General features: G+C 45.6%; 55 protein-coding genes and 1 tRNA gene (1 of these 56 running past the window's edge). 46 read left to right on the top strand and 10 right to left on the bottom strand.

Annotation, left to right across the window (positions count from 1 at the left end; translation table 11 throughout):
• The 3 genes from M0P91_RS05320 to M0P91_RS05310 all read left to right on the top strand — a co-directional run.
• Window positions 1-457 carry the final stretch of an AAA family ATPase gene (locus tag M0P91_RS05320; protein WP_295065375.1) on the top strand. The gene continues 488 nt to the left of window position 1, outside the view, so 457 of the gene's 945 nt are visible here — the last part of the coding sequence; its start codon lies beyond the left edge, outside the window; the stop codon is at window positions 455-457.
• Window positions 458-550: 93 nt separating this feature from the next.
• Window positions 551-994, top strand: coding sequence for a regulatory protein GemA (locus M0P91_RS05315; protein WP_295065373.1), 444 nt, complete (start codon window positions 551-553; stop codon window positions 992-994).
• The gene (locus tag M0P91_RS05310; RefSeq protein ID WP_295065371.1) at window positions 991-1,296 is read left to right on the top strand and encodes a hypothetical protein; all 306 of its coding nucleotides are present in this window, start codon (window positions 991-993) and stop codon (window positions 1,294-1,296) included. Before M0P91_RS05315 ends, M0P91_RS05310 begins: the two co-directional genes overlap by 4 nt.
• 20 nt (window positions 1,297-1,316) lie before the next feature.
• Here the strand turns inward: M0P91_RS05310 and M0P91_RS05305 are convergent, their stop codons facing one another.
• From M0P91_RS05305 to M0P91_RS05275, 7 genes are all read right to left on the bottom strand, one after another.
• Window positions 1,317-1,847, bottom strand: a complete 531-nt coding sequence (locus tag M0P91_RS05305) for a phage virion morphogenesis protein (RefSeq protein ID WP_295065369.1) — start codon at window positions 1,845-1,847, stop codon at window positions 1,317-1,319.
• A gap of 112 nt (window positions 1,848-1,959) precedes the next feature.
• Entirely contained in the window at window positions 1,960-3,123 is a 1,164-nt protein-coding gene (locus M0P91_RS05300) for a phage minor head protein (protein ID WP_295065366.1), read from the bottom strand.
• Window positions 3,104-4,552: a DUF935 family protein gene (locus tag M0P91_RS05295; RefSeq protein ID WP_295065364.1), complete on the bottom strand. Its 1,449-nt coding sequence runs from the start codon at window positions 4,550-4,552 to the stop codon at window positions 3,104-3,106. Before M0P91_RS05295 ends, M0P91_RS05300 begins: the two co-directional genes overlap by 20 nt.
• Before the next feature lie 120 nt (window positions 4,553-4,672).
• Window positions 4,673-6,085 (bottom strand): terminase family protein, encoded by a 1,413-nt coding sequence (locus M0P91_RS05290; RefSeq protein WP_295065362.1) that lies wholly within the window; start codon window positions 6,083-6,085, stop codon window positions 4,673-4,675.
• Window positions 6,082-6,501, bottom strand: a complete 420-nt coding sequence (locus M0P91_RS05285; RefSeq protein ID WP_295065360.1) for a hypothetical protein — start codon at window positions 6,499-6,501, stop codon at window positions 6,082-6,084. The genes M0P91_RS05290 and M0P91_RS05285 overlap by 4 nt, the downstream gene beginning before the upstream one ends.
• Window positions 6,494-6,739, bottom strand: a complete 246-nt coding sequence (locus M0P91_RS05280; protein WP_295065358.1) for a hypothetical protein — start codon at window positions 6,737-6,739, stop codon at window positions 6,494-6,496. Before M0P91_RS05280 ends, M0P91_RS05285 begins: the two co-directional genes overlap by 8 nt.
• Window positions 6,736-7,092: a hypothetical protein gene (locus M0P91_RS05275; RefSeq protein ID WP_295065356.1), complete on the bottom strand. Its 357-nt coding sequence runs from the start codon at window positions 7,090-7,092 to the stop codon at window positions 6,736-6,738. The genes M0P91_RS05280 and M0P91_RS05275 overlap by 4 nt, the downstream gene beginning before the upstream one ends.
• 171 nt (window positions 7,093-7,263) lie before the next feature.
• Between M0P91_RS05275 and M0P91_RS05270 the strand changes: the two genes are divergently transcribed.
• The 21 genes from M0P91_RS05270 (at window position 7,264) to M0P91_RS05170 (ending at window position 23,147) form a co-directional block, all read left to right on the top strand.
• Window positions 7,264-8,208: a hypothetical protein gene (locus M0P91_RS05270; protein WP_295065354.1), complete on the top strand. Its 945-nt coding sequence runs from the start codon at window positions 7,264-7,266 to the stop codon at window positions 8,206-8,208.
• Entirely contained in the window at window positions 8,201-8,557 is a 357-nt protein-coding gene (locus M0P91_RS05265) for a hypothetical protein (RefSeq protein WP_295065352.1), read from the top strand. Before M0P91_RS05270 ends, M0P91_RS05265 begins: the two co-directional genes overlap by 8 nt.
• Window positions 8,558-8,566: 9 nt before the next feature.
• A complete protein-coding gene (locus M0P91_RS05260; protein ID WP_295065350.1) occupies window positions 8,567-9,496 on the top strand; it encodes a major capsid protein in 930 nt (309 codons plus the stop codon).
• 11 nt (window positions 9,497-9,507) lie between these two features.
• Window positions 9,508-9,807: a hypothetical protein gene (locus tag M0P91_RS05255; RefSeq protein WP_295065348.1), complete on the top strand. Its 300-nt coding sequence runs from the start codon at window positions 9,508-9,510 to the stop codon at window positions 9,805-9,807.
• Complete coding sequence (locus M0P91_RS05250) at window positions 9,807-10,232, top strand: DUF1320 domain-containing protein (RefSeq protein ID WP_295065346.1); 426 nt, start codon at window positions 9,807-9,809, stop codon at window positions 10,230-10,232. The genes M0P91_RS05255 and M0P91_RS05250 overlap by 1 nt, the downstream gene beginning before the upstream one ends.
• Window positions 10,232-10,588: a hypothetical protein gene (locus M0P91_RS05245; protein WP_295065344.1), complete on the top strand. Its 357-nt coding sequence runs from the start codon at window positions 10,232-10,234 to the stop codon at window positions 10,586-10,588. Before M0P91_RS05250 ends, M0P91_RS05245 begins: the two co-directional genes overlap by 1 nt.
• A gap of 8 nt (window positions 10,589-10,596) precedes the next feature.
• Window positions 10,597-10,773 (top strand): hypothetical protein, encoded by a 177-nt coding sequence (locus M0P91_RS05240; RefSeq protein WP_295065342.1) that lies wholly within the window; start codon window positions 10,597-10,599, stop codon window positions 10,771-10,773.
• Window positions 10,751-11,671: a hypothetical protein gene (locus M0P91_RS05235; RefSeq protein WP_295065340.1), complete on the top strand. Its 921-nt coding sequence runs from the start codon at window positions 10,751-10,753 to the stop codon at window positions 11,669-11,671. The genes M0P91_RS05240 and M0P91_RS05235 overlap by 23 nt, the downstream gene beginning before the upstream one ends.
• 9 nt (window positions 11,672-11,680) lie before the next feature.
• Window positions 11,681-11,989, top strand: coding sequence for a hypothetical protein (locus M0P91_RS05230; RefSeq protein WP_295065338.1), 309 nt, complete (start codon window positions 11,681-11,683; stop codon window positions 11,987-11,989).
• 305 nt (window positions 11,990-12,294) lie between these two features.
• Window positions 12,295-16,374, top strand: coding sequence for a tape measure protein (locus tag M0P91_RS05225; RefSeq protein WP_295065336.1), 4,080 nt, complete (start codon window positions 12,295-12,297; stop codon window positions 16,372-16,374).
• Entirely contained in the window at window positions 16,371-17,663 is a 1,293-nt protein-coding gene (locus M0P91_RS05220; protein WP_295065334.1) for a hypothetical protein, read from the top strand. The genes M0P91_RS05225 and M0P91_RS05220 overlap by 4 nt, the downstream gene beginning before the upstream one ends.
• Window position 17,664: 1 nt before the next feature.
• Window positions 17,665-18,087, top strand: coding sequence for a hypothetical protein (locus tag M0P91_RS05215; protein ID WP_295065332.1), 423 nt, complete (start codon window positions 17,665-17,667; stop codon window positions 18,085-18,087).
• An 11-nt stretch (window positions 18,088-18,098) separates the two neighbouring features.
• Window positions 18,099-19,730 (top strand): hypothetical protein, encoded by a 1,632-nt coding sequence (locus tag M0P91_RS05210; RefSeq protein WP_295065331.1) that lies wholly within the window; start codon window positions 18,099-18,101, stop codon window positions 19,728-19,730.
• Window positions 19,730-20,044, top strand: coding sequence for a hypothetical protein (locus M0P91_RS05205; RefSeq protein ID WP_295065329.1), 315 nt, complete (start codon window positions 19,730-19,732; stop codon window positions 20,042-20,044). Before M0P91_RS05210 ends, M0P91_RS05205 begins: the two co-directional genes overlap by 1 nt.
• A gap of 11 nt (window positions 20,045-20,055) precedes the next feature.
• Window positions 20,056-20,307, top strand: coding sequence for a hypothetical protein (locus tag M0P91_RS05200; RefSeq protein WP_295065327.1), 252 nt, complete (start codon window positions 20,056-20,058; stop codon window positions 20,305-20,307).
• A 33-nt stretch (window positions 20,308-20,340) separates the two neighbouring features.
• A complete protein-coding gene (locus M0P91_RS05195) occupies window positions 20,341-20,727 on the top strand; it encodes a hypothetical protein (RefSeq protein WP_295065325.1) in 387 nt (128 codons plus the stop codon).
• Window position 20,728: 1 nt separating this feature from the next.
• On the top strand, window positions 20,729-21,031 hold the full coding sequence (locus M0P91_RS05190) for a hypothetical protein (protein WP_295065324.1): 303 nt from the start codon (window positions 20,729-20,731) through the stop codon (window positions 21,029-21,031).
• The gene (locus M0P91_RS05185; RefSeq protein ID WP_295065322.1) at window positions 20,970-21,545 is read left to right on the top strand and encodes a hypothetical protein; all 576 of its coding nucleotides are present in this window, start codon (window positions 20,970-20,972) and stop codon (window positions 21,543-21,545) included. The genes M0P91_RS05190 and M0P91_RS05185 overlap by 62 nt, the downstream gene beginning before the upstream one ends.
• Before the next feature lie 7 nt (window positions 21,546-21,552).
• A complete protein-coding gene (locus tag M0P91_RS05180; RefSeq protein ID WP_295065320.1) occupies window positions 21,553-21,876 on the top strand; it encodes a hypothetical protein in 324 nt (107 codons plus the stop codon).
• Between the two features lie 117 nt (window positions 21,877-21,993).
• Complete coding sequence (locus M0P91_RS05175) at window positions 21,994-22,248, top strand: hypothetical protein (protein ID WP_295065318.1); 255 nt, start codon at window positions 21,994-21,996, stop codon at window positions 22,246-22,248.
• Between the two features lie 98 nt (window positions 22,249-22,346).
• The gene (locus tag M0P91_RS05170) at window positions 22,347-23,147 is read left to right on the top strand and encodes a DNA adenine methylase (protein ID WP_295065316.1); all 801 of its coding nucleotides are present in this window, start codon (window positions 22,347-22,349) and stop codon (window positions 23,145-23,147) included.
• On the opposite strand, the gene M0P91_RS05165 is transcribed toward M0P91_RS05170, so the two are convergent.
• Window positions 23,133-23,501 carry a hypothetical protein gene (locus tag M0P91_RS05165; RefSeq protein WP_295065314.1) on the bottom strand — a complete coding sequence of 123 codons (369 nt, stop codon included), beginning with the start codon at window positions 23,499-23,501 and terminating at the stop codon, window positions 23,133-23,135. The two genes, M0P91_RS05170 and M0P91_RS05165, sit on opposite strands and share 15 nt — an antisense overlap.
• A gap of 409 nt (window positions 23,502-23,910) precedes the next feature.
• Window positions 23,911-23,994: transfer RNA gene (locus tag M0P91_RS05160), tRNA-Leu, on the bottom strand.
• Between the two features lie 138 nt (window positions 23,995-24,132).
• On the opposite strand from M0P91_RS05160, the gene M0P91_RS05155 reads away from it, so the two are divergent.
• Both M0P91_RS05155 and M0P91_RS05150 read left to right on the top strand, forming a co-directional pair.
• Complete coding sequence (locus tag M0P91_RS05155) at window positions 24,133-26,241, top strand: flagellar biosynthesis protein FlgL (RefSeq protein ID WP_295065312.1); 2,109 nt, start codon at window positions 24,133-24,135, stop codon at window positions 26,239-26,241.
• A gap of 95 nt (window positions 26,242-26,336) precedes the next feature.
• Entirely contained in the window at window positions 26,337-28,586 is a 2,250-nt protein-coding gene (locus tag M0P91_RS05150; protein ID WP_295065618.1) for a DNA translocase FtsK, read from the top strand.
• Here M0P91_RS05150 and M0P91_RS05145 read toward each other — a convergent pair.
• The gene (locus M0P91_RS05145; protein ID WP_295065310.1) at window positions 28,570-28,710 is read right to left on the bottom strand and encodes a hypothetical protein; all 141 of its coding nucleotides are present in this window, start codon (window positions 28,708-28,710) and stop codon (window positions 28,570-28,572) included. The two genes, M0P91_RS05150 and M0P91_RS05145, sit on opposite strands and share 17 nt — an antisense overlap.
• A 273-nt stretch (window positions 28,711-28,983) precedes the next feature.
• Here M0P91_RS05145 and acnB point away from each other — a divergent pair, with 273 nt between their 5' ends.
• The 20 genes from acnB to M0P91_RS05045 form a co-directional block, all read left to right on the top strand.
• The gene (acnB, locus tag M0P91_RS05140) at window positions 28,984-31,593 is read left to right on the top strand and encodes a bifunctional aconitate hydratase 2/2-methylisocitrate dehydratase (RefSeq protein ID WP_295065308.1); all 2,610 of its coding nucleotides are present in this window, start codon (window positions 28,984-28,986) and stop codon (window positions 31,591-31,593) included.
• A 189-nt stretch (window positions 31,594-31,782) separates the two neighbouring features.
• Window positions 31,783-33,141, top strand: a complete 1,359-nt coding sequence (gene nifE, locus M0P91_RS05135; RefSeq protein WP_295065306.1) for a nitrogenase iron-molybdenum cofactor biosynthesis protein NifE — start codon at window positions 31,783-31,785, stop codon at window positions 33,139-33,141.
• A 121-nt stretch (window positions 33,142-33,262) separates the two neighbouring features.
• On the top strand, window positions 33,263-33,805 hold the full coding sequence (locus M0P91_RS05130) for a hypothetical protein (protein ID WP_295065303.1): 543 nt from the start codon (window positions 33,263-33,265) through the stop codon (window positions 33,803-33,805).
• A 109-nt stretch (window positions 33,806-33,914) separates the two neighbouring features.
• Window positions 33,915-35,123: an ATP-binding protein gene (locus M0P91_RS05125; protein WP_295065300.1), complete on the top strand. Its 1,209-nt coding sequence runs from the start codon at window positions 33,915-33,917 to the stop codon at window positions 35,121-35,123.
• The gene (locus M0P91_RS05120) at window positions 35,120-36,139 is read left to right on the top strand and encodes an AAA family ATPase (RefSeq protein ID WP_295065299.1); all 1,020 of its coding nucleotides are present in this window, start codon (window positions 35,120-35,122) and stop codon (window positions 36,137-36,139) included. Before M0P91_RS05125 ends, M0P91_RS05120 begins: the two co-directional genes overlap by 4 nt.
• A gap of 543 nt (window positions 36,140-36,682) precedes the next feature.
• Window positions 36,683-37,993, top strand: coding sequence for a TolC family protein (locus tag M0P91_RS05115; RefSeq protein WP_295065295.1), 1,311 nt, complete (start codon window positions 36,683-36,685; stop codon window positions 37,991-37,993).
• A gap of 115 nt (window positions 37,994-38,108) precedes the next feature.
• The gene (locus M0P91_RS05110) at window positions 38,109-39,095 is read left to right on the top strand and encodes a hypothetical protein (protein ID WP_295065293.1); all 987 of its coding nucleotides are present in this window, start codon (window positions 38,109-38,111) and stop codon (window positions 39,093-39,095) included.
• Window positions 39,096-39,456: 361 nt separating this feature from the next.
• Window positions 39,457-40,554, top strand: a complete 1,098-nt coding sequence (locus tag M0P91_RS05105; RefSeq protein ID WP_295065291.1) for a hypothetical protein — start codon at window positions 39,457-39,459, stop codon at window positions 40,552-40,554.
• Complete coding sequence (locus M0P91_RS05100; protein WP_295065289.1) at window positions 40,551-41,225, top strand: hypothetical protein; 675 nt, start codon at window positions 40,551-40,553, stop codon at window positions 41,223-41,225. Before M0P91_RS05105 ends, M0P91_RS05100 begins: the two co-directional genes overlap by 4 nt.
• Window positions 41,222-41,461, top strand: coding sequence for a hypothetical protein (locus M0P91_RS05095; protein ID WP_295065287.1), 240 nt, complete (start codon window positions 41,222-41,224; stop codon window positions 41,459-41,461). The genes M0P91_RS05100 and M0P91_RS05095 overlap by 4 nt, the downstream gene beginning before the upstream one ends.
• Before the next feature lie 253 nt (window positions 41,462-41,714).
• The gene (locus tag M0P91_RS05090; RefSeq protein ID WP_295065285.1) at window positions 41,715-42,284 is read left to right on the top strand and encodes a hypothetical protein; all 570 of its coding nucleotides are present in this window, start codon (window positions 41,715-41,717) and stop codon (window positions 42,282-42,284) included.
• Window positions 42,285-42,316: 32 nt separating this feature from the next.
• Window positions 42,317-47,293, top strand: a complete 4,977-nt coding sequence (locus M0P91_RS05085) for a hypothetical protein (protein WP_295065283.1) — start codon at window positions 42,317-42,319, stop codon at window positions 47,291-47,293.
• A 34-nt stretch (window positions 47,294-47,327) separates the two neighbouring features.
• Window positions 47,328-49,427, top strand: a complete 2,100-nt coding sequence (locus M0P91_RS05080) for a type I secretion system permease/ATPase (protein WP_295065281.1) — start codon at window positions 47,328-47,330, stop codon at window positions 49,425-49,427.
• A 101-nt stretch (window positions 49,428-49,528) separates the two neighbouring features.
• Window positions 49,529-50,842 (top strand): HlyD family type I secretion periplasmic adaptor subunit, encoded by a 1,314-nt coding sequence (locus M0P91_RS05075; RefSeq protein ID WP_295065279.1) that lies wholly within the window; start codon window positions 49,529-49,531, stop codon window positions 50,840-50,842.
• Window positions 50,839-51,570 (top strand): glycosyltransferase family 2 protein, encoded by a 732-nt coding sequence (locus tag M0P91_RS05070; RefSeq protein WP_295065277.1) that lies wholly within the window; start codon window positions 50,839-50,841, stop codon window positions 51,568-51,570. The genes M0P91_RS05075 and M0P91_RS05070 overlap by 4 nt, the downstream gene beginning before the upstream one ends.
• Before the next feature lie 7 nt (window positions 51,571-51,577).
• Complete coding sequence (locus M0P91_RS05065) at window positions 51,578-52,138, top strand: 2OG-Fe(II) oxygenase (protein ID WP_295065275.1); 561 nt, start codon at window positions 51,578-51,580, stop codon at window positions 52,136-52,138.
• A gap of 48 nt (window positions 52,139-52,186) precedes the next feature.
• On the top strand, window positions 52,187-52,453 hold the full coding sequence (locus M0P91_RS05060; protein WP_295065273.1) for a hypothetical protein: 267 nt from the start codon (window positions 52,187-52,189) through the stop codon (window positions 52,451-52,453).
• Window positions 52,454-52,728: 275 nt separating this feature from the next.
• The gene (locus M0P91_RS05055; protein ID WP_295065271.1) at window positions 52,729-54,966 is read left to right on the top strand and encodes a hypothetical protein; all 2,238 of its coding nucleotides are present in this window, start codon (window positions 52,729-52,731) and stop codon (window positions 54,964-54,966) included.
• Window positions 54,963-55,571, top strand: coding sequence for a hypothetical protein (locus M0P91_RS05050; protein WP_295065269.1), 609 nt, complete (start codon window positions 54,963-54,965; stop codon window positions 55,569-55,571). Before M0P91_RS05055 ends, M0P91_RS05050 begins: the two co-directional genes overlap by 4 nt.
• A gap of 18 nt (window positions 55,572-55,589) precedes the next feature.
• Window positions 55,590-57,671 (top strand): hypothetical protein (locus tag M0P91_RS05045; RefSeq protein ID WP_295065267.1); only part of this gene is annotated, 2,082 nt, incomplete at its 3' end.

Raw genomic sequence — 57,671 nt, 5'->3', positions numbered from 1 at the left:
AACGGTGATCGTCCTCAACCATTCGACCAAAAACGGCCTCACGATGAAAGGCGGCGGATCGCTGATCGATTCGGCGGACGAGGTGTGGCATCTGCGCGCAGTTCATTCGGACTTGAACGAAAAGCATTTCATTATGACGCCGGAAAAAAAGCGCAACGGAACTGAAGAGGCTGGGTACACGATCGATATTAAAACGATGAAGATGACTCCGCTTGATCCCATCGTGGCATCTATGGGTGACGAAGAGCGTGAGTTTGTGAAGAAGATATTAGAGCTGATTAATAATGAAGAGTTGGCACAGGGGGTATTGCTCAAATCAGTAGGCTCTCATGGGGCAGATAAAACACGTATCGGATGGCTTGAAAAACATGAGGGCCGATGCTGGTCTTCTGCCAAAAAAGGCAAACTGAGACTCTATAAAAAAATTTCTACAGGGGTTACAGATGTACAAACGTAGCCTGAAAGCACCTATTTTACGATATTTGATACTTGTAGCAAAAAAATAACTGTACGTCTGTAACGTCTGTAATTATCTAAAAAAGGAGACCCGATGACCCCTAAACAAAAAGAGTATCACGAGCGGCTCTACAAAAAAGTCCACATGACCCCGATGTACCGGACGATCTACAAAAATGACCGGGACCTGTACGAATCGTTCCTGGTCAACGCCTACGGGGTCAAGAGTTCGAAGCAGCTCTCGATCGGTGAGCTGGAGAACCTGATCGACTACCTGAACGGAAAGACGAAAACCACCATACAGAATCCGAAAGGGAGACCAGTCGCTCCGGGGATGGCGACACCGGCCCAGATATCGAAGATCGAGACGATGTGGGGGCTCTATGCGAGAGACAAAACCGACGATGCCCTTAAAAACTTCGTCAAGCGTCAAACCGGGGATTATCACTTGCATCTCAAGAACCTGACCAGAGAGCAAGCCACCGGAATCATTCTGGCAATCGAAAAAATGTTCGGAAGCGGTGGAGGTGCGGCATGAAGGATCTATCGTGGATGGAGGGGATCGATGTCGTTCCGTTTCTGGACGGCGACATGGCGATCGTCTACAACGCATGCGGGGCGGATACCCTGACGAAACTCTGGGAAGGGGTGCCTTCCATGACAATCTACGTCAGCACCAAACCGATCAACGACGCCAAGCGGGTCTACATCCAGCGAAATTACAACGGGAGGAATGCCAAAGAACTAGCGCGGTTTCTGGAGGTCAGTGACAAGTTTGTCCAGGACGCGCTGGGCAGACCGATGATCAAAGTAGAGCGCCCCTCACTGTTTGATGTTTAACTCTCTGCAAAAATTAAACGCTACTTAACTGCTTCTTCCAGCTTCCCATCCACGTAACTCAAAATAGCTGCTCTCAAACCCGGTTCCAAATTTCCGTTTGCGTCAATAGGCATGAACGGACGAGCCGGGATGCGAACCTTTTTCCCTCTTCCTGCCATCCCGCCGAACTGGTGGATGGCAGCATACTTCAGATTCGTCCCCACTACTACTTCATTATCACTTACATCTGACACAATTGAACTTCTCAATCTTCCCGACTTCTGCAATATCTTCCGATCCGCGATATACCGCTCAAACCCCCGCGATACTTTCCCATTTTTCAGATGCGTTTTTTTAGATGTGCTTTTGCCCATGTTGGTATATCCAAGCCGCAGGGTAGTACGGCTGAGCTGAACCCATTTTGGCTTTCCTTCAGCATCGAAGGTATCGTCTATCTCATTGATGATTTTGTTGCCGATCTCGGCCATGATCGGACGCATGGTTTCGGTCACTGCCGCAAGTCTGGATAGTTTCGTCTGGATCTCTTCGATTCCGGTTACTTCGATGCTCATGATGGCTCCTTGACGCGGGTTTCAATATGGTGTACAATGACGTAAACCGAAGAGAGCGGGAGACGACAATATCGGCAATGTGAGCCCTGCCCTGCAAAACGTCTCTCTAACCTCACATCGACTCCCTTCGGTAGACAAGCTTTTCTGACCTCTTCCCTTCAACCGTTCCGCTTCCATCCACAAAATACAGCGTTACTCCCTGCGTCTTGTCCGGCTGATATTCGAATAGTGCCATCAATGCCCGTTTACCGCCATTGGGGGTTTTGTAAAATCGGAGCATTTTTTTGACGATCTTCTTTCGGACGTCATCGTACTGAAGCCATATTTCATCCGGATCGGATATGAGCGATGCGAATTCATCGACGAACAGAGCACGGCTGACCTTCTTTTTATCGTTCAATTTGTTGTACCCGGTCCATCCTGTAAACAATGCATCATCAATCAGTGTCGGGTCACCGACTTTATCGATATAGACCGTCCCTGCGGATATATCAAGATCATCATAAAATTTTTGTTTGATCTCGTCTTGCGACAATGCCTCATACGATCGGTTCGGTGATATCGTAGGAAGTTCATCGATGCTGGTATCCAAATCAAACTTCGTCAACTTCCCGACTCGGCTTCCGGCTCCGACGTCATACGCCCAGTCCGGGGAGGCGATATTTTCGTGCGCCGCTTCGGACACACTCCATCCTTTGGCCTTCAGATCGTCCATGCTGTACGCTCTTACCTTGCACCGGCAGTTCCAGTCATTCGGAGGATAGTTCGTGCGCCACCACGGATGATCCCGATGAAGGATAATTCCGTTTTTAGCCGCATGGCCCGGACGTGAACGGCTGTCGAGTGTCGCGCTGTAGCGCCAGTATACCGAATCGGGTAATCCCATCATCTGCTTGTAGCGTCCGATGCTGTAGCTCACCCGCATGTTCGTATCGAAGATCGTGCGAAGTCGGCGGCTTCCGACGTAGATGTCCCGCGCTTCTTTCGTCACCGAGTCGATGACGGTGGTCTCCCCCCACCATCCGTATTTTTTCAGCGTCGGGGCAAGTTCTTTTTTCCATGCTTCAAATGGGATGCCGTCGCGCTGCGCTTTTATGATGCTGTCGTGGATATCGCTGAGAAGATCAAGGCGTGTTACCTTGGCAACGGTGAAAGAGGTATGATGTGCTTCATGCATAATCTCTTCATAGTTGAATCCAATTTTTAGACCTTTACCATCAAGATAGTCAATTGCATCTTTCGGCGGGAGATTAAAATCAAAGCTGATCGGACTCAATCTCTGCTCCTCCGAGGATCATACTATTGGCTGTGAGTCGGTCAATCGTGTTTTGCAGCGCAGGGAGTTCGAACGTCGGGTAGGCTCCCAGAATCGCATCGATCGCTTCTTCGTAGGTAGATGCTTCCTCCATGATCTTCATCACTTCTGAGAGTATTTCACGCTCGATGGGAGCGGTATTGACTGCGCGACTCTGGGCGTCCAGCGCGTCGGCTGGTTTGGGTGCCATCGGCGTTTCGGAAAAGTTCTGAACGTTCGGTGTGGCGGCGGGTTTGGGTGTTTCGGAGATATCGATATCCCCTTCTTCAAATCCGTAGGCTTTCATGTAGTAGCTCTTGGTAAATTTAAGTCCCGTTTTAGTGAGGATTTCATCGCGCTCAGCTAAAACCTTGTCTACATCTTCTTCTTCATACAGGGTAAAAGTCGGAGGGGTTCCGCTAAAGTTGAATTCCCATATCCACCCGATAAGGGTATTGATCGTGTCTTCGACGAGATGTTTGTCTTCGGTAACAAGATCACTTCTAACCTCTTGATGGGTTTGACTTGCCGCGTAGCTTCCCGATTTGCCCATTTCGGTTGTGAGGGTTTGACCCAATACCGCTTTGGAAATCTCCGAGTTAAAGAATGTAACCATCTTCTCATAGACATCCGCACTCGATGCTTTGCCTGAGGCTTCTTTGATTTCAACACTGGAATCATCAGGGATAACAGCGATCGCATCTTGGACCATTACTTCAAGTTGGTCAGCTAGTGCATCCGTCTCTTTTTGAGCCGAACCGCGAGGAATCTTCCCAATCAGGAACGGCATCCCGTATTTTTCGGCAAATGTTACCCAAAACTTGATGCCGCCTTTTTTAAAGACTACCGGCCAGAAACATCGCGATAGGATTTTTTCTCCATACGGGTTTTCATACGAAGCTTGGTTCCGTGCTACCAAAAACTTATACGGTGGTACCGCTTCGCCTTGAAGAGCTTTTTTGGATTTGAGTAGCAGCTCTCCGGAGGGATCGAATGCAAACCACTCTTTTGGTTTAGAGACGACTTTGAGCGGGAGGATCAGTCCGTCACGATGTTCCCATACAACTTCCATAACTGCATACCCGTAAAACGGAGCGTCAAGGATTGATCCCATAAGGTCGAACGGTTTGATCTTGGTTTTGAAGAGATCCTCGATTATTTTGCTTTGGCGTGTCTTGGCACTCCCGCGATCAATAGCCCACTCTTGAGAGCGTACACCGGATCGGCGTGATCCCATAACGGAGAATAGATGGCTATCACTTGTCAGCTCTTTGTAGACGCTGATGTCCTTGCCTTGTTTTCTGAGGACAATATCGGGGTCGGGTAGTATTTTTAGAAATGAAGTGAATCCGCTCACGTTTTTATGGATTGCCAGCTCATTTAAAAGATCATTAGTATTTTTGCCTGCCATGTTATCTCCTATTCGTTGTCTAATGTGTTTAACACCCGTTTAACTCACACGGAAACATTTTTTCCGTATCAATACTCGTTTTAAAATAAAAAACGTTTCTAGGGGCATTTATGACGTTCATTAGTCATACCCTCTCATCATGTTGCTCGATTGTCTCCGTGCTCTTGATGTGACGTGGATCTCTCCGGAGCCGTTTCCGGCAGCATGAATCGATAGTGCTTTGGCTATTCCACGGTCACCGTGTCCGTCGGTATTGTTTTTCTCAACATCGAATCGGACGTTTCCGGCAGTGGTGGTTATTTTTCTAAAGGAGTGAAAGTCACCTCGTACGTCTTTGTCGGCGGGAATAGTAACTGTGCTATCTTCCATGCGCTCTAGGAGCGTATGCATAAGTTCTGATTTCACACTCGGAGTAAAAGTGATTGCTTCGACTCGTGAGCTTCCGAATTGATCCTGAGCATTTTCAGCTAACTGCATTCCTAGACCTGTTGCATCTAAACAAGCCCGTCTCATATTGGGGAGACCTAAATGCCGATAGAGGATTTCTTCTTGTTTTTTAAAGGGTGTTTTTTCCATTGTAATGACGCGTAAGGTCTCTAAGACATTCCCGACTTTACGATCAAGCCAAAGGACTGATAAGTCTTTTCTGCGACCAACGTCATATCCGAGATAGAGTTCACCTTCTAAGGTATCGATTGAATAGCCCGGCTTTGTGAGAGTGGTGATCGTCCATTTTTTACCCTTATGAATGCCGGTATCGGTATCGGTGACAAATACCTCCTGCTCACACGAATGGATCAGATCATAGGAGAGAAAGGCAGTTGTTTCATCGACGGGGTTACACATGTACTCTTGTTGCCATGTGTCCTCATCTCCGACGTTTGCGTGTTCTTCATCCAGCCATGCTTGACGCTCTTCTTTGGTAAGCACTCTCCCCATGATCTTATCGGCGAGACCCTCTTCAACTGCAAGCTCGATACTGGTCGTATGCAGTGACCATTTTAGAATTTTCTTTTTAACGTCTTCGACAAATTTGAAGTATTTGTTGCCCTTGCCGTTATACGTCGATAGGATACGCAGAGGGAACCCCCACGTGATCGCCGGACGTGCCGCTTTCCACATCGCATCCTGATCCTTATGGAATGCATACTCATCCAATACGACTTTGCCACCTTTGGATCGGAACTGTGTCGGATTGGATGAAAGTGCATTGATTCGGGTACCGTTGGCAAACTGGATAGAAAAAGCTTTGATGTCTTTATCACTATCGATGACAATCTCACCGAGATCTTTAAAAGCAATATTGAGAACCTTTGCCCACTGTGCGGCATAGAGGATATATTCACGTGCTGCCGTTTCATCGGCGGAGGAAAACCAAACGGCAGGGATCGTTTTGGCGGCGCAGTCGCGTACATCCTCATAGGATTGAATATAGGTCGCACCGATACGGCGTGATTTCTCCCAAATCTTGATACGGCTTTTATCATCAAGCCAGCGCAATTGATAGGGGAGAAAATATTTGTTGATATTCATCGGATGCCGAGCTCTTCTTCGATAAGGCGCATCGTCTCTTCTGTAATTGAGCCGGAGCCTTTTTTCTCTTCTTCTTTTTCTTTGCGGGCGATGATCTCTTCGTAATCTTTGGTTTTGATCAGCATGGGAAGCATTTTTGTGAGAGCGAAAAATCTCCCAGGAGAAACCTCTTTATCCGCGTCCATATCTGCTTTGATACTCTGCATCAATTTGCGGGAAAAATCATAGAGCTCTTCGTGAAACGCCTGTTTGCCCGAAAGGTGGTTGCGGCGTTTGTTCTCCCAGTCGCCTTCTTCTTTCCAGTTGGCAACGGTTTTTTCGTGGATACGTAATCGTGAGGCGATATCGCCCATCGTACACTGGTCAATAACGTAAAGCCGTTCGGCGTCGGCAAAAAGGAGCTGCTTCTTAGCCAATGTCGTCCTCCAACCGTTCCAATTCGGAGCGAAGGGTTTTAATCGTGGTGATGGATTCATCGAGGAGATGGGAAGCGGTGCGAATTTGACCTGATTTAATACGGCTCATATCGTTTTCATAAGGGTCGGCAAAGGTGCGGATTTGGATGATAAGCCCAGATGCTTCGAGCTCTTTTTCAGCAATTTTGCTTTTAAGTTCGGCAATACGACCCTTGGCTCTTAGAATTTCATTTCTCATGGTTTTAGCTCTCCTCGGATAACAGGGCACTGGTGATGAGTGTCGATTTTATGTTCTACGCGAGCGATGATGGCCGCATGATGTTGGTTGGTTTCTAGAAGATCTTTTAGGAGTTCATAACTACGCTCTTCACGCTTGCTTTGCTCATCCATAATGCGATTAAACGCATCGAGCTGCATTTGAAAATTGCGTTGGTCTTTTTCTGATTGTTCCTCGATGGTTTTTTTGATTGTCTCCGCCATAGTTTGACTGGTCGTTGTCAAGCTCTTGTTCACCAAGAACCACGCAATAAAGAATAACCCCCCGATCCCGACAACGCTTACAAGCAGTTTTATTAATTCGACGTCTCCCATGCACATCCTTTTTTTTTTAAATATCGCAATTGTCGCTTTATGAAGCGGAGGCGTCTACTTGAATGGTTTTTAGAACTTTTTTTAGAACTGATTGTGGAGCGGTTATTCTATTTTTGGAGAGGCTGTGCGTCTTACAATGCGACTTATAAAATCGAATTAGAAGGAGAAATGATGGAACACTGGATTGAGTTGTTTCGTGCCGGCACTCATACGGATTCTTCAGGAAAAACGCAAACATGGACGGAACAGGATCTCGACACGATTGTCGCCAAGTATGATCCATCGAACCATGAAGCACCTGCAGTCATCGGACACCCGAAAGATAATGCTCCTGCCTATGCATGGGTTGAAGGACTCAAGCGTGAGGGAGGACTTCTTCTAGGTAAATTCAAACAAGTGCTCCCTGAGTTTGCAGAAGGGGTAAAAAGCGGTTTGTGGAAAAAACGCTCCATTGCCCTCTATCCGGATATGACCCTTCGTCATGTCGGGTTCTTGGGTGCACAGCCTCCGGCAATCAAAGGATTGAAGGATATCGCTTTTGCCTCCGATGAAGAGTGCATCACGATCGAATTTGGCGAAAGTACTGAGGGGGGTGAGGATAAAGATGAAAAGATCAAAGCACTACAAGCGCAGCTCGAAGCGTCAAAGCAAAATGAAGCGGCACTTGAGACAAAGTTCGCGGAAGCGTCAACGGCTGCTTTTAACGAAGAAGAGGCTCGTAAAAAACTCGAAGCGCAGCTTACTGATATCCGCAATGAAACCCGAGGTAAAGAGCGAGAAGCCTTCATCGACTCTCTTATCTCCCAAGGACGGATTGTTCCAGCGCAGCGGCAGATGGCTATCGACATGGTATCGATTGCTGACACGGTGGGCATCTACACCTTTGCCGAAGGGGACGCACCTGCAACCAAAATGGTTGAGCACTTCCTCTCCTCTCTGCCGAAAGTAATTACATTTGGAGAAATGTCCGATGCGGCCGGCGATGATGATCTGAGTGACCCCAAAGCGATCGCTGCAAAAGCGGTCGAGTTCAAAGAGTCCGAAGCCGCCGCCGGTCGGACGATTTCAATTTCACAGGCGGTATCCCACATTACAAAAGGAGCCAACCATGGCTAATCCTGATCTTATTAAAAATTATGTGGCCGGGGGAGATATTCCGGCATATCGAATCGTAAAATTTGGAGCCGATGATAATACGGTTGTCCTGGCAACGGCAGCTACCGATTACATTATCGGTGTCTCGGATTTGGGTGGAGTCACAGGGGACCGTCTTGATATCGTAATGGATGATATTGCAGAGGTAGAGTTCGGTGGAACGATTGTGCGCGGTGGTCCGGTAACCACTGACGCCGCTGGAAAAGCTATTGCGGCGACCGTTGCGGGAAGCCGTACGATCGGTTTTGCGATGGTATCCGGAGTTGTCGGGGATATCGGTACCGTAAATATCATCCAGTCGAAAATTTAAGGAGAGAACATGGCAACAAAATACCCATTTACCATTACACCTGAGTTGACCGCGATTTCGATTGCTTACAGAAATAAAGCAATGATCGCCGATACAGTATTGCCGCGCGTGCCGGTCGGAAGTAGATCTTTCAAATACATGACGTATCCGATTGGAGAAAGCTTTACGGTCCCAGATACAAAAGTGGGACGTAAATCCAAACCGAATCAGGTTGAATTTTCAGCGACTGAACAAACGGCGTCCGTCGATGATTACGGCCTTGACGACCCGATTCCAAATGATGATATTGCAGCTGCACCGGCGAATTATGATCCGAAGGGGAATGCGATAATGGGGATTACCAACCTCATTGAGCTTGATCGTGAAGTCCGGACCGCAGGTTTGGTTTTTAATGCAAACAACTATGCTGCGGCTAATAAAATCGTCCTCTCCGGTAGTAGCCAGTTTTCCGACCCGACATCCGATCCGATTAAGACCATTATGGATGCATTGGACGCAATGGTGATGCGTCCTAACATTATGACAATCGGACGAGCCGCATTTAGCGCGCTGATCCGCCATCCCAAAATTGTAAAAGCAGTTTTAGGAAATGCAGGGGATAGCGGTATCGCCCGCCGTGAAGATATTGCCGCACTTTTTGAGCTTGAAGCAATTGCCGTCGGAGAAAGTTTTGTAAATACCGCTCGCAAAGGGCAGACGGTTGCTATGCAACGGGTATGGGGCAAACACATTTCTCTCCTTTATCGAGATCAATTGGCCAATACCCAAAGTGGTACTACGTTTGGGTTTACGGCCCAATTCGGAGATCGTTTAGGGATGGAAAGAGAAGATGGAGATATCGGTCTACGTGGCGGAATCGTAGTTCGTGCCGGAGAATCGGTAAAAGAACTGATCACTGCACCTGATCTTGGATACTTTATCCAAAACGTCATTGCGTAAGAAGGGAAAAAATGAAAACAATGGTTTTAGTGATTGCTACAGTGGCAATTATACACAATGGCGTGTTGCAGACTCCGGGGGGAGATCCGTTCGAGTGTGATTCGCAGAATGCGGATTTTCTGATCAACAATGGTTATGCAGAAAAGGTAGAAGTCACAGCTGACTCGGATAAAGACCCGCTTGCTGACATGAAGATCGATGATCTTAAAGCACTGGCAGAACAGCGCAGTGTCACTATCCCCGAAGGGGTCACCAAAAAAGCCGATATTGTCGCTTTCCTGAACTCTCCCGCTGGAGGGGGTGAAGCGTAATGGCATACTGCACCCTGTCGGATATAACGTCCACCATCACGGCCGATGATGTACAGCGGCTCACCGACGATGAAGGGATAGGTGCGATCATTACCTCCCGCGTCGATGAAGCGATCACAAAGGCTACTGGGATGGTCTTGGCATTCACCGGGGGTACAGTACTCGATCCGGTTCCGGAGATCATCCGCCAGATCAGCGTCGAACTCTCAATCTACCATCTGTATAAACGTCGGTTTGCGGAGAACATGCCCGAATCGATCGACAAAGGATACAGTCGCTCGATCGATCTGCTCAAGCAAATCCAGAGCGGGAAGATGTCGGTGGGTGCCCCGGAAGCCGAACAGGCGGTAGTATCCGGGCAATACGCGACGAATAAGACATCGGATGATCGACAGTTTGGAAAATCGACATTGGCGGGATACTGATGAGTGTCGAAACAGCCAAAGAGAAGATTCTGACAGCATTGAGCGGACTCGATATCGACTCGATCGACGATTCCAAATTGATCCGTCCGGAAGGAAATCTCCTCTCATTTGAGGGGATGGCAAAAGAAGGATTCGCAATCCGGGAATACATTTTTGGTCTCTATGTTTCGAAGAAGATTCTCGACGCTAAAACAAACCGGATCTACCCGCTTCTCGATTCGATCGACACTAAGATCGAAGACGAAGCCCGCAAGGGTCCGTATGGAGATGAGATTCGACTCAAATCCATCTACCCGGTAGGGTTTGATAATGGCATCATCGAGTACCGCTGCGAAATCCGGGTTATCGAAAAATAGGAGCACACATGAATGAAGTCAAATTGATGATCGATGAAGCAACCGTGCTCATCATCGGGGGCAAAGAATACAGCGGAGAGGTTATCGTCAACCCAGACACCGCAAAACAACTACTCGATACTAAACGTGCTTCAGTATTAATTTTTACACAGGAGGTAGCAGATGGCTCTGCAAGAAACGCTTAAAAATACGGTAATTATTAAATCGGGTGCGGTTCCGGCCACGACGGATGTAGTGGCTATCACCGATCCGATTTTGCTAAGCCCGAAGGTAAAGACGGGTAAATCAGACGCGATCGGAGCCGGATCACTGGCGAGCTCTACAGGGTACGTAGACAATTCCGATGTCACGGCTGAATTTTCGGTTAGCATGGAGTTGCGAAGCCCGGTTACCCTCGGCACGGCATGCGAAGCGTCAAACCTCTTTAAAATTTCCGGTTTGGCAGAAACCCTGACCGCAACTACGAAGGCTGAATATAAGCTTGGAGGGATTACTTCCAGCGGTACAGGACAGGCAAAAGTCTATAACGACGGTTTTTCACGTCTCGTTACGGGAATGTCAGCAAGCATGAAAATCAGCGGAAAAATCGGGGAGCCTGTTAAAGTTTCGTTTGATACCAAAGGTGTTACGACAGCTGCTGCAGGGGCTGAGACTAATCCTGTCGTAACGCTCAATGCCGGTTCGAAAATCATTATGAGCAAAGCAAATACGGTTGTGACCGTATCGGGAACTACATTATCCATTATGGATTTTGAGCTTGACCTGGGGGCAAAAGTAGAACGCTCATATACTTCGAATACCAATGAGTTTTACATCGAAAATTATGAACCAAAACTCTCGATTACGTTTGTAAAAACGAAGACTACCGATGAAAACGCATGGACGCAGCTCGCAGCAGGTGGGCAAAGCGTTATCAGCATTACCGTGGGAAGCACAGGTAACCAGCTCGTAATCGATGCGGCTAAAGCATTCAGCGATTCTGTAGACGAATCCGATGATCGCGGGCGTGTCACTATGAAGCGGGCTTTTACCCTTGAAAATGGCGGAACCGCCAACAACAATTTCTTAATTACACTGAAATAAGGATCAAATATGGCATCAAAAGTACTTAGCGCGAAGCGTCAAAATGTCCCAGTCGTTTATGACTTTTTAGACGGTACAAGTACCTCTATTACCGTGCAATCGATTTCAACCAACGAGGCGAAGGATATTAATGCTTATGCACAGCAAGATGGTAAAACAGGCTCAGATCTGTTTGAAAAAATAGTGCGTATGCATTTGATCCTAAATGAAGCTGAAGTGGTCAACCGGATCATTAAAGAGCTCTATGAAGAGGGCAATGTTATGGACTTTGTTAAAGCTCTTGAAGCGATTATCAGTGAGGCAAAGCAGGGAAAGTAAAAAGACTCATCCGGTTTGCCGGAGAGTATGGAAGAGATGAGAGCTTTATCCATCTCAAATCCATGCTTGAAGAGATGGACGAAGAATCGGTAATGGTCCCATGCGATGAAGAAGAATATTTATTGATCGACTGCTGGACGCTCGCTTTGCAAAGTGGGTTCGCTAATGCGCAAACTGATAGCGGGATCGTTATGTTGTTTTGCGAGCAGTATGAGCTGGATAAGCTGGAAGTATTACGAGTCTGTAAGCATATGACGAATGCGTTTAATTCGACAAAACAAAAATAGATTTCAAGGGAGTGTGAGATGGCAAACGATTTAAATATCCGTATAAAAATCAATTCCGATACTAAAGCCCTTGAAGTCACTCAAGATGGGTTTGAAAAAATCAGTCAAAAAAGTGCTGATGCCTCAGATTCTGTAGGTGTTTTTGCAGGTTCACTTGGTAAAGTAGCGGCATTAGCTGCAACCGGTCTTGGGTTTGCAGGTCTTACTGCTTCAGCATCATCATTCATCGAAACATCTGGTAAGTTTGAGCAATATGCCGTATCGCTCAAAGTTCTCAGCGGATCAGCACAAAAAGCGGAACAGTCACTGGCATGGGTAAAAGATTTTACTGCAAAGACTCCATATACCCTCGATCAAACTATGGAGGCATTTATTCGCCTTAAAGCATATGGTATCGATGCGACGGATGGATCTCTTAAAACTCTTGGTGATACAGCTGCCGCATTAGGCAAGCCGCTGATGGCATCGGTCGAAGCGATGGCGGATGCCATGACCGGAGAAAATGAACGTCTTAAAGAATTTGGTATCACGGCAAAGATGTCGGGTAATACGATTGCATATAATTGGATAGATTCAAGCGGTCAAGCCAAAACGCAAATCATTGAAAATAATAAGCAGATTATCAAATCTACTCTCGAAGCGATCTTTAACGAAAAATACGCGGGTATGATGGATGAGCAAGCTAAGACATGGGTAGGAGCTGTATCGAATCTCGAAGATTCATGGACATCTCTCAAAGATACTATCGCTCGTGACAGCGGCATGTTTGATAGTGCTAAAAAGATAGTTAATTCCCTAAATTTAGTGATATCAAATCAGAATGGAGAGCTTGAGGAATTAATACATTATACGAAAGAAGCAGCTATTGCAGCTGGTACTTTCTATAGCATAACTTTATTAGGTACAGGTATTGCCGCCCTTAAAGAAATCAATATCGCGACAAAAATAGCAACTATTTCACAATTGACTTTTAACACTGCCGTTAAACTCAACCCGTGGATAGCTACAGCAGCACTTATTGGAACTGCATCTGCAGCACTGTATGAGTATAAAGGTTTGCTTAATAGCATAGAAGCAAATCACGCGAAACTGGCAGGTCAAACTGCTTTTACTGGTGATTTAAAATTTTTGCAAGGCAAAGATACTAACCAACAGTTGCACGATACCGTAAAGCGTAGCAAAGAGCTGAGAGCAGAACAGGAAGTGTTGATTCAAACGTATAAACTGCGTAATGGATACGCCTATCAATCTTCGAAAAATGACAAAGAACAGGCGGATAGAAAAGCAAGAATACTAGCTATTACAGAAGAACAGAACGCGCTAGTTGCGTATGCGGAAAAGCTAAAGCAGATCAAAGCGGCTTCTGCATTGAAAGGAGCTAATAATGATAAAACTGCGGTACAAATAGCACTTCCAGAAAAAGGAGGAATCCCAAAGTCTGATAAACCTAAAAAAGGCAAAACCCCTGCCCAGACCGAAGCCGAAGAACTCAATGTAGTAATTAAACGCCTTGACCTCCAGCAATCCGCGACTCTCGATTATTATAAAACGATTGGGGATGCTTCTTCTGTCTATGCCATCGAGGAAGCCGATAAGCTTCAAAAATTAGCAAGCGCCGGTATTTTGACAAATGAACAGATATTAGCTGTTTGGGATGCTGACAATAAAAAATTTACAGATAAAAAAACAGCGGATGAACAAGAGTATTTAAATAAGCTATCTGAATCCGGAAATATTTTTGCAAAAGAAAATGAAGAAAAAAATCAAAAAAAACTTGATTCCGAAAAATACTTATATTCATCTATGCTACAGCTATCCGGAGATTGGTACACCTCTGAATCGATTAAATTGGGTGAGCAGTACAACGAGTTTGAAAAAGCTGGAATAGACAAGTTACAGTTGCAAGAATGGTTAAATGCTTCGATGTTTTCGCTCGATAAAAAACACTACGACGAACAATCCGAACTCGCAAAAAAACAGTTCGAGGAACAAAACAAATTTTGGCTCGATCTTTTCGGAGATGTCGAAAAAGCAATGGATAACCAAATTTTCGACGCGATGGTCGGAAAATGGAACAGCTTCGGCGACTGGCTAAGTGATTTTTGGAGCTCTCTTACAACATCGATAGCCAGGGCGGCATCATCACAGCTCTCTAGCGCATTGATCGGGGGCGTTAAGGATTTATTGCTCGGTACTCCAAATACTGCAAATATGAGCCTGTTCCGAAGTGTCGGGTCTGCATTTACAGCCGATGCCATACTTGCAGATAATGGGTATGTGAGCGCAACAGCTCTATCTTCTATACAGAGCCTATCCGGATCTACTGTAGATGCTGCCGGATTTACTACTACAGCCGGAGGGAGTGTCTTAGATGCAGCCGGGCAGGTAACGAAAAGCGGAAGCGATATCGGGACACTACTCAACGCAGCGTCCGGACTTCAATCAGCTTATGCCGCAATGACAACCGGTCTTGGGACGATGGCAGCAAGCGGGAGTGCTTCACTCGCCACCGGTGCGTATAACCTGGGATGGACGGCAGCGGGAGATTTTTTCACCGGCGGGGCCACAGGATTGCTCGGCACTGGATCGGGTTTCGCAACCGGCAGCGCAGGAAGTTATGGAGCTACGCTGATCCCGATGGTGGGCGGTGCGCTGATGGGTGGGCTTGCCGGGTACGCTACCGGGGCAATCGGAGATAGAATTTTCGGAGCGGATACTAGAGCGGCAAATTATGGGGCAATCGGTGGTGCAATCGGTACCGTAATACTCCCAGGAGTAGGAACCGCAATCGGTGCAGCCCTTGGCTCTATAATTGGGGGAGCATTTGGATCAACAAAAGTACAAAAGTCTGGGTATGCATTTACCCAGACCACCAGCGCTGATGCAGGCTTAGAGGATGTTAAAACGTTCCAAGAAATGCGTAAAAAGTCCTGGTTTAAATCAAGCGAGTGGACCGATTATTATGCACTTAGCGGTACGCAAAAAAAAGCTGTTGAAGGGGTATTTGACACCTACGACTATCTATTAACACAGCTCGGAAGCAGCGAGAAAATTTTTATCGATGCCGGCAATTATGTCGGGGACAGCTATAAAGATGTTCTATCAAAAAACTTTATTTCCCTCTACACCGGCATTGAACAAACAATCAGTGGCGTATTTGGAGTTGAGATTAAAAACGCAAAGTTCGATGATATCTATTCATACTGGAGTGACTACGCAACATCGATCGATAAAACGGTAACTGAAGCGTTAACAACATCCATCGGCAGTTACATTACAGCAACTCGACAATTCTCAGAGTGGCAGCTCGGAAGCGGGACGGTAGAGCAGCTTAAATTCAAATCCGATTATCTCAATGCCGACCTATCTGCGCTCGAAGCACAAATGGGAGTATCGGACATCTCCGTAGAGAATTTTTTAAGCGAGTATGAAAAAGCGATAAAAGATTCGTTTGATCCGCAGACGATTGCACAATGGCAGAACCTTGGAACGGCACTGATGAGCGCAACTGATGCGTATGACGCATATATTAATGCCGTTGATGCAACTACAGAGTCTCTAAATAATGCTGCAAGTGCCGCTGCCGCTTCGGCGCTGTCTCTACAAAAAACAGCACAGGACATGTTGCTAACGGGCGAGAGTAACTTTAATACATCTCAAAAAGCCGCATATGCAAAAAATCTTTTGACTGAAAATGCCGCAGCTTTTGCAGTAACAGGCAGCGACGCGGCAAAAGCAAATATGGAGCAATACGCAAAAGAGTATTTAACAAATTTAAAATCTTCAACGACCGATGCCGATGAGTACCGAAAATCAGTCGCTCAGGTAATGCAGCTACTCGGAGGGGCAACACCGTACGCAACTGGTGGAATTGTAAATTCTCCGACATGGTCCATCGTTGGAGAACGTGGACCGGAAGCAGTTATCCCTCTGTCATCAGGAGCGGTTCCAGTCAACATACAAATGCAGGGCTCAAATGATAATGCAGATACAAAAATGGCAATAATTAAAGGGCTTACTTTAATTAAAAAGCTTGTGGATACGCTTGACCGTGTAACGCAGGGTGGGAATGAGATAAGAGTGAGGGCATATCCATGAACATCGTTGAACCATTGCCATTGACACTTACATATACAACAGCTCCGGTTGATGATGCAAATATTTTTGATCCTGCTGTTATATATAACCCCGGTTCTCGTTCTGTTTACGTAGATAGCGTCTATGAAAAAATAGCAAATACTGCAATGTACCCGACTTTTTATCCGGATATCTATTATCCAAAAGGATCGACAGTGTCGGTAGCTGCAACGAATTACATTGCGTCGGTAGACATCGTGTTTTTATCTCCACAGACCGATACGCAGCATTGGCAGGTTATTAGTGATAAAGGAGAGTGGGGAAATATAACGGACTATGCAGTAGACGATATTGTATGGACCTATGACTCCGGGACGAACACAACATTTTATATATGTCTCATGGCGCACTCAAAAACACAATTTGATCTTAATAATACATCAGTATGGAAACAGGTACAGATGAGCTATGGCGATACGGTTTTTTATCGAACCGGGGATGTTGTTTATAAAGCACCGCTACTTATTGGATCTGGATGGTACAAATGTATCCAAAATATTTCAAATCAGGACCCAGCAACAGACACGCGATGGGTAGCGCAGACTACTGCTACTCCGAATTTATCGAAAGATTGGGTATTGGTCGGAAAATCAAACCCAAACCGCTGCATCGATAATCGACTCTATACCGTAACACATGGCGTAGATGTCAAAATGGTATTCACTACTATCGGATTCACTTCTACAATCGCCCTTATCGGTCTGTCTGCCGGATCGGTGCGAATAATTGTTAAAGCTGCGGGTGCAACTATCTTCGATGAAACCAAAAATACAATCATTCACCCATCGTTAAATTGGTTTGAATGGCTCTTCGATCCGCTCAATTATCTAAATTCTCTCGTTGTTGATTTACCGATTTGTAAAGATCCTGAGATCACATTTTTCTTCAATGGTTCAATCGAGATCGGGCATATCGTAGCCGGTAAAATGCGTATCATTGGTGATACGCTCTGGAAAGTCTCGGGGGAAATGAACGATTACAGTATAAAAGCACAGGACCAGTTTGGACAAACGGATCTGATCGAAGGCAACTATTCGATGCCAAAAACTTTCGCAGTCCAAATCGATTCGAAAAAGATGGATTTGATTGAAAATTACATCACATCCCGCCGGGCAAAACTTAGTTTGTTTGTCGGATCAAAAGTAGACGCATTCGCAACAACCGTGTTCGGTTATCCACGCTCTTTTAGCACTGTTTTAGAGGGGCCAGTTAAGTCCGTAGTAAATTTAGAAATAGAGGAGGTTGTTTAGCATGACACCATTTCCGCCCCCACCCAATCAATACACAATGACGCCGGACGAGTTTGCAGATGCGGCAAATGCTATGGCACAGGCTTTGCCAAATTTCATTAATGAAGCGAATCTTCTAATCGGTGTAGTAAGTACAAAAGAAGCGACGGTTATTGCAAAAGCATCCGAAGTATCTGCGAATGCAATAACCGTCGCCACCAAAGCATCCGAAGTATCTGCGAATACAACAACTGCAATAAATAAAGCAGCTGCCGCCGCATCGGAAGCGGCAAACGCTCTGAACGCCGCCGCTGCATGTGCCGCTTTGACCAATATTGCTTTTGGAGGTTTTAGCGTTGTAGATGGGGAGCTTATTGTCGCGTATAACAGTGCGCTAGTTTCTATTCCGTCAATAGTCGATGGCGAATTCATAATTACATTTTAAGGAGTAAAAAAATGGCTGGAGAAACAGTAAATTTAGGATCAATAGGCTTTGTTTGGAAAGGGGATTATAACCTCCTTACGCCATACAAATTGCAGCATGTCGTAAAGTATTCCGGGAATACGTATATCGCAAAAGTTGCCAATACTGGACAAACTCCGCCTACCAACGGGGTAGATACAGTGTACTGGGCGTATATTACAAATATTAGCGGCGAAACAATGTTGACTGCTAATTATGCAAAAGCGGCCGGTAATGTAAGCAGCCCGCTTTTGGATTTAATCCTTAACAGTGCCGGAACTGCTCGAGCCTCTTATGCACGAGATTTTAAGTATACGGGCGACTCGTCGACAACGTATATCGATCGGTATGGTGTTCTGCAAAAAGCTCCGTATTACACAGGCACCGCGACATCAGGGGCGGTTAACAGTCTTACAAACTCTGGTGCAGTATGGGTTTCCGATGAGTTAAAAGACTATATACTTCATATCACTGCCGGTACCGGAGCGGGGCAATACCGGTGGGTAATCGGTAATAATGCAACTACTTTAACAGTAAGCAAGCCCTTTACCGTTGCGTTGGACGCAACGTCGGTTTATAAAATCAAGAAGCCAAGATTTCAGAAAGATGGGTTCTTGTGCGAACCGGAGGCTACAAACTATTTTTTAGACAGTAATACCGTTATGGGAGTAAATGAGGGGGTAACAGTAACACCGGATACGGCCATTGACCCAACAGGTGTAACAAGCTTAATGGACGCAATTCTGGAAGATAATACAACTGGGATACATCGTAACTATGTTCCTTACAGTATTGCTACTGCTGGATCTATGGTGACGTATAGTAGGTTTGTTAAAGCAGCGGGACGAACAAAGGGACAGCTCGTACTATTTACAGATGGGGCTACAATCGGTATTGCAACCTTCGATTTAAACGAAGGCACTGTTGTTGCAAGCGGAGTAGGAGCTAAAGCTGCAATAACTGCATTAGCAAATGGAATCTTTAGAGTACAGATTACAGGCATAACTTTAACACAAACATTGGTATCTTGCCATGTTTCACTTCTGAGCGATACCGGGCTTAATGTGTACGCTGGTACACCCGGACTTGGTATGTATGTTTATGGCGGACAGCTAGAGCAAACTCCGTTTGCAACGAGCCTGATTTATGCGACTACAGTGCCGGTAACACGGACAGCAACATATGCAGAAGTTGCTTTTGCGGAAAATTTTGCAACTATTAATGCAGAAGAAGTAAGTATAGCAGTAGACTATAATCGGATTGGAGAAGGCAGTACGATACTGTTACAGCCGATTTGTTCCGTAAACGGTGCCATTAACATTTTATTGCGTGCAAGCGCTTTATACAACCCTAACTTACTCGAATTTTTCTATGGTTCATCTGCTGCAACTGGATCTGGACAGAGTCTGCATACACTGCACAGAGTGCTAGGAATATTTACTAAAACAACTAAAAAACTTTTTTTGGATGGGGTATTTAAAACAGAAGTAGCGGCTCAAACCGTTACCGGAACCCCTACCGGAATTTTAATAGGAGCATGGAGCTCTACGTATTTAGGCGGACATGTAAAAAGAGTACGGATTTGGGATAGAGCTCTAAATACACAAGAAGCGGGGATTGCATAATGGATATTTTAAGTTTTGTAGCGGATACCGCTGCACTTATTGCGGAAGTTAAAGAAAAGTTTCCGGAGTATGTAACGGAAGATGGAAAATTTATGTTAGATAAAACTCCATCTATTCGATCAGCGGCCGGTACACTCTCGTATCTTAGAGTTACACAAGAGGAGCTTACAAAGCTCAACACGCTTAATTCAGTGCAGCTGTTAGGGGATTACGACACCGTGTTTGCGGACCCTGCTACAGATGCAATTTACCGATCCGTATTCGATTATACTCAACCCGGGGTTATCGATAAGCGCATCGGCGTATTTGCGTAGAGGGGTAGACAATGGCAACTGTAACAAAAACGATAACAAATGCGTGGACATTGCTTACTGCAGTGCCTGCTTTTATTCAAAATCGCACAGAGTATCCGATCTATTATGTTGTTGGGACGACACTTCCTACGCTAACGGATCTCAAACTAGCGCATAGATTAGAGCCCGGAGACAATATAAATAATGCGATGCCAGACAATGTGTATGCAAAAATTGATAATAGTAGTGCTACATCGATATCTATTCCGGTAACGGAATTTTAAGGAGATACAATAAAAAAAGTTATCATTACCCTCATGATCATATCATGTTCAATGCTTGCTAATTTCAATGCGTACAGCAATTTGCAGCTTGGAAAATACGGAGATAAGACGGCACAAGAAGTACGGTTCGGAGTTGAATATACCCTGCCACACTCGGAAGTGTATATCGAGCATAATACTGTACTTTCAAGCAACGTCCCGGTAGGGGCCAACATTATTGGGGCAAACGCTATGTCTCCGAAATGGAATGAGTTTTGTGCATATGCGGGAGGGTTCTGGATCCCGCGTAAATACAACTCGGAGTATTACGAAAGCCAAAATAAGAACTATGGCGTCAGATATGGGATCATGTATAAAAATATCTACATCGAGCGGTATAACAATATGGAAACAGTAGCCGGGCTGAAGGTGAGGTTCTGAGATGGAAAAAATAGCTGAACTTAAACGAATCAAATGGGAATTATTAATCATTTCAGTTGGCATAGCAATGATGATTTACATGGGTGCGATCGGGCAGATGCAGAAGATCGTCGTTACGGCGGTGACGGTCGCGATGGCAATGATCCTGGCGTTCAAAGCGTCCAAAAAATTCGGCGCTCCTAAAATCAACTGGGGGGTAGTCAGTGAAGATACGAAAGCCTATTTTAGGCTGGGGATTATTGTTGCTTTTGTTTTTGCATACGCAATTATCAGCAACAGTTTCGCCGTCCGGCTCGGTCTATAAGCGCTGCATTCAGTACATACCGAGCGTAGCGTCATGGCATCAGAACTACTTCGGGCTGGACTTTCCGTATCAATACCCGGTTGGTCAGCTCCAGCAGGAGAGCAATTGCCGGTTCGTCATATCCAAAGACGGATACGGCAGCGTAGGACCGGCACAGATTACGCCATCAGTCTGGCAAAAAACGCTTCCGAACGTCGATTTCTGGACAGTGGACGGAACGATGAGAGCGCAGGCGTATATTAACAAGGATGCGTGGAATCAGGCCGTAATCAAGCGGCTTTGGGTCATGTTCCAGATCTACAACGGCGGTGGACTGGTCAACAAAGAGATCAAACGTGCCGGAGGGATCAACGACTGGGAGGCCGCGAAGGCTCAGTGCCGGCGCGGTGTCACTCGCTATAAAAGCGGAGAACGATCGAACTGCGACATCAATTATGAGTACTCAGTGCTCGTTTATAAATATGGAGGGCAATATGGAGGCGTTAAGGCAACTAGTAAATACCATTATTGGTAAGGTGCTAATGGGAGTTACTGTCTTTTTAATCGGGGTGATCATCGCTCTTAGTTTTCATATATTGAGCGTATCCGGAGAGCGCAACGTTCTCGAACAAACGATTAAGACTAAAGAGGCTGAAACCGAGCGTCAAAAAGATAATGTGGCTTTCTATAAAGCATGGATAGAGCGGGATAAATTGGATGCTGCAGAGAAAGAAGCAGAGTTCAATCGAACTATGGCCATTAAGCCAGTATTTAAAACAAAGATCCAGTATGTGCCAACCGGCAATAAATGCATCGACTACGATGCGCTGATCGATGAAGCAAGAGGAATAAATTATGCTAAATAATATGTTCGAAGGACTCGGCACGTTTCTCATCTTTTTAGGAATCGTATGTGCTGTGGGTGGATGGGCTGTCATAGAGGGCGCCATCTATGTATTTCATCATCTTACATGGGTTTGATTATGAAAAAAATTCATATTACAATCGTATTGGACAGTCTGTTTTTGTTCTCCGGTTGTTTCGGTCATCATCCGGTTCATGAGCCTGATCCGCTTCCGGTGATCACCAAAAAGTGCGATACCAAAAAGCCAAAATGTCAGGAGCTTGTTCCAGAGACAGGAGATAATGTTGAATGGCTCAAAGCACGTCTGGAGAACTATCCGAAGTTGCAGAGCTGTCTTTACGATTTCGAAGCAGCATTGGAGAAATGCATTTAAAAGAACCGCCTCTACCCCCTCAAGATAGCTGCGGTACCGGCATTATGTCCGGTATCTTAGATTGGCCGTTAAAATATGACACGGCGCAAAGGAATCTTATGCAGCGTCTCAAAGCCCCATTCGCGTGGATCGGCGGTAAATCCAAACTGGCCGACGACATCGTGGCCATGTTCCCGGAACATCATTTATATGTCGAAGTATTTGGCGGTGCTCTCAACGTTCTATACCGCAAGCCCTGTACCATCAAACAAGCCGAAGTTGTCAACGATATTAACGGTGAGCTGATCAACCTCCATCGCGCTATCCGCACTAATCCCCAATCCCTATCGATGTATCTCAATACTCTGCTGATCAGCCGGGAACTATTCGCCGATATTCTCTCCGGACGCATGAAGCCCCGGAACAATATCGAGCGAGCTGCTTTCTATTTTTACCTACTCTCTCAGAGCTTTGGAGCCAAAGGTACAACGTTCGCCATGAACGCCAAGAGTGGCCGTCGACCGAAAGATATCTACAAAGACTTCGGACAGTGGTCTAAGCGGCTAAAGTTTGTCACGATAGAGCACATGAGCTTCGATAAGCTGATCAGTACTTACGATGCAGATGATGCTTTCTTCTACTGTGATCCGCCATACGTGTCCACCGAGAAGTACTATCAGCATACGGGTGGATTTGGAGAGGTAGAGCATCGAAAGCTCTCAGAGCTGCTTCATGGTATCAAGGGTAAGTTTCTATTGAGCTATAACGATTGTGAACTCGTCAGAGAGCTATATGCAGATATGAAGATCACGTCCACCAAAGAGTCAACTACACCCTTCGAGGAGCTGGAAGTAAAAAGACGGTTCGGGAGGTGTTTATTACGAACTATTAGGAGGCTATGCTTCCTATATAGTATTTAGCGAATCATGACGTATGCCATGAATACCAAGACGTGCCATCATAGCCTCATCGGTATGGGCATCTTCAGCAGGGAAGCGGTTGGATAGTTCGGTTAGGATTTTTCCGGCTTTTCCTGAGTACCAAATTTGATTTGGCCATTTTGTTAACTCTCCGATTATTTGTCCTACTAAGCTGATATTTGATTCATCTACACCGAGAAGTGTGAGTATTTCAAATAGATGTCTGCCGAACTCATCTTTGTTATCTCTATCGATGACTTCATGTACATGTAGACGAAACTCTTTAAAATTTTGTCCATTTCTATATTGAATCATGACGCAGTCGCACTCAGGTTTAAAGGCTAAGAGGGTCATTTTATATCCTATTTTTGTGTTAAAGTTCTCATATTATACACCATTTATACCCCTCTATGAGTAGGAAGTAAGAAGATGGTACTTTGAGGTGTTTATATCAAACTATTGAGGGTATAAAGTTAAACAAATTCGCGTATTTTTTGGAAAAAGTGTTTAACTTTATCACGTAATTCACGTATTTTTTGGGAAATTTTCGCGTATTTTTTGGGTTTTTACATCAGTATATAAAATAATTAGTGGTAAGCATTTTAAAATTCTTTTAGTATCTAGACTACACAAGTAACTGTATTACTCTCAATTTTCGAACAAACAAATAGATATGGTGTAACATAGGTGTAACAAGAAGAATTTCTCTTTAGTAGAAGAAGCTTTAAGTTCGTATTTTAGGGGATTTCTTGAATAAAAGGGGTGGTACCAGTGGGCGGACTCGAACCGCCACGACTTGCGCCACCGGATTTTGAATCCGGCGTGTCTACCATTTCACCACACTGGCTTGAAGTGGTGGAATTATAATGGTATTTTCCTTAAAATTATGTAAAAGTGAAATAATTCATCTATCGAAGCAGATCGCCGATATTAGAAATGGAACTTTAATTGCTTTAGTTTAATAACTTACACAAAAGGATTTGACGTGAGAGTAACATCCGGTTCATACTACAATAATATTTATGGTGAGAACAATAAACTCAATCAGCAGCTTTTTGATGTCAATAAACAGATTTCATCGGGTCAAAAAATCCAATACGCGCATGAAGATCCAAGTGTCTTTATTGATACGCTCCGATTAGACAATGAGATCACGACACTTACTCAGGTTAAAAGCAGTGTTCAAAGCGCTTATAAATTTACGTCCCAAAGCGATAGCACGATCGGGGATATGGTTACGACACTCGATTCACTGAAGGTCAAACTGCTGAATGCCGCCAACGGCTCGCAATCGGATACCAGCAGATATGCGATTGCAAAAGAGATGCGCGGTTTAAAAAACCATTTAATGGAGCTCTCCAATACTTCCATCGGCGGTGAATTCCTGTTTTCGGGAAGTGCAACGACGCAAAAACCGATCGATGCCCAGGGTATTTATCAAGGTAACGACCAAAATATGGAGGCATTTTTAGGTTCCGGAGTTAAACAAAAATACAATATTTCCGGTGCGCAGCTTTTTTTGGGTGAAAATAGCAAAATCAACCGTACCATTACAACCAATGTGCAGCAGTTGAGTTTAACCGAACAATTCCCCGATATTATGCAAGATCCGAATTTGACACGCGATTCGGGGACTCCTACCTACATCTCCGGGTCAAGTACGATACGTGATCTGATGGGAGATACCGACGTCAACGCAACGAACGATTCGCGGCAGGCCCATTTTTACGTTCAGGGGACAAAATCGGACGGCACATCTTTTAAAAAACAGATTGACCTGAATACAACGGCAACCCTCAATGATCTGCTGCAAAACATTTCAAACGCGTACGGTCCCGATCAAGTCAAGGTAACGCTCAACGGAAACGGCCAAATCGAAATCAGTGATAAGCAAAGCGGATCCAGCAAACTGGATTTTCACATGGTCGGTGCGGTTGATTTTGATACGACCGGCGGAGATGCGGCCAATGTCTCTGATCCGATGTACGGAGCTACGGCGGGGAGTATCGATAATCTCCAATCCGCGAATGCCACCACGAATTTTCAAGATGGCGTAGGGGCGACGGCAACCTCGAAACTTTTGTACATTAAAGAGTTTACCAAAAGCGGATTGACCCCGTCCGCCGTTACCAATACGATTGAAGGGATCAATTATGACCGCACCAACTTTGCGCAACAAGGTTCCAAGCTTCTTTCGAATGTTTCGCAGATTGATAAGGGTACCAATGGGTATGCAACCCCTTCTACGAAACTTCTTGATGTATCCGGTGCAGCCTCTTTAAACGGAAAACAATTTATTATGGAGGGCAATAGTATCACGGGATCTCCGATCAAAGTACAAATCGACCTCTCATCCGCCGGTTCGACCTTTTCGCTCGATGGGGGTGTTACTAATTTTTCGATTTACAATACCGGTACGCCCCGTACCGCTGTGAATGCCGATAAGATGACCTATCAGCAATTGATGGACGTGGTCAATATGGCTCAGACCAACAGTATACCGACGGGGGGAACCGCTACCGATTACGATACGGCGATTAGTGCATCGAAAGTGTTGGCTAATACATCGCTGGATCATGCGGGAAAAGTGCTCTTTGAAGATAAAAGTGCTGCGGTGACCAAAGCGTCGCTCTCTCTTTATGATGCGTCATCGGCGGATTACACGGCTACGGGTGGAAGTGCACTAACCTTTAATGCCAATAATGCCCTGAGTATCCGTGATCCGAAAACCGATTTTTTTGCCAAAATTGAAGAGGTAATCCGTTCTGTGGAAGAGGGGAAAACGTACGCTGACGGATCCGATAGCAAAGATCCGCGTAATGTCGGGATCAATAATGCCATACAAATGGTTGATGATTTGAGCGATCACACCGTTCGGATGCAAACGGAGGCGGGGTCGTATTCCAAAGTGATGCAGGCTACTACACAGCGATCCGAATTACTGATCGTCAATACCAAAATGCTTCGTTCGGATGTCATCGATACCGATATTGCCGAGGCAACGTTGCGGATGCAGCAGTTGAGTCTTAATTATCAGGCACTATTATCCAATATTTCCAAAGTTTCGAAACTTTCCCTCGTAAATTACCTGTAAACTCCTGACATAAAAGGGGGCTTTCTCCCCTTTTTTGCTATAATCCTTACTATTTTTAACCCTATTTTCAAGGATTTCCCATTTTACGCGATACTCTGTTTATTGTCGGTTTCGGCGTTTTATTTTATCTTGGACTGGCAACGATTATCGGGGACGCATCTATCATCGGTGCATACGGTGCCTCTTTTGCCTCCGGTAATCTCTATCTCTTCGGCTATGTAGCCTATACCTATCTTTTATTACTGACGGTTCCGCTGTTCTACTGGTACAAATTTGATGGAAATTTGCATAAACGGCTTGAGATGGGAGGGGTCTTTTCTTTGTTGTTTTTTGCGCTTCTCTTTTTTCAGGCCATGGTGGTCGATGGTCCTTATCGCGGCGCCTTGGGGGGGAGTATCGCCGATTTTATGGCGATTTACATCGGGACGTTCGGATTGTGGATATTCTGGCTGATGCTTGTCAGTGTATCGATTGTGCTGGTGCTGGAACAGACCCTTTCCGAATTGGTCCGTCCGATCAAAAACTATATGGAAAAGCCGCTGCTATCCTCCAAATCCGCTCCAGTTCAGAAAGCTGCGGTACCTGCCAAATCGTATGCTCCAGAAGTAAAAAAGGGTTTCGAAGAGGAGGTAAGGGAGGAAAAAGCTGTTTTCCGAAGCGCTTCGGTTGAACTCCCTTTCGAAACGGTATATCCGGTGCAAACCCAGAGCGAACCGAGTGTGTATACGCCGGAAGTTGTTGTTTCGATCACGGATGAAACCGATCCGGAAACAAAAGAGCCCGCCGTAACTCCTGAACCCAAAGAATCTACGATTTTGACTCTGGCAAAAAAAGTGAAAGAATCGAAGCAACAGACGCTTGTGGTGGATGAGTTGGAAGAGAATAAAATCCTGTTGGATCAGATTGATCGCGGGGTACGTGAAAAACCGAAAAACTTTAAACTCCCGTCGGTTGAATTTTTTCAAAGCGGACCCAAAAAGCAAAATACCGTGGATGAAGCCGAACTGGATGACAAAATACGCGATCTCATCGAAAAACTTTCTCATTTCAATATTGACGGTGACGTTGTGCGAACCTATGCGGGACCGGTTGTTTCAACGTTTGAATTCAAACCGGCTGCCAATATCAAAGTCTCTAAAATTTTGGGATTGCAGGATGATCTGGCAATGGCGTTGCGTGCTCAAACGATCCGTATCCAAGCACCGATTCCGGGCAAAGACGTCGTGGGGATCGAGATTCCGAATAAAACGGTTGAGACGATCTATTTTCGCGAAATGCTGGAGAGCCAGCTTTTTAAAGAGGCATCCTCACCTCTCACCCTGATTCTGGGTAAAGATATTGTCGGAAAGCCGTTTATCACCGATCTCAAAAAACTCCCCCATCTCCTGATCGCCGGAACTACGGGAAGCGGTAAGAGCGTCGGGATCAACGCGATGATTCTTAGTCTTCTGTATAAAAATTCTCCCGATCAGCTCAAATTGTTGATGATCGATCCGAAGATGCTGGAATTTTCAATCTATAACGATATTCCCCATCTCCTCACCCCTGTGATTACAAAGGCGAAAGAGGCGATCTCGGCGCTGAACAATATGGTTGGAGAGATGGAACGGCGTTATCAGCTGATGAGTGAAACGCGTACGAAAAATATCGAAAACTTCAATGAAAAAGCGAAAAAAGAGGGGGAGACACCACTCCCTTATATTGTCGTTATTATCGACGAGCTTGCCGATTTAATGATGACCAGCGGAAAAGATGTCGAATATTCGATTGCACGTCTTGCCCAAATGGCGCGTGCCAGCGGTATTCACCTGATCGTCGCAACCCAGCGTCCCAGTGTTGATGTCGTGACCGGGCTGATCAAGGCCAATCTCCCTTCCCGCATCAGTTATAAAGTGGGGCAGAAGATTGACAGTAAAATTATCCTCGACGGTATGGGCGCTGAATCGTTGTTGGGACGCGGGGACATGCTCTTTACCCCTCCCGGGATGAGCGGACTTGTCCGATTGCATGCCCCTTGGAGTACAGAGGGGGAAATCGAGAAAGTGGTCGATTTCCTAAAAGCGCAACGTGAACCGGAATACGACCAACTCTTTTTACGCGATAAAGATGAGCTGAACAAAAGCGGAGGGGAGGGGGGGAATAACGAACCTCTTGATGAACTGTATGAAGAGGCAAAAAATATTATTATTTCGGAACAAAAGACCTCTATTAGCTATCTTCAGCGCCGGCTTCAAATCGGTTATAACCGTTCTGCACGTTTGATTGAGCAACTGGAAAACGAGGGGATTCTTTCTCCTCCCAATGCAAAAGGAAATCGGGATATTATTATCAACTCTTCTTTTTAACTGATGTTACGCATTTTCCGCTCATCGCCCGTAAAGTGGCAGGGACGGCCCAGCCGGCACTTCGTGCATCGGCTCCTAAGCTAAAAAAGCCAAGCAGTTGGCTTTTTTGACGCTTTTCACCCATACAACCCCCTAAAGCTACCCGCATCTTCCGGATGCGGGAGATTACTAACCTTTTCGCACTTGTTTAGACAAGGTGCGTAATACGGTCAGTTCTATTCTTGTATTTTTACGCTGTTAATCAAGGATTATGGTCGTAAGTAAAAAAATATTTTTGTTACAAAAATTCACATACTAAAATAAATAGAAGTAAAATATGTGTAGTTTGGTAACATGAAAAATAAACCGTTTTTTTCTTCTGATATAATCACCAAAAATCTTGAGTACAGGAGTCACCATGGCTTTTATGGACGAATACAAAGCACACGTAGCAGAGCGCGCGGCACAAGGGATCCCGCCGTTTCCGTTGACAAAAGAGCAAGTTACCGAGTTGGTAGAACTTATCAAAGCAGAAAAAAGTAAAAATAGCGAACTCATTGAGATGCTGGCTGAGCGTGTCAATCCGGGTGTTGATGATGCAGCACACGTTAAAGCGGCATTTTTGCACCAAATCGTCCAAGGTCATGAACAAGCATTTTTGGCTGACTCGAGTGATATCAATAGTGATGACCATAAGAAAGCGGCGATTAAAATCCTCGGAAAAATGGTCGGCGGATACAACGTCAAACCTTTGATCGATGCACTTGCCATCGATGGACTGGCCGGCGAAGCAGCGCATGAATTGAAACATACATTGCTTGTTTACGATGCGTTTAACGACGTTGTCGAACTTTCAGAAACCAATGCTTTTGCGAAAGAAGTTCTTCAGTCATGGGCAGATGCAGAGTGGTTCACCAGTAAAAAAACACTGGCTGAAAAATTCAGTGTCGTCGTCTTCAAATTCCCGGGTGAAACCAATACGGATGACCTCTCTCCGGCGAGCGCGGCATTTACCCGCTCCGACATCCCTCTTCACGCAACAACCATGCTTTCTGCAAAAATGCCTGAAGGTATTGCGAAAATCGCTGAGCTGAAAGAAAAAGGGATGCAAATCGCTTACGTCGGTGACGTTGTCGGAACCGGGTCAAGCCGTAAATCGGCGGCGAACTCCGTTCAGTGGCACATGGGTGACGATATCCCGGGTATTCCGAACAAACGTACCGGCGGTGTTGTTATCGGTAGTATTATCGCTCCAATCTTCTTCGCTACCTGTGAAGATTCCGGTGCTCTTCCGATCGAAGCGGATGTATCGGCTATGGAAACCGGTGACGTTTTGGACATTGATACCAAAGCGGGAACCATTACAAAGAATGGTTCTGTTATCGCAAATTTCAACCTTCGCCCGAACACGATCGAAGACGAAGTACGTGCCGGCGGACGTATCCCGTTGATCATCGGACGCGGTTTGACGGCTAAAGCACGTGCGGCTCTTGGAATGGAACCGGCTACCATCTTCGCGCAACCGATCCAGCCGGCTGATACCGGCAAAGGGTATACCCTTGCACAGAAAATGGTCGGTAAAGCATGCGGCATGGAGGGTGTACGCCCGGGAATGTATTGCGAGCCCCTTACCAGCACGGTCGGAAGCCAGGACACTACCGGACCGATGACGCGCGATGAGATCAAAGAGCTTTCAGCTCTCGGATTCTCGGCGGATTTCGTGTTGCAGTCATTCTGTCACACAGCAGCCTATCCGAAACCGTCCGATGTGAAGCTTCATGCGACTTTACCGGCGTTTATCTCTACCCGCAGCGGTGTTGCCCTTCGCCCGGCGGATGGTGTTATCCACAGCTGGCTAAACCGTATGGTTCTCCCCGATACGGTCGGAACCGGCGGTGACAGCCATACCCGTTTCCCGATCGGTGTGAGCTTCCCTGCCGGTTCAGGCCTCGTAGCTTTTGCTGCCGTTACCGGTGCAATGCCGCTTGAGATGCCGGAATCGGTTTTGGTACGCTTTAAAGGTGAAATGCAGCCGGGTATCACTCTTCGTGACCTTGTTAACGCGATCCCGTACTATGCGATCAAACAAGGGCTCTTGACGGTTGAGAAAAAAGGGAAGAAAAATATTTTCAACGGACGCGTATTGGAGATCGAAGGTCTTCCAAATATGAAAGTGGAACAGGCATTCGAACTTTCCGATGCATCGGCTGAGCGTTCAGCGGCGGCTTGTACGGTTCATTTGAACAAAGAGCCGGTTATCGAGTACCTAAAATCCAACGTTGCGTTGATTGAAGCCATGGTAGCTGACGGATACGAAGATGCCCGTACGCTCCAGCGCCGCGCCGATAAAATGAAAGAGTGGCTGGCCGCTCCGTCATTGATGGAAGCCGATGCGGATGCGGAATACGCGGCAGTTATCGAAATCGATCTAAACGAAGTAACTGAGCCGATTCTTGCATGTCCGAATGACCCGGATAACGTTAAACTTTTGAGCGAAGTTGCCGGCGAGAAAATCGACGAGGTATTCCTCGGAAGCTGTATGACCAACATTGGTCACTACCGCGCGGCGGGTGAAGTAATGCGCGGCGAAGGGAAAATCGCCGTTGAGAAATTCTGGATCGTACCGCCGACCCGTATGGATGAGCAACAACTCATCAATGAAGGGTACTACGATGTTTATAACGATATCGCTGCTACAACCGAAGTTCCGGGATGTTCACTCTGTATGGGGAACCAGGCGTCAAGCCGCGAAGGTTCGACCGTATTCTCGACCTCTACCCGTAACTTCGATAACCGTCTTGGAAAAGGGACTCAGGTTTACCTCGGAAGTGCTGAGCTTGCATCCGTGTGTGCGAAACTGGGACGTATCCCGACCGTAGCGGAATACATGAGTATCGTACCTGAGAAATTGGCCGGTAAAGCGGATGATGTTTATAAATATTTGAACTTTAACGAAATCAGCAACTACCACCTCGAAGCGCGTAATGTTGCCGAAGAGAAATACGGCGTAACCATTAAAGCCGTCTAAATCCACCGATGCGTATTCTCCACCCGCAATCCGGGTGGATGGTCGCTAAACCGTCGATTATCCGTCATTTTTCCCCCATTTTCTTTTTAATCCATTTCCGTAATAGTTGCGACAAAACCAATTCAAACGGGTGATTGCTCCTCGTATAAAAAATGCATATTTAGTGTTACTTCATACCGGGGGTTACCGATGGTCAGTCGTGCTAAAATCAAAGAACTCATGAATGAGAGTGCCTGCTCTCACAGTAAAGACAAAAAACCCGGAGAGGGGTGTGACAAACCCAAACCCGGTCTTGCGGCAGGGGGATGTGCTTTTGACGGGGCGCAGATTTCACTTTTTCCGTATGCCGATGCCGTCCATCTGGTCCACGGACCGCAAACGTGTCTGGGAGCATCCTGGGAGACACGTGAGACAAAAACGTCGTATACCGGGAGGGATCATACACAAATGGGGTTCACGACGGGGATCAGTACGAATGACGTTATCTTCGGTGGGGATAAGCGTTTGGCCGATTCGATCGATTATGTCATGAAAGAGTATCAGCCCGAAGCGATATTCGTCTATTCGACCTGTGTCACCGCATTGGTAGGGGATGATATCGATATGACCTGCAAAAAGGGGAGTGAGAAATACGGCGTCCCCATCGTTCCGGTCCATGCACCCGGATTTGTCGGAAGCAAAAATCTGGGATCCCGTCTGGCGGGGGAAGCGGTTTTGGAACATTTGATCGGAACGAAAGAACCCGAAACGCTCACACCCTATGATATTAATCTCATCGGTGATTACAACGTCACCGGGGATATGTGGCAGTACCTGCCGCTGTTTGACAAAATAGGGATTCGGGTTCTCAGCTCGATGAGCGGGGACGGGCGTGTCGGCGATATCCGCACGGCTCACCGCGCCAAACTCAATGTCATCGTCTGTGCAAAATCATTGATCACACTGACACGAAAGATGCAGGAGCAGTACGGTGTCCCCTGGATTTCGGTTTCATTTTACGGAAAACGGGATACGACGTTCGCTATCCGTGAGATCGTTGCGGCTCTGGGGTGTCCGGAACTGATTGCACGGGCCGAAGCGGTCATTGCCGAAGAGGAAGCGGCATTGGAAGCGGCACTTCTCCCGTATCGAAAACTTTTTGAGGGGAAAAAAGCGGTCCTAAATACCGGAGGGAACAAGGCGTGGTCGATCGCTTCGGGATTGCAGGATCTCGGGATCGAAGTGGTAGCAACGAGTGTCGCCAAATCAACGCAGGATGATATTGACAAGGCACGCGAATATTTGGGAGAGAACGGGGTACTTATGACCAAGCCCGCTTCCGAACAGGGAAAAGTGATCGATTCGACGGGGGCCCACATCCTCCTCGCCGGGGGACGGAGCCTCTATACCGCCATCAAGAAAAAGATCTCATTTATCGACGTCAATCAGGAGAAAAAGACGAGTTACGGCGGTTATAACGGTCTGCTGAATCTCGCAGAAGACCTCAAATACGCCTTTAACAATCCCGTCTTTGCCAATGTCGGAAAACCGGCTCCGTGGGACGTATAATCCGAATAAAAGAGGGGCTGCAAGATACATGCCGATCTTGCAGCGTAATATTTCCAGATTTATCATATTAGAGAACGATTTTTGCTTGTTATGAGTACTTAAATCATGTTTGGAGATGAGTATGAATGTAGCCGCTGTTACCAATACGTCGCTCAATACGTTACCCTGCATCACGAAAGATGAGAGCATCGATCAAGATTATGCGGCACTGATTGCTGGGTTTTATCCGGTACAAGAGTATCAAACACGCGATGAGATCAATGCCGAGGATGGTGAATTGAGCAAGTTTAAAAATGACTTGCGCGACAAAGGTGCCGCTGTTTTTCTAAAAGAGCTTGATGAAGAGAAAATCAAAGCCCTCGTCGAAGAGTATCGTGCCAAACTGCTCAAAGAGAAAGAGAAAAACCCTGAAATCCCGATGGATATCAACAAAATGGTGAATGACTATAAAAAAAAGCTTATTGAAGAGATGATGGAAGCCCAAAAAGAAGAAAAAGAGAAAAAAGGCAAAGAGAGCGAAATGCTGATGAGCAGTGAGATGTTGGAACAAATTCAGACGCTTCGCAATGATGAGCAAAAATCAGGGATTGCCGAGATAGGGTTTTTAGAACAAATTTTAAGCTCTTCGAATCAACAGAGTGAGGATAACTCGGTATTACGCTAGCTTTTTAGAGAGAATTTCTAGGGAGAGATGAGGGGTGAATGTATTGCGAGAAGGTTTTAGACTGAAAAAGGTATGATAGCAATAATTAATTAGCTTTAATGGGGAGAAGATGAGACGATATAGTGATGAAGAGCTTTTAGAACTATTAAACTCACCCGAATCGGAGTTGTCAGAACGAAAAGAGTCATTTAAAGGGGATGTTCCTACAAAAGCACGACAGGCTATTTGTGCTTTCTCAAATGATTTATCAAATCATAACCATCCCGGTGTTTTGTTTATTGGCGCAAAAGATAACGGAACACCCTCAGATTTTCCAATTGATGATCAATTATTATTAACTTTGGCAAATATTAAGACGGATGGAAATATTCTCCCTTTACCGGTTATGAGTGTCGAAAAACGGGTGCTTAAGGGTGCTGAAATAGCAGTGGTTACGGTTATGCCTTCTGATATGCCTCCCGTTAAATACGATGGTCGCATTTGGGTGCGTACGGGTTCTCGACGCTCTATCTCTAATGCACAGGATGAACGGATATTAAACGAAAAAAGACGGTATAAAAATCTCCCTTTTGATCTGTATCCTATACCGACAGCAAAAATCACTGATTTATCCAAGTCTAAATTTGAGAATGACTATTTGCCCTCTGCCTTCGCATCGGATATATTAGAAGCAAACGGTCGAACCTATGAAGAACGTCTCTCTTCGTGTAAAATGATTGTTTCACCGGATGATACGACTCCGACCGTTTTAGGTTTGCTTGCAATTGGAAAAAGCCCGCAAGATTTTATACCGGGTGCTTCTATACAGTTTTTACGAATTGACGGTAAAGAGTTGGCAGATCCTGTGATTGATGAAGAAAAAATAGGCGGTGCTTTAGTAGAGATGCTTCGTCGTATTGAAGAGAAATTAAAATCACATAATCGTGTAGCCGTTGATATCATTTCATCTGCTACGCATCGGTTTGATATACCGTATCCGCAGGCAGCCTTACAACAGATAATCTATAATGCGGTGTTACATCGAACCTATGAAGTGACGAATGCTCCTATTCGAGTTTATTGGTTCAATGATCGAATTGAAATCACCAGTCCGGGCGGACCTTACGGAAATGTTACGGTAGATAATTTTGGGCGACCGGGGATGACCGATTATCGCAATCCGAATGTGGGAGATGTTTTAAAAACATTCGGATACGTACAATCATTCGGTAGGGGGATTGCAACTGCAAAAAGAGAGTTGGCATCCAATGGCAATCCGGATTTGGAATTTACGGTCAATGAAAGTCATGTTCTGTGTACGCTAAGGCAAAAAGCATGAGTATCCCAATTCTTACATTTTTTAATAATAAAGGTGGGGTAGGAAAAACATCACTCATCTATCACTTGTCATGGATGTTTGCATCCCTTGGAAAACGTGTCGTCGTTGCCGATTTGGATCCGCAAGCCAATTTAACGGCCGCTTTTTTAAACGAAGATCAGATTGATGAACTCTGGAATAATTCGGTTGAAGGTTCAACTGTATTTCAATGTGTTAAACCATTAACGGGTGTTGGTGATATTACGGAGCCGAAATTACAACAGATTGTCAATAATTTGTATTTGATTCCGGGTGATGTTGCACTATCAAGCTATGAGGATACTCTGGCGGGTGAATGGCCTAAAAGTATGGCGGATACTAATCTTTATCGACCAATGCGTATTTTGAGCTCTTTTTGGCATGTTATGCAAACAGCTGCTATAAAAGTCGATGCAGAGATTATTCTAGTAGATATTGGACCCAATTTGGGGGCTATTAACCGATCGGTTTTGTTGGCTACCGATTATGTCATTATACCTCTCGGTGCTGATCTGTTTTCATTGCAAGGGTTGAAAAATTTAGGTCCTGCATTGAAAAGTTGGAGAAATTTATGGCAAAAAAGATTGAATAATTGGAAAAGCAGTTCAGAACCGTCCCATTATCCAAATTTTAAATTACCGACTGGGCGTATGCAACCTATCGGATATTTATCTCAACAACATACCGTACGATTAGATAGACCGGTAAAAGCATACGATAAATGGATTAACCGTATTCCGCAAGTTTACCGCGAGTCAGTTTTGGATGGTGTGTCAGAAGATCAAACTTTTTTACCTGAAAATGATCAATATCGTTTAGGCACCATAAAACATTACCGTTCATTGATGCCTATGGCTCAAGAGTGTCGTAAACCAATTTTTAATCTTACAGCGGCTGATGGTGCGATCGGGAGTCATGCGAATGCTGTACTTGATGCAAAAAAAGATTTTAAAGAATTAGCGAAAATAGTAGGAGAAAAAATTGATCTTCAGCTATAGGTGCGATAGCGGGTATATATTAAACTAATAACTTCAACAATTGCATTTAAACTTTTATCGATATTGTCTCAATCCACTCTTACGTACTCATAACAGTGCTAAATCGAAATGCTTGCTTCACAAGGGTGGTGCAACTCTTCTGCGGTAGCTTTCCCCCCTGTATTTTCAAATGCGAGTGTCCCTGTCAACTCGACGTTAAAACCAAAATGATGAGCGTATCGCGCCGTCATATCACAGCAGTGTTGCGTGATTGACGGTATCGAGAAATAATAGGGATATCAAATAAAAGCACCTGCGTGTTATCCAATGCTTCGATGGTGTGTGCTCCTATGTGTGTGATTTGTATCTCATCCCGACGCTCTAGCACCCTTATCCGTACTACCTAAGATAGTATTTTGTGATTATTATATAATTATTAATATTTTATGATGTTACATTTTGTAATCTAACATTCTATTTACACACTATTTAAAACGTTATAAACCATCAAATATGAAATTATGCTAATATCTATAGTTTAAATTTAATATAAATGATTAGGTTATGCGTAAAATACTATTTTTAACTTTTCTCCCGGTAATTGCTCTGAAGGGCGGTGAGATTAGTTTCAGCTCCCTTAAAACGGCCGCTTTGGACCATTCTCACCGCCTAAAACTCCGCAGTATTGATACACGCATTGAAGAATCACGTTTGAATACGATCTATGCGTCCCTTTATCCTCAGCTTTCGTTGGGATATAGCAGTGAGTACAGTAAGAGTTTCGACAGCACCTCTTCATCGTCAGGCAACATCACGGTAGCAGACATGACGATCAGCCCCAATACCCTTTATAAAAACTCCCTTGCACTTCGGCTTAATTACGAACTCTACCGTTTCGGTACAACGCTCAAACAGATTGAAATCTCCGAAAAAGAGATTTCGATCAAACGGTTGGAAGAGTGCAACGAAGAGGTCAGACTCTATCAGGAGCTTCTTGAGCATTACGCAAGCGGACAAAAAGCGGATGCCGAAAACCGCCATAAAACACGGATGCATTCCCTGCGTAAAGAGCTCTACGCTCTGAAACAGCGGTTATATACGGCCGGCAAAGAATCGCGTGTTTCGGTCGGAGACGAAGCGATACGCCTCATCGATCTGGAACGTGAGATCGAAAAGTCGAAAATGACATACGAAGAAAATCTTATCGCTCTAAGCAAACTTGCCCATACCGATCTTGATACCGACACAACCCGACTCCTCCCCTTTGAACCTCTTGCCCCATCGATCAAGAATCCCGATTTCGATACGGTTGTTCAATCCCGCCGGTACAAAGAGAAAATCCTCCAGAAAAACGCCGAAATCAGTATGCTGCAACGGTCGCAACTGCCCACCGTATCGCTGTACTCCTCGTATTACCTTTACGGCTCCGACAGCCATAACGGTAACGATGCGTTAAACGCGATTCGTCCCAACAGCTGGAATGCGGGTGTGAGTCTCCGATGGAGTTTATTTGAAGGGTTTAAATACCGTCACGAATCTTCACGTCTGGGCTATGAGCTGCAACGGCTGCAAGAAGAGTATGCTCTGGCCAAACGGGAATTCGACTACGAAACCCAAACCAAACAGCAGCAGATCGAACGTCTGACACTCCTTACCCAAAACGAAACCGATGCACTGGGGCAAATCCGTACCAAAATTGCGATGACACAACGGCTCCGTGCACAGGGAGAAGCGGATGCGTTAAGCGAAGTGAGTGTCAAACTCGAAGGGATAGAGCGGGAGCTGACCCTCGAAATAGAAGAGATACAAAAAGGGTACGAAGCATACGCTCTGAAACTTCACCATACGGAGGTTGAAACATGCGCAATGCGATAAATTCTAAGCACGGCGACTGAGCGATAAAAACTCACTTTAGGGCGGCGGCGTCATAAGCGGCAAAATCTTTTGCCGCAGGTGTGACCAATCATGATAAAACAATAAAGGAAAAACAATGCATTTCAAACACCTAACCTCCCTCTTTCAATCAAAAGTGATCCGCTCGTCCGGAGGAGTTGTTGATACTCAGAATTCTACGTATCAGGCTGATTTCAAGGGTGATCACGTCATCGATCCAACATTCGGACTCTCAACCATCGTGCCGACGGAGAGTGGATTCAATCAAACGGTTCGAAAATATACTGCCGCTATCGACAGCTTTGCCGGATTGAGTACCCCGGGTCAGAGTCAATGGCCGGATACATTGCCGATAAGCGGCGGTGGAATCAGTCAATCTTTTGGGGATAACATTACCGATACGACAACACTCACCGGTACGAGTAGCGGCGGATGGATAGGGAACACGTCTGATCAAGGGCTCTCTACGGTTCCCGCAACCGAGAGCCAAACTCCCCTTCCTGATAATTTCAATACACCTATCGAACACGATCCCTATCGTACACATTCAACCGGAGGGGTTGTTGTCGAAAACCCGAATACGGGAGAGCAGATCGCACCGTCTTCAAGCAATTTTCTATTTGAAAAAAAGGGTGAAAATTTTATACACACCGGAATAACCTCAAAAGAAAGTAGCGGTAACGTCTCCAACATGAGTAGCATCGATACGATCAATATCAATAATATCACTATCCAAACAGGCCATGATACGCTTGCCGAATTTGATTTTCAGCACGTTCGAGAGAGATCACGATTGTTTGGCTCCCCGTTTCGGACAATGCCGGTTGATATCGGAAAAGAGATCCGAAAATTTGGCCAAACTGCTGGAGGCAGTGGGGGCGTAGTTCATCAGGTCAGCCCCGAGAATACCATCGATACCACCGCCCTCAGCGACGGCAATTACCTCACCTCCAACGATATCAATCTTATCCTCCAGTCCATGAACGGTTACGCCGTCTCCCATGATATCTCCATCACCTCGATGGAGAGTGTCAAGGCCAATCAGGATTTGATGACCATTGTCACCGGAGGGTGGCATCAGTGAATTCCTTCCTTTGTTCCCACTCTCTGAGTGGGAATGCATACAGATGTCCGAATGAGTTTATGCTCCAACTCAGGAGAGACTGTGAAAGCCAAAGAGTAAGGAACGTCTAAGATGAGCCGAAGCCGCTGTAAAGTCTACGAACCGACACATCCGTATTTTATCACGTGTACCGTATTACACTGAATATCGTCATCCGAAGCAAGTCACCGGCCTATAGCAACGCACGACACTATGAAGAGAACGAGGGGCTAATCGATGTTGAACGGATGTGGAGATAATCAAAAAGGTTTAAACATATGTATGCATTCCCAACGAGGACGTTGGGAACGAGAAAAAACTTTAAAACTATAAGGAGAGCGGCATGAAAATAAATGCACTAAATTATTCAGACAAAATAGTTAGGTTCAAATACACAAGGATTCTGGCATTCATAATTACACTATTATTTCCTGCATTTATGTATGCATCAAACTGGACAGATGCAACTGCAAAAAAAGTCAGAGAGATGTATCCCATCGAAAAATCGAAAAATCCTACGGCAAGTGCAGAGTTTTTAAAAGCGATGGAATATCGAATTTATATCGAAGAGTTGCATCCGACTATGGATTACGATAACCCCGTAATACTAAAGCTAATCCGACAAATGGATGAGCACTTTCAAAAAGGGAAAAAACTCCTCCCGAAAAATAGTGTTGAAGATATCGTATGGTGGGTACTTTTTTATAAAGATATCCACGGATTGATTGTACCGCCTCGTAATGATTATTCACTGGCGTATGAAAATCTTCCCTGTCAGGAATTCGCTCAAAAACACGATGAGATTTTTCAGATGATAGAACGGTATCCGTACGGTGTGGTCAATTTCGATTTACCTGAGATTAGGGGATTTCGGTTTCAAGCGATGGCAGCATTGGTGAGCTTTTATTCTGGAAAATACCCACGTAGATATCCCGCTCAACATCAAGATTATTATTTAGATGATCCTCAAAGCGTAAAAAATCTTTCAAAGGTTCTTAAACACTATGAGGTAGTTAAAAAGAAGTATCTCCTTGGGTCAAAATTTGTTCATGCTATGACACTTTCATATAGTTCTGATATGGTTGACATATCATCTGAATTGATAAAAATCAGGATGTACCATACGCAGAATCAGCAATTCTTACCCGAAATGTGTACATCCAAAGAAGCGATCATTATCAAGGACAATTTACCTGTTATATTGGACTCAATGAAAATTGATAATTATCAAACAAATGTTATTTATAGTGACATGTTTGATAAAAAACACACCAATAATCCAGCTTTATTTAAGCTATTAGCCAGAAGATGTCCAAACCTCAATCCCGATATGCAAAATGCAGTCACGCAAATGAATCACATAATTAAATCAAAACTTGAAAAATATAAGGAGAGTAGCATGAAAAAATACCAAAACTTATCCAAGGAGCAAAAAAAGTGAAAGCTGAAAATTCGTACTTAAAAGTATTAAAAGAGCGGTATTTATCGCTGATTGTTGTTCCCGTAGTAATACTGTCGGGATTATTTATTTATGCACGAGTCAATGGGATTCTTCTTAGTAACGATTGGGAACATAGTCTTCTTAGAGAAGAAAATTTTTCTTTTTTTCTAAGCATGGGGGTGTTCCTATATTCTTTAATAGCATTTTTAAAAATACTCTTTCAATGGGTTAATTTATATTTCATGGATGCTTTTGGTGAACTTGTTCGATTGATAGTGGTAGGACTCATATTTACTATAGGACATGAATCTTCAAATTTCACCCAAAAAATCGAAAACTTTCAAAAAGAGAAACGCTATTATCTCCGTCAAGCTGAAGTGCAAGGTTCGGAAGGTCGAGACGGTAAAGGGCAGTTGTTAGGATTTGATTCTGTTGGCAGCGACGGTAACTACAGTTGCCAAGTTTACTATGATGAATCTGACACTTTACTTGATCCTGTGAATGATCATCGTGAGCTGGGGGCTTTTCAAACTCTTCATGTGAATAACAAGCGGGAAAAAATAGGGCAGATACCTATAAAAGTGACAAAAATAGAGCCTAATTTTTATTATGTATGTCGTGATTATGATCACAAAATTATGTTTAACACCACCACAAAGGACAAAAAATGAGTATTACCTATACAACAGCAGTATTTCAATCTAAGGTTATTGATCCAGACACTAAAGCATTTATAAAAAATGTTGATTCCAAATACCTCTTCGACAAAAGCGGGAATCCCGTTATGGATCCAACGACTGGAAAACCCTATATCGTCCCAGCAGATATGAATTTCGATCAAATGGTTATAAACTTTCCCTCGTTACCAACGTCCTCGTTGGGAATGCGTATAAAAGCCAAAGAGTAAGGAACGTCTAAGATGGGCCGAAGCCGCTGTAAAGTCTACGAACCGACACATCCGCATTTTATTACGTGTACCGTATTACACTGGATATCGTCATCCGAAGCAAGTCACCGGCCTATAGCAGCGCACGAAACTAAGAAGAGAACGAGGGGCTAATCGATGTTGAACGGATGTGGAGATAATCAAAAAGGTTTAAACATATGTATGCATTCCCAACGAGGACGTTGGGAACGAGAAACTCAGGAGAACAGCATAAATGAATGAAATGCAAATGGAAAATGAAAAACCTTTACTGGTAGTGAGGTATGTATGGTGGAGGGTGTTGTGGCGGTTGTGTATGCCGTATGTACCGGGAATCTTTATGTTTTACGGTTTTGGAGGCTATTTCGTAGAGCACAATAACCCGATCGCTTATATCACGATGTACGCGATTATGCTCTTTGCGATAGGGATGACGATTAATCTTCTTTTGACGCGAGATTTTCGATTTTACCGTGATCGGATAGAGAAACGATGGCTTTTGTTAGGAAAAAAAGTATTGAAATACAATGAAATCAATGTCGCATTGACAAATGCAAATATGCGAGTATTTAATTTCCGAACTATGGCATTTACAAAAAGGCTTGAATGTTTTTCATCCTTTATACGTATTGATCGTAATTTAATTAGTAAAAAAACAGAGCAAAAAGTAGTGCAATTTTTGGCTGATATTTCACAACGAGAAGTTTCTGAATTTCAGGAAAACGTAGAGATATATCCATTTGTCAAAGGAGCTAAAACGCAACCTGTTTCATTGAAAAAATGTTGGTGGCTTAAAGCTATTTAAGCTTAATAATAAATATACAACAAGGATATAAAATGGCATCACAAGACAATTTACAAAGCATTATGACGGGATTTGACGGGACGATGGCAATGATCGCTAAAACGGCAAGTGTATATGGTGGTACTCCCGGAGAAGTTTTTGCGGTATCCTTTGGGGTGATGAACGGTACGATTACCGGAGTTGTCTCCTATTCAGGTTCGCCGCAGGCAAGAGCCGATTTGGAAAAAGCGGTGATCGGTGTCGGTGCGGGATATGCAGCGGATCTTTTAGCGGGAGCAAGTTTAGAAGGGCTGCTGACGGTTGCATTGGGTAGCTCAGCTGCCGCCGCTGTATCTCCAGTATTGATAGTTGGTGCAGGTGCCGCTGCGATTGCTGCCGGATTGTACGGTGACGAAATCTATAAATTCTACACGGACAGCATACAAAAACCGATCATCGACTGGACAGTCGAAAATAACATCAACCTTCCTGCGTCCGCATACGATTTCCTGAATACTGCTCAACCCGCTAATGCCGACACGACGACAATCACCTTTTCCCGACCTAGCACGAATAACACCCTCATCACCTACGACAGCTACGACACCACCGGCACAAAAACCTCTTCCACCGTCTCCGCCTACAACACCACAGGTTCCCTGATTGGACGGACAACAAGCCAAGATCTTCCGACTGATTTTATCACCGTTCCGACGGCTTCTAGTCCCTCGTCGGCATTTTCGGTACTGTACCAGACACAAACGAACAATGCCGTTCAGCTCGAAAAGATCACCGTCATGGCAGACACTAACTGGTACGATCCTTTGGTGAATGCAGGCAGTTACGTGAGTAATCTCTTTTCCACCGCTTACGATTACGTCAATAATGCATTTAATACGGCATACGATTACGTCGGAAATATGTTTTCTACGGCGTACAGCTATGTAACCGGGGCCTTCTCTTCGGCATACGATTCTATCGGTAGCACATTTTCTGATGTATACGATTATTTCTTCTCTCCCGTTGTTCTCGATCTCGACGGTGACGGCGTAGAACTGACTGCCCTGAACGAAAGCTACGCATGGTTCGATGTGAATGGGGACGGCGCCATGCACCACACCGGATGGGTCGGAGCCGATGATGGCCTCCTCGTCTATGATGAAAACAATGATGGGAAAATCACGTCGCGCGAAATGGCGTTCGCTTCCCGAACGACAGCGGCTGATACCGATTTGGCGGCATTGGCATCCGAGTTCGATACCAACAAGAACGGCAGATTCGATAGCGGTGATACCGAGTTTACTAAATTCCGCGTGTGGAAAGATAGTAACGGAAATGCCGAGACCGATGCGGGAGAGCTGATGACTCTCTCAGGGGCGAACGTCACTTCGGTCGGCTTGCAATCCAATGCCGTAGCATTCGAGACAGAGGGGAATAAAATCGCTGGTTTCACCACCTACGCAAAAACCGACGGAACGACGGGGAATCTGGCCGATGCGGCGTTCGCCTACGATCCCGCCGGATACACGACCACTGTAAAAACAGGCTATACCCAGCTGAGCCAGAACGGAGGGAAAAGCTATGCGATTGCGACGAATGCGGCACTTAACCTCTCATTAGCTACCGCAGCAGTGGACGGAGCGATCGGCAGTACCGGAAATGACGCGTTAAATGCTTCGGCTAAAACCACGGACGTCGTGCTGGAAGGTAACGGCGGCAACGATACCCTCGCCGGAGGCAGCGGAAACGACTGGCTCAAAGGGGGAATCGGCAGCGATATCCTCTCCGGCGGGAACGGAGACGACACCATCGTCATCGACAACGGCGATACGATTACCAACATAAACGGAGGTAACGGATTCGATACACTCATCGTCGAAGGAAGCGGAGCTGTTTCGGTAAATCTGAGTGCTCGCGGTTTTGAAGCGGCTATCGGCGGAGACGGGAATGATGTTTTCTCCACGTCCGGTACGGGAAGGGTTGTTTTGTCCGGTAAAGCGGGGAGCGATACCCTCGTCGGTGCCCTGAACGGCGATATGCTCGAAGGCGGTATCGGAAATGATACGCTCAAGGGAAGCGGAGGAAATGATATCTATGCTTTTTCCAGAGGAGACGGTGCGGATACAATTGATGAGTATGAGACAGGTATCAAGATCAATAAATCGGGTACGAGTGAGCCTATAGGCTATGGAAAAACTGGCTATTTATATGAATACATGTTCGACACACTGTCGCCTAATGAGCCTACGTACATGTATCCCCAAATTCCTATCGGTTGGGATATGTCCGGGAATCTTCTATTTGGTTGGCAATACGATAAGCAAAATGGCAACGATATGATTCAGATGGGTGAAGGAATAACTCTTGGCGATATCGACGTCGAACGCTCTGGGAACGATCTGATTATGGCCTTGCGAAATGTCGGGGATACGGGTGCGATCGATACCCTCTCCGATCGGATTGTGATCAAAAAATTCAGTAACGTTAACAGTACGAGCGAAAACCTCCGGTTCGCGGACGGTACGATGGTTGCCCTTTCGGAATGGAAAATCGGAACGACCGGAAACGATACTCTGAGCGGCACAAGCCGAATGCACGGCGGGCGTGGAGACGATACCTACACCGTCGATTCGGCTGGAAATATCGTCGTCGAAAACGTGAATGCAGGCATCGATACGGTCAACAGCTCCATCACGTATGCACTGGGTGCAAATATCGAGAAGCTTACTCTAACCGGTACAGCCGCGATCAACGGGATGGGGAACGAACTCAATAATACCCTAACCGGAAATAGCGGAAACAACGTTCTCGACGGTGGAATCGGGATCGATACAATGATCGGGGGAGCGGGGAACGACACGTATGTCGTAGATAATGTCGGAGATGTGGTAACGGAGACTTCGACGCTTGGGACAGAGATCGATACTGTTCAGTCAAGAATTAGTTATACGTTAGGTAATAATCTTGAAAACCTAACACTGATCGGAACGGCAGCACTTAATGCAACCGGTAATACGCTCAATAATATCCTGACCGGAAACAGCGGTGTCAATACCCTCAACGGAGGAGTGGGTGCCGATACGATGAAAGGGGGATCGGGGAACGATACCTATATCGTAGACAATGCCGGCGATGTTGTGACTGAAAATAGCAATGAAGGAGTCGATACCGTCCAATCCGGTATTAGTTATACGTTGGGGGATAATCTTGAAAACCTGACATTGATCGGAACGGCAGCACTCAATGCAACCGGCAATATTCTTAATAATACCTTGATCGGAAATGCCGGAAACAATCTCCTCAACGGAGGAGTAGGTGCCGATACGATGAAAGGGGGGATAGGCAACGATACCTATGTCGTGGACAATATTTCCGATATTGTAACTGAAAATACCAATGAAGGAATCGATACCGTTCAATCCAGTGTTTCACACACCTTAAGTGACAATGTCGAATATCTTCAATTGACCGGAACAGCCAATATCAATGGGACCGGTAATGCTCTCAATAATCTTATGTATGCAAACGGCGGAAACAATATTCTCAATGGCGGGGCAGGTGTTGACACGTTAGCGTACTCCACTGCAACGGCAGGGGTCTCGGTCAATTTATCTTTATCTACGGCACAAATCACCGGGGGATCCGGGAGTGATACGGTACTCAACTTCGAAAACCTGAGCGGAAGTATCTATAACGATACCTTGATCGGAAACAGCGGTGCCAATATCCTCAACGGAGGAATGGGTGCCGATACGATGAAAGGGGGGTTAGGCAACGATACCTATGTCGTAGACAATGCCGGCGATGTTGTGACTGAAAATACCAATGAAGGAATCGATACCGTCCAATCAAGTGTTTCATACACTCTGGGTGATAATGTCGAATATCTTCAACTGACCGGAACAGCCAATATCAATGGAATCGGAAATGCTCTCAATAATCTTATGTATGCCAACAATGCAAACAATCTCCTCAATGGCGGGGCAGGTATTGACACCTTAGCGTACTCCACTGCAACGGCAGGGGTCACGGTCAATTTATCGCTTACAACGGCACAAATTACCGGGGGATCCGGGAGTGATACGGTACTCAACTTCGAGAACCTGAGCGGAAGTGTCTATAACGATACCTTGACCGGAAATGCCGGAGCCAATATCCTCAACGGAGGAATAGGTGCCGATACGATGAAAGGGGGAATAGGCAACGATACCTATGTCGTAGACAATACCGGCGATAGTGTAATTGAGAATAGCAATGAAGGAGTCGATACCGTCCAATCCAGTGTATCGTACACTCTGGAAGCGAACGTAGAGAATCTTATACTGAGCGGAACAGGCTGGATTAACGCAACCGGAAATGCTCTTGATAATATCATTTATACCAACAATGGCAGTAATAGTATTCTCGGAGGTGGAGGCACGGATACCGTTGCCTATACCTATGCAAATGCAGGGGTAAGCGTCAATCTTGAAAGATTTGAAGCCATCGGTGCAAGCAAATCCGACACTATTTTCAATGTTGAAAATGTTACCGGAAGCCATTATAACGACACCCTCATTGCCAATAACGGAGATAATGTCCTTAAGGGGGGGAACGGTAATGATCTGCTGTATGGAAAAGGGGGGAATGATACCTATATTTTTGAACGTAATAACGGGAATGATACGATTTTAGATGCTCAAACCTCAAGCGGCTGGATGCGTTATCCTATGTATGCGGGATACGATACGGCGCAGTTTGGTCAGGGGATCGGCACTAAAGATTTTGCGTTATACATGGATAAAGGCTCCTTAATCGTCGATTACGGCTCCAATGACCGTATTAGTATCGTCAATCAAGCCAGTCCCTATGACGCCATTGAAAAATTCTCCCTCAGCGACGGTAATTACCTCACCTCCAACGATATCAATTTTATCCTTCAATCCATGAACGGCTACGCCGCTTCCCATGATATCGCCATCACCTCGATTGAGAGCGTTAAAGCCAATCAGGATTTGATGAACATCGTCGCCGGAGGGTGGCATAAGTGATTTATTTGGATCTCACTGATGGCGGAGATGCAGTATGCACTCCGCGCTAACCGCCCTCGAAGTCGCCGGAAAACTCAACCGGATCGGGGTGGATACCCGCACCATCGTCAAAGAGTACGCCCTCAGCGAGGCAGAACCCTCTATTGAAGAACTGACCCGTATCGCTTCGGCGCAGGGGTTTCGCGCGTCGATCAAAAAGCTCTCTCTGGAGAAGCTCATTGCCGCTTATCCGATGCCGATCATTGTCTTGAAACAAGACGGTAGCTATACGAGTATCCTTCAGGCGAATACGGAGAAACGGGAACTTTTACTCTTCGATACTTCTAAAAAAGAGCCTTATGTTCTAAGCTATGAGGAGTGTGACTCTCAGAGTTCCGGTCAATGCATCGTCCTTAAACACCGTATCTTGAGCAATGATGCCCGTTTCGGATTCGGATGGTTTTTCAGAGCGATCATGAAGTATAAAAAGGTGATGGCCGAAGTGCTGATCGCCTCGTTTGTATTGCAGCTCTTCGGGCTTGTCGCGCCGCTCTTTACGCAGGTGATCTTGGACAAGGTCCTAGTCCACCGCTCCATGAGCACTCTCGATGTCCTTGCCGTCGCTTTTGTCGCGGTGGCGGTGTTTGAACTGATTCTCAACCTGATCCGCAGCTACATCTTCGCCCATACCACCTCCAAAATCGATGCTAAATTGGGCTCAAAGCTGTTTCACCATCTCCTCGCATTGCCGTTTGTCTATTTCGAAAAACGAAAAGTGGGGAATATCATCGCCCGGGTGCGCGAACTCGATCAAATCCGCGAATTCATCGCCAATAAATCGGTCACCCTGATCCTCGATGTCCTCTTCTCGGTCGTCTTTGTCGCGGTGATGCTCCTCTACAGCGTCAAACTCACCCTTATCGTCTTGGGATTCGTCAGCGTCATCGCAATCCTCTATCTGATCATCACCCCCGAACTTCGCCGCCGCCTCGAAGAGAAATTTCAGATGGGGGCGCAAAGCAACGCTTATCTCGTCGAAGCGGTGAGCGGAGTCCAGACGGTCAAATCTCTGGCGCTGGAGGGTTCCATGCAGCGCAAATGGGAAGATTACCTCGCCCGTTACGTCAATGCGGGCTTTCATCTCTCCAACCTCTCGAACATCCTCGGCGGTGTCAGCGGGGCGTTGCAAAAGCTTATGACTATTTCGATGCTCTACATCGGGGTGACGCTGGTACTGGAGGGGAAACTGAGCGTCGGGCAGCTTATCGCGTTTCAGATGTTCGCGGGGCAGTTTACCGGTCCCGTTCTTCGTCTGGTCAATCTGTGGAACGAGTTTCAGCAAACCCTCCTCTCGGTGGACCGTCTGGGGGATATCCTCAACACCCCCACTGAGCAAATGAACGACAAAGCGATCACCCTTCCTCGTATCGAAGGGAGTGTCACGTTTGAAAACATCGTTTTCTCGTATTCTCCCGATGCACAGGCTGTCTTGCACGGTATCAGTGCCGAGATCCCGATCGGGAGCAGTGTCGGATTGGTCGGGCGCAGCGGCAGCGGCAAAAGTACGATCACCAAACTGATCCAGCGCCTCTATCTCACCAATGCGGGGTCCATCTTTATCGACGGGGTCGATATCCGCCATATGAATCCCAAATGGCTCCGTAACAATATCGGGGTCGTGTTGCAGGAAAACTACCTCTTTAGCGGGACGATTAAAGAGAATATTGCCCTCTCCCGTCCCGATGCCCCGATGGAACACATCATCGCCGCATCCCGCATGGCGGGGGCCGATGAGTTTATCGCCGAACTCTCCGAGGGGTACGATACCGAGGTCGGGGAACGCGGAGCCGCACTCTCCGGCGGTCAGCGTCAGCGGATCGCCATCGCCCGCGCCCTGATCACCAACCCGCGTATCCTCATCTTCGACGAAGCGACCTCGGCACTCGATTACGAATCGGAACGGATCATTCAGGATAACCTAAAAACGATTAAACAGGGACGGACGATGTTTATCGTCGCTCACCGCCTCACCACCGTCAAAGAGTGCGACATCATCCTCGTCATGGATAAGGGGCATATTGTCGAGAGGGGAAGCCATGATGAATTGATGCGGCTTCAAGGCTACTACTACAAACTCTATACCCAACAAGGCTAACCATTGATGTGACACATCCAAACCGGCAAAGCCGCTCTGGATAAATCCCCTAAAGCTTTTCGCATAAATGCGAAAGATTAAAAGAAAGGAATATTATACTCATGGGACTATTTCACACCAAAGACAAACACGAATTTACCCCGCTCCTCGTCGAGATCGAAGAGCGTCCTACTTCACCGCTGGGGAGAAGTTTGCTGTATACCATACTCGCCTTTATGAGTATCGGATTGCTCTGGCTCTTCTTTGCCAAGATCGATGTGGTTGTCAGTGCACGGGGAAAGGTCATCCCCGTCGGTGAGATTAAAACCCTCCAACCCGTAGAGACGGGAGTGATCGGCTCTATCCTCGTTAAAGAAGGGCAGAGCGTCAAAAAAGGGGAGGTGTTGATGGAGATCGACCCCTCCATGACCCAAAGCGACCTCGCCTCGAAGCAGCAAAACCTTGCCCTCTTAGAGCTGGAGACAAATCGTCTTAACGCCCTTATTAATGACCGTCCTTTTATTCCAAATCCTGCATGCAAAGAGACAGCGGCAATCTCCACACAGCAGCTGATGTACTTCTCCACCAAATCCGCCTATGAGCAGCAGCGCCAAGTACTCCAAGAGCAGATCAGACAAAACGATGAACAAACCCTCACCGCCCAAGCCGATAAAAGCAGACTCAAACAACTCCTAGCAAGCGCAAAAGAACATGAAGCAAGACTCAAAGAGGTGCTCGACATCATCGCAAAAAAAGAGTATGAAGATGTCAAGAACCAAAAAGTAGAGTATCAAGAACAGCTCACTATGAAAGAGCACGTTATCGCGCAATCCGGAGGAAAACTCCGTGAACTGAACCAACAGCTCCGCCTGATCACCCAAGAGTACCGTAATAAACTCTTGGCCGAACTCACCCAAAAAAGCAAAGAGGCGACTTCGTTACGTACTGAAGTTGAAACAACCCAGTTTCGCAATGCCAAACAGCAGATCATCGCCCCCGTAGACGGCACCATCGGAAAACTCCTCGTCCATACGGTAGGCGGTGTCGTCACTCCGGCCGAAAAACTCCTCACCCTGATCCCCCAAAACGTCCCCCTCATCATCCAAGCAACCGTCCTGAACCAAGATATCGGATTTATTACCAAAGAGATGGATGCAGCGGTCAAGATCGATACCTTTGATTTCCAAAAATACGGACTCATCCACGGCACCGTCAAACACATCGCCGATGATGCTATTGATGATGAGAAACTCGGACCCGTCTATGAGATCGCAATCACCCCGAATGACACAACACTTAGAGTCGAGGGGAAAGATCTCACCATCAATCCGGGGATGAGCGTCACCGCAGAACTCAAAGTCGGTAAACGCAGAGTGATTGAGTTCTTTATCTATCCGATGATCAAGTATCTGGATGAAGGGTTGAGTGTGAGATGAATAAAATATCCGTCATCGTCCCTTTTTACAATCCTCCGATTCATCTCTTCGCCGAGTGTTTGCAGGGGTTGAAGCGGTTAAATCCGTATGAGGTGATTTTAGTCGATGATTGCTCTACCGATAAGCACGTCGTCACTACGGCAAAAGCGTCAGGTTTCATTTACCTCAAAACCCCGTATCAATCCGGCTATGACGGATTGCCGTTTAATCTAGGAGTACAAAAAGCAACAGGCGATTATATTTGCCGCGTCGATAGCGACGATGTATTGCTGGAACTACCTGAGTGTATAGAGACCGATATCCATTTCGGACGGCTTAATCGTGTTAAACCGCCGGTCGGGATTAATGTCGAAGAGCTGATTCTCGCCCCCAGAGCAATCATCAACGGGATGGTTGCTAAAAGAGAGATTTTTCTACGCTATCCGATGGCAGAGGACCCGAACGTTTACGGCGATGTTCTCTTTGTTCTAAGAGTCTTACATAACCACCATACCTATACCGTCCATCCGAGAGTCAATTATATTTACCATAAGCACCCCGCTTCCATCCAAAACAGCAAATCTCATTTTTTTCATAGACTTAACCACATTCAGACCGTTGCACGGTTTTGCCAGATGGAGAATATCGAACCGGTACAAGCGATACGGTATCTGGAGATGGCGATGCTCAACGTACGGTTCGGCAGCGAAAGTCTGAAAATGTTGATGAAAAAACAACCAAAAAAGTAGATTAATCATGCACCACTATATCAGTATTTACGACGATGTTCTAAGCTATGGCTACTGCCACGACTTGATCGAGAGGTTCGAGGCCAATCCCCAATGTCACCACAACGTACGAAATACGCACGATGAGTGGCAGATGCGCTTCACCCAGATCAACCTCTATCAGCACGATATTTTTCGTGATGACGTCGTATATCTAAACGGGCTGTTTCGTGAAGCGATCGATCGATACAAGGCCGACAACAAAATCGATCCGCATCAATGGCCGAGTGATTATGCATTTGAACAAATTCGGATGAAACGTTATCTCCCCGGAGGAGACGACCGTTTCGATACCCACGTCGATGTCACGAACTACGATTCCGCCAGACGGTTTTTGGTGGTCTTTTTCTATCTTAATGACGACTTCGAGGGGGGCGAGACCGATTTTCCACAATTGCAGATCATGGCCAAACCCAAACCGGGGAGGCTGATCCTGTTCCCCCCGATGTGGGCATGGTGGCATCGGGCTAAACCGATTATCCAAGGCAGCCCGAAATACATCATTGGGACGCTGTTGCATTATAAATGAAATCAATACAAAGGGAAATCATGAAAAAACATTTAAAAGAGGGGATGTATGAAAAAGTTTTTATTATGTGAATCTTTTACATTTCTAAAAATGCTCGGGCTTTTAGTTATTGTTAATGTAATTGTCACCATATTAGGTGCTGAATCATATTCAAAAATATTTTTTACTGGTAGCTTAATCGCCATAGTATTTTTTATAATAGTCTTTATTCTGAAATTAGTCTATGTCACTGTGACACAAAAAATTTCAGAATATCAATGTACACAAGATGGTGCATTCAAAAAAGCACTTACATGGCTTTCAAATATAGTTTAAATAAGGAATAAAAAGTGGCAAGTTCATTAGAAATATTAGGTGGATTTATAGGTAGTGCAGTTGTTAATGCAGCAGCAACTGCAGCTGCATTATTAATTTTAAGATCAGGTAGAGCAAATGATCCAAAATTAATAGCAGGTGCTATCGCATATTATGTTGCAATAAAACAAACAGGAAAATTAAATGGTGCAGAAGCAGGGAGAGGTTTAGATGAATTCCTAAAAGAATATGGTATAGATGTAGATAAATTCTTTGAAGAAAATTATGAAGAATATTTGAAGCCGATTTTAGATGAATATTACGATAAATATAACATGCTCGACAATGCAATATACGCAATGGGTGATAACGGATCAAATACCATTTACGGTGCCTCTAAAAACGACTGGATTTACGGCATGGGCGGCAACGACATCCTCATCGGCGGCACAGGTTCGGACGGACTGGTCGGCGGAACGGGCAACGATACCCTGATCGGCACCAACGGCTACGGCGGAGATGACGGTGTTAACGACACCCTCAACGGCGGAGCCGATTTCGACACCTACATCGCCGGAAACCATGATGACATCTACGATTCGGATCAAAGTGGACGGGTGGTTTTCAAAAACATCGACCTATCCGGGAGAAAAACCAAAGCTAAAAATGGAGAACGGTACGAAGACAATGATTTTTACTACACCGAAGCGGGAAGTACTTTAATCGTTACTGCCAAAAACGGCGGTGAGAGTATCACGATTCACAACTGGAACTCCACCAGTAAAAAAGGGTTTGGCTTAGAACTCACTAAAAACAAAGACATCGACGTAAGCATCACTGCCTCCGCAAGCACAAGCGAAGGAAACTACGGCAAACGAAGCCTCTATTTCACCGTTACACTCTCCAGAGCACTGGAAGACGCAGAGACATTAAATGTTTCGGTATCTAATACGGAAGGGGGACCGTATCTCTTTACCAGCGGAGAACGAAGCCACACCTTTACCCACTCATGGCAGGGCGATACCATCGATGAAAAAAGAGGTATCGACCATGTCGCCATCCTCACCCCGAGCGCCAGCTACAGCGGTCCCACCAATGATGTCAAAGTCAAAGTACTCAACAGCGGTACGGCAACCGTCTACGACGATGACGATGATAACCGCCACGATCCGCTGGCCCTCGATATGGATAGGGACGGATTTATCTCCACGACCGCTCTGGCAACATCGGGGACCTACTTCGATATCACGGGAGATGGACTGCGTGAGCGGGTAGGGTGGATCAGCCCAGCGGACGCACTCCTCTCCTACGATAAAAATGAGAACGGTCAGATTGAGGGGATCGATGAAGTATTCGGCTCCCTGAGTGAAAGCGGATTCGAAGAGCTCAAGCGGACTATTGATTCGAATCATGATAACAAGATAGATCGCCGTGACGAACTGTTCCAACAACTGCAAGTCTGGAACGATGCCAACCAAGATGCAGAAGTACAATCAGGTGAACTCAAATCCCTTTCCGATGCGGGAATTACTATGATCGACCTGAACTACGTCTCAACCAATATCAACATCAACGGCAATCTCCTCGTTGAAGCCAGCAAATACACCTCCGGTACAGGCTCCAAAGAACTCGCCGCCGATATCCAACTCGCTACCGATGCCAAAGACACCCGGGTCAATATTGATGACATCCCGAACTTCACCATCGATCCGATCACGAACCTCCTCCCGCAGCTACGGGGAAGCGGACTGGTCTATGACAGCTTCATCCGTTACAACATGGATCCGGAGTTTAAAGCGATAGCGGTAGAGATGAGTACCAATTTGCCAGAAATTGCGACACAGTTCGATACCTTCATCGAACACTACAGCGGCTACACCGCCTACGTCAACCAACTCCGTGAGAAATACAGCATGAGTACGTTTGATATGGTGGAAGCGGATAAGAGAGCATGGATAGTCGAGCGATTCGAAGCGACCAATACCAATACGCTCCAGATAGAAGCGTATTACAACACCAACCTCAATAACGGCAAAATCCCGACAGAAGCAAAAACAGACAATGGCACAATGGAGATTAAATACCAAGCACTGGCCGATACACTCGAAAGCACATTCGCGATGCAATCGGTGTTTGGGGATGTGTTTAGCGATACCCATTACGACCTGAGCACGCAGAGCTTCATCATCGATGATAGCGCCGCGATGAACGCCAAAATTATCGAGTATTTCAACAGCGATACCCACACAATCGAAGAAAAACTCTATCTGGCAAAAGTGATGCAGATGCAGCAGGGGGGATTGGTTTACGATATCGATACTCTCGTTCAAAGCGTAAACAACGACATCGTTCAATCTCTGGTTTCTGATATCTATACGGGACTCTCACTCAGCGCATTTGTTTCTATAGCAAATATCACACAGTTATCAAGTAATAATATATTTAAACAAAATACATTTACTTATGCACCCAAAAGTGATATTATCAATAATTGTTTTTATATATTAAATTTAAACAAAAGGAAAGTAGCATGAAAAATACTTTACAGAATAAAAAGGAATTTAATAATATGAAATACTTACTGGGTTTGCTACTAAGTGCATCCGCACTGTTTGGGTTTGGAGGATGTGATACGTGTAACAAAGTACCACTGGAAGTACCTGTGGATTTTTCCAAAAAAGGGACGGTGTATGAGACTGATTTTCAAGCTCCTTGGAATATCTGGGGGTCGTTGGTTAGTTTTGAATTAACGATTCATACTCCAAGCGCTTTTATAGCAAGTGATGTGGATGATAAGATTAAAGATTATATTAGGAACGGACATCCACAAAATACTACCCCCTATTTTAAGGTAAAAATAACGCTGACACCTCTTCGGTGGGCAAGTGATGATGTGACCGTTATCTTAAATAGTGAAAAATGGTCACATCGTCAAGAAAAACACTATACCAAAGGTCAAATTATCGAAGAGATTATCTCAGTACCATTGTATGGAGATGGATACGGTAAAACACTCATCCTATCCGACTTACAAAGACTGCGAAACTATCATGTGAGAGTAGAGAGTATGGAGGATGTGGAACTACCAAAAGGGGTAACTACACATTTTATGATTAATAGATTTAGTACAAAACATTAAAAATACAAAGGAAAAACAATGGCAACAACTTATTATTTACAAGTGCATATTGAAGAAATGCTAGCTCCTTACCCATCTGAAGGACCAATCGATAAATCATTAGCAGGTCATATGTGGTATGAGGTATATCAAAAAGATGAAAATGGTACTGTTAGCAACCAGCAAAGCTCTGGATATACGGGCCATGGTATTGTTGATAGCGATAAAGATGGGTATATCGGTGAATCTGCTTATACTTCACAACCTTTGGAACTTTCAATAGAACAATATCGGACATTATTAGAATTTGGAGATCCTCAAAAAACTTTAGCCGCACAAAACGGCTTCGGACCAGACGATTACAACGTCTTAAATAACAGTTGCATCGACTATACATGGAAAGCATTGGAGTTGGCGGGGCTCAATTCAAGTGAATTTCAAGGTGATTTGGTGCCGATGTGGAATGAGGATAATATTGAAAATTTATTCAAAGAACATCCAGAACAATGGCAGGAGCTTTCATATGAAGAAAAAATGTTATTTGCAAAATATGGCTTCATTCCATATGATCCCGATCTCACTTACAACCCCAACGAACCTCTTCCACCTGAGACAGATATCGACCACGACGGAATTCCCGATTGGCTTGATCCCGATATGGACGGAGATGGCATTCAAGATGCGGAAGATTCAGATAGAGACGGAGACGGAATCCCCGACAATATTGATCCCGATCCGCTGACTCCGAAATCTAACCCCGATACTGAACAACTCCCCACCCCCAACAACGACATACTCATATTGACCGATCAGAGTAATATCATAGATGCTTTAGCCGGAAATGACTACGTCGAAGGACGAGGCGGTAACGATACCCTCATCGGTAACGAGGGTAACGACATCCTCTGGGGTGTGGCAGGCAACGATATGCTCTACGGTAATAACGGCAACGATATCCTCTATGGCGATATCGGTAGCGATACATTATCGGGTGGCGCAGGCTCGGATGAGCTCTATGGAGGGAGCGGAAATGATGTCCTCATAGGTAACGACGGATTTGGCGGCAGTGATACCCAATATGATCAAATGTACGGAGGAGAGGGGTTTGATACTTACATCGCCGGAGCGGGAGATGTGATCGGTGATGACGATAACGCGGGAATGGTCGTCTTTAACACCATCGACCTGAGTGGTACTAAAATGAAAGTTAAAAATCAAGAGTTCTACGAAGACGATAACTTCTTCTATCAGGAATCCGGTAACACCCTCATCGTCACTACCAAAGGGGGAGGGGGAGAGCTCACCATCAACAACTGGAACTCTACGACCAAAGAAGCGCTGGGGATCAAACTCGTAGAAAACAAAGACATCGACGTAAGCATCACCAAATCCGCATCCGCGAGTGAAGGAGACTCAGGCAAACGAAGCCTCTCCTTTACCGTTACCTTATCGCGTTCCCTCGAAGATGAAGAAGGACTAAAGGTTTATGTGACGAATACGGAAGAAGCGTTTTATACCTTCACCGGCGGAGAGAAAAGCCACACCTTTACCCACTCATGGATCGGCGATACAAAAGATGAAGGAGCGATAGATCATACCGCAACCCTCACCCCGAGTGCCAATTATTCAGGTCCCTACACCGGTGTGAAAGTCAAAGTCCTAAACAGCGGTACGGCGACCGTCTACGACGATGACGAAGACAAACGCCACGATCCGCTGGCCCTCGATATGGATAGGGACGGATTTATCTCCACGACCGCTCTGGCAACATCAGGGACCTATTTCGACATCACCGGAGACGGACTGCGCGAACGGGTAGGATGGATCAGCCCAGCGGACGCACTCCTCTCCTACGATAAAAATGAGAACGGTCAAATCGATGGGATCGACGAAGTATTCGGCTCCCTGAGTGAAAGCGGATTCGAAGAGCTCAAGCGGACTATTGACTCCAACCATGATAATAAAATAGACAGAAGAGACGAACTGTTCGCCCAACTCCAAGTCTGGAACGATGCCAACCAAGATGCAGAAGTACAATCAGGTGAACTCAAATCCCTTTCCGATGCGGGAATTACTATGATCGACCTGAACTACGTCTCAACCAATATCAACATCAACGGC

This window comes from Sulfuricurvum sp. (assembly GCF_023229695.1).
Classification (GTDB): Bacteria; Campylobacterota; Campylobacteria; order Campylobacterales; family Sulfurimonadaceae; genus Sulfuricurvum.
Note: the sequence above shows the minus strand (reverse complement) of the source record. Positions and strands in the feature narration are given on the sequence as shown.

Bases quoted from the DNA above. Each gene is read 5' to 3' on its own strand.
- M0P91_RS05080 (WP_295065281.1), top strand. From the start codon at position 47,328: ATGCACTCCGCGCTAACCGCCCTCGAAGTCGCCGGAAAACTCAACCGG.
- M0P91_RS05130 (WP_295065303.1), top strand. From the start codon at position 33,263: ATGAATGTAGCCGCTGTTACCAATACGTCGCTCAATACGTTACCCTGC.
- M0P91_RS05260 (WP_295065350.1), top strand. From the start codon at position 8,567: ATGGCAACAAAATACCCATTTACCATTACACCTGAGTTGACCGCGATT.
- M0P91_RS05190 (WP_295065324.1), top strand. From the start codon at position 20,729: ATGGAAAAAATAGCTGAACTTAAACGAATCAAATGGGAATTATTAATC.
- M0P91_RS05255 (WP_295065348.1), top strand. From the start codon at position 9,508: ATGAAAACAATGGTTTTAGTGATTGCTACAGTGGCAATTATACACAAT.
- M0P91_RS05270 (WP_295065354.1), top strand. From the start codon at position 7,264: ATGGAACACTGGATTGAGTTGTTTCGTGCCGGCACTCATACGGATTCT.
- M0P91_RS05220 (WP_295065334.1), top strand. From the start codon at position 16,371: ATGAACATCGTTGAACCATTGCCATTGACACTTACATATACAACAGCT.
- M0P91_RS05060 (WP_295065273.1), top strand. From the start codon at position 52,187: ATGAAAAAGTTTTTATTATGTGAATCTTTTACATTTCTAAAAATGCTC.
- M0P91_RS05095 (WP_295065287.1), top strand. From the start codon at position 41,222: ATGAGTATTACCTATACAACAGCAGTATTTCAATCTAAGGTTATTGAT.
- acnB (WP_295065308.1), top strand. From the start codon at position 28,984: ATGGCTTTTATGGACGAATACAAAGCACACGTAGCAGAGCGCGCGGCA.
- M0P91_RS05305 (WP_295065369.1), bottom strand. From the start codon at position 1,847: ATGAGCATCGAAGTAACCGGAATCGAAGAGATCCAGACGAAACTATCC.
- M0P91_RS05225 (WP_295065336.1), top strand. From the start codon at position 12,295: ATGGCAAACGATTTAAATATCCGTATAAAAATCAATTCCGATACTAAA.
- M0P91_RS05180 (WP_295065320.1), top strand. From the start codon at position 21,553: ATGGGAGTTACTGTCTTTTTAATCGGGGTGATCATCGCTCTTAGTTTT.
- M0P91_RS05215 (WP_295065332.1), top strand. From the start codon at position 17,665: ATGACACCATTTCCGCCCCCACCCAATCAATACACAATGACGCCGGAC.
- M0P91_RS05280 (WP_295065358.1), bottom strand. From the start codon at position 6,739: ATGAGAAATGAAATTCTAAGAGCCAAGGGTCGTATTGCCGAACTTAAA.
- M0P91_RS05120 (WP_295065299.1), top strand. From the start codon at position 35,120: ATGAGTATCCCAATTCTTACATTTTTTAATAATAAAGGTGGGGTAGGA.
- M0P91_RS05145 (WP_295065310.1), bottom strand. From the start codon at position 28,710: ATGGGTGAAAAGCGTCAAAAAAGCCAACTGCTTGGCTTTTTTAGCTTA.
- M0P91_RS05175 (WP_295065318.1), top strand. From the start codon at position 21,994: ATGAAAAAAATTCATATTACAATCGTATTGGACAGTCTGTTTTTGTTC.
- M0P91_RS05090 (WP_295065285.1), top strand. From the start codon at position 41,715: ATGAATGAAATGCAAATGGAAAATGAAAAACCTTTACTGGTAGTGAGG.
- M0P91_RS05195 (WP_295065325.1), top strand. From the start codon at position 20,341: ATGATCATATCATGTTCAATGCTTGCTAATTTCAATGCGTACAGCAAT.
- M0P91_RS05125 (WP_295065300.1), top strand. From the start codon at position 33,915: ATGAGACGATATAGTGATGAAGAGCTTTTAGAACTATTAAACTCACCC.
- M0P91_RS05240 (WP_295065342.1), top strand. From the start codon at position 10,597: ATGAATGAAGTCAAATTGATGATCGATGAAGCAACCGTGCTCATCATC.
- M0P91_RS05065 (WP_295065275.1), top strand. From the start codon at position 51,578: ATGCACCACTATATCAGTATTTACGACGATGTTCTAAGCTATGGCTAC.
- M0P91_RS05075 (WP_295065279.1), top strand. From the start codon at position 49,529: ATGGGACTATTTCACACCAAAGACAAACACGAATTTACCCCGCTCCTC.
- M0P91_RS05230 (WP_295065338.1), top strand. From the start codon at position 11,681: ATGGCATCAAAAGTACTTAGCGCGAAGCGTCAAAATGTCCCAGTCGTT.
- M0P91_RS05275 (WP_295065356.1), bottom strand. From the start codon at position 7,092: ATGGGAGACGTCGAATTAATAAAACTGCTTGTAAGCGTTGTCGGGATC.
- M0P91_RS05310 (WP_295065371.1), top strand. From the start codon at position 991: ATGAAGGATCTATCGTGGATGGAGGGGATCGATGTCGTTCCGTTTCTG.
- M0P91_RS05315 (WP_295065373.1), top strand. From the start codon at position 551: ATGACCCCTAAACAAAAAGAGTATCACGAGCGGCTCTACAAAAAAGTC.
- M0P91_RS05235 (WP_295065340.1), top strand. From the start codon at position 10,751: ATGGCTCTGCAAGAAACGCTTAAAAATACGGTAATTATTAAATCGGGT.
- M0P91_RS05085 (WP_295065283.1), top strand. From the start codon at position 42,317: ATGGCATCACAAGACAATTTACAAAGCATTATGACGGGATTTGACGGG.
- M0P91_RS05210 (WP_295065331.1), top strand. From the start codon at position 18,099: ATGGCTGGAGAAACAGTAAATTTAGGATCAATAGGCTTTGTTTGGAAA.
- nifE (WP_295065306.1), top strand. From the start codon at position 31,783: ATGGTCAGTCGTGCTAAAATCAAAGAACTCATGAATGAGAGTGCCTGC.
- M0P91_RS05165 (WP_295065314.1), bottom strand. From the start codon at position 23,501: ATGACCCTCTTAGCCTTTAAACCTGAGTGCGACTGCGTCATGATTCAA.
- M0P91_RS05245 (WP_295065344.1), top strand. From the start codon at position 10,232: ATGAGTGTCGAAACAGCCAAAGAGAAGATTCTGACAGCATTGAGCGGA.
- M0P91_RS05265 (WP_295065352.1), top strand. From the start codon at position 8,201: ATGGCTAATCCTGATCTTATTAAAAATTATGTGGCCGGGGGAGATATT.
- M0P91_RS05110 (WP_295065293.1), top strand. From the start codon at position 38,109: ATGCATTTCAAACACCTAACCTCCCTCTTTCAATCAAAAGTGATCCGC.
- M0P91_RS05070 (WP_295065277.1), top strand. From the start codon at position 50,839: ATGAATAAAATATCCGTCATCGTCCCTTTTTACAATCCTCCGATTCAT.
- M0P91_RS05170 (WP_295065316.1), top strand. From the start codon at position 22,347: ATGCAGCGTCTCAAAGCCCCATTCGCGTGGATCGGCGGTAAATCCAAA.
- M0P91_RS05290 (WP_295065362.1), bottom strand. From the start codon at position 6,085: ATGAATATCAACAAATATTTTCTCCCCTATCAATTGCGCTGGCTTGAT.
- M0P91_RS05050 (WP_295065269.1), top strand. From the start codon at position 54,963: ATGAAAAATACTTTACAGAATAAAAAGGAATTTAATAATATGAAATAC.
- M0P91_RS05295 (WP_295065364.1), bottom strand. From the start codon at position 4,552: ATGGCAGGCAAAAATACTAATGATCTTTTAAATGAGCTGGCAATCCAT.
- M0P91_RS05115 (WP_295065295.1), top strand. From the start codon at position 36,683: ATGCGTAAAATACTATTTTTAACTTTTCTCCCGGTAATTGCTCTGAAG.
- M0P91_RS05250 (WP_295065346.1), top strand. From the start codon at position 9,807: ATGGCATACTGCACCCTGTCGGATATAACGTCCACCATCACGGCCGAT.
- M0P91_RS05205 (WP_295065329.1), top strand. From the start codon at position 19,730: ATGGATATTTTAAGTTTTGTAGCGGATACCGCTGCACTTATTGCGGAA.
- M0P91_RS05105 (WP_295065291.1), top strand. From the start codon at position 39,457: ATGAAAATAAATGCACTAAATTATTCAGACAAAATAGTTAGGTTCAAA.
- M0P91_RS05200 (WP_295065327.1), top strand. From the start codon at position 20,056: ATGGCAACTGTAACAAAAACGATAACAAATGCGTGGACATTGCTTACT.